Raw genomic sequence first — 57,671 nt, 5'->3', positions numbered from 1 at the left:
GCCCGCACCCGCTTTGAAATATTCGCTTAGTCTTTCTTCCACTCGGTAAACCTGGTCAGTTTCAGAGATAATTTCAACTACAAACTCTGGAATGACATCATTACCCTCGCGCCCTTGATATACTTGTGCTCTAGTAAAATACGCAATATCTGGTCTTCTCATTTGAATACTATTAAGCATTACATCAGGTTCGGCAATGAAAACGCCTTTTTGATAGTAGCCTTTATTGATAAATAGTAAATTCAAAATATCGTAGATGTAATACTGCCTTTTTTTCATTCCTGTAAATTGAATTAGTTCCCCGTCATACCACTCATATTTTAGGCCATCGTTCGGCTCCCACTCCTGAAACTCCGCAAGCGTCCGAGGCAATACTGGATTATTTTGTGTAGTCTGCACCATGGTTGTGATTTCTTTTTTCAAATATAAAACATTTGCTGGTGATTCTGACAATGCTTATCAAGCGACGATTCGGTTTTGAGAAACCGAGTACGCAGGTTTTGAGAAACCTGCGGCACCGCGTACACCGTGTGGGAGGTTTCTCAAAACCTCCCCGAAAGAGATACACAAACCTGCCATACAACGAGGCTGTCCAAAAAGTAACAGGCCACAAAATATTCTTTGGTTTCAACCTCATCCCAACCCTTCTCCTTTCTGGATAAGAGCTTTTAAAGTCCCCCTCTACTGAAAGGAGAGGGGGATTTAGGGGACGGTCGGCCGCTGCCGTGAGGTTGAACAGAGACCGAAGATAATTTGGTGACACTAGACTTTTGAGACAGCCTTGTCAATAAATTTTCAGAATAACCGCTAGGCTACTTCTGCCAAATCAGCCTTCTTGGCTTTCTTTTTCTTTCGACCGCTGAAACGCTCTTTGATACGGTCAACCACCAAGTACGTACCTGGCACGATAAAGAGCGTCAAAACGAGTGAGCTGGTCAAACCACCGATGATGACCCACGCCATCCCGTTTTTAGTTTCGGCACCTGCACCGCTTGCCAACGCAATCGGCAACATCCCGAACACCATCGCAAGCGTCGTCATCAAGATGGGGCGCATCCGCTCTTTTCCTGCCTCAATCAGCGCGTGTACTACATCATAGCCTTGTTCTTTGAGGTGATTGGTAAAATCGACAATCAAAATGGCGTTTTTGGCCACCAAACCTAGCAACATAATCATCCCCACAATTGAGAATACCGTCAAACTTTCCATCGTGAGGGCCAAAGCTAACAACGCCCCAATCAACGCCACAGGAATGGAAAACAACACCACAAACGGATACACCACGCTTTCGTACAGACCCACCATGACGAAGTAAACCAGCAAAATCGCAATGCCGAGGGCCAAGCCAAGGCTTCCAAAGGCGTCTGATTGTTGTTGCATTTGCCCCAAATATTCTACCGAAACGCCGTCTGGCAGTTTTACTTCATTCATTTTTTTCTGAATATCCGCTCCTACCGTTCCTACTGGACGGCCTACAACTTGGGCATTTATGGTAATCGACGAAAGGCGGTTGATACGCTCCAACACACTCTCGCCCGATTGCTCCTGCACTTGCGCAAACTGCGATAACTCAAACGTTTTTCCTTGGTTATTGACAAACAATAAGCGACTTACATCGTTCAACCGCGAGCGGTCAAACTGGTCGAGGCTGACCAAAATGTCGTATTCGTTGCCGTTTTGCTTGAATTTCGCACGGTCGTTTCCTCGGAACGAGTTTTGCAACGCCATCCCTACGTCTGTCGCACTAATACCCAACTGCGCCATTTTTTCGCGGTTAAGTTTTACCGTTACTTCAGGCTTAGGATCTTTTACCGAAAACTTCACGTCTTGCGTACCTGGCACCGATTTGACAATCTCCAATGACTGCGCCGCTGTCTTGCGGATGGTTTCGAGGTTAGTACCTTTAATTGCAATCTGAATAGGCGCTTGCGATGCCCCTACAATGCTGGCTGGACTCACTGTCACTTTAATACCTGGCAGTTCGAGCAATTCGTGTTTGAGCATTTGCCCAAATTTTTCCGTGGAAAGCGTCCGCTGTTTTTTATCCACCAACTTGATATTCAACTCGGCAATGTTGCTATTGGACGACGCCCCAAAGTTGGTACTTGTGTAACCCACGTTGGTAAAGACGTTGGTCACTTCGGGGTGTTTCATAATCATTTGCTCGGCTTTCTGCGACAACTCGTTGGTTTGGTAAATCGAGGCCGTCGGTGCCAATTCGAGTTGAATATTCATCTCTCCTTGGTCGCTTTGCGGCATAAATGCTGCCCCAATAAAGCCTGCTGGTACCAGGTAAATTGTGGCAACTAACATCCCTAAAATGGTCAGATACATCCAACGTTTGTGACCCAACACCCACTTTAAGAAATAGACATAAACAGCCGTAAGACTATCAATAAAGCGCTCAAAACCGAGGTTAAGTTTTCCCCATAAACTATCAGGATTTAAGCTTTCGAGTTTACCAAAACGTGAAACCAACAACGGTGTCAACGTAAATGAAACCACCAAACTCATCAAGGTCGAGAACACCACCACGAGCGAGAACTCACGCAAAATATTTCCAATCAATCCACCCGTCAAAGCCAACGGTACGAATACCACCACGTCCACCAAAGTAATGGCCAAAGCCGTAAAACCAATTTCACTCCGTCCGTCGAGGGCAGCGGTTCGTTTGTCTTTACCCATTTCGAGGTGTCGGTTGATGTTTTCCAACACCACAATTGAGTCATCGACCAGAATCCCTACGACCAACGAAAGCGCCATCAACGTCATCAAGTTGAGTGAAAACCCTGCCAAATACATCAGCAAAAACGTCGGTAAAATCGACGAAGGCAACGCAACCAAAACGAACAACGACGAACGGAAACTGTGCAAAAACAACAACATCACAACTGATACGATAAGAATCGCCAAAAACAAGTCGTCCACCACCGCATGGGCCGAAGCCAAGGTATAAATCGACTGGTCGGAAGCAATGTTAAATTTTAGGTGAGATTTGGCGTATTGTTTTTCCAAAACCTCCATTTTTTTGCGTGCCAACTCACTCACTGACACCGCATTGGCATCCGACTGTTTACTAATCTGAATCCCAATCGAAGGCTTGGCATTGATGTGGTTGATGGCCGTTGGTTTGGCCGTGGCATCGACTACTTCGGCAACGTCGCGCAATAAAATTTCACTGCCGTTGGTACGACGTGCCACCACTAAGTCACGCAAGCGCGACGTTGTTTCGAGCGTAGCGTCAAAACGAATGGCGTACTGGGCGGTGCGGGTTTCGAGCTGCCCCGCTGGATAGCTAGTGTTGGCATTGTTGATGGCTTGTGACACTTGCACAATCGACACGCCATACGCCCGTAGCTTATCGCTGTCCACATTGACCTGAATCTGGCGTTTGTTTCCACCTACGACATTGACCTGACCTACGCCTGGCACGTTGGCCAACTGTGGTTTCAACTCATCATCAATCAAATCGTACAATTCGGTGGGTGATAAATCGGCCGTCACCCCCATACGTAGTACGGGGATTTCGTCGGTCGAAAACTTATTGACAATCGGGCGGTCGGCCTCGTCTGGAAGTAAGTTGATAATTTGCTCAATCTTCCGTTGGGCATCTTGCTGCGCCAAGGTCGTGTTTACACCATTTTTCAACTGAATCGTCACCAACGATACGCCTTGTTGCGACGTAGAAGTCATACGATCCAACCCTTCTAACGATGACAGCGCATCTTCAATCCGTTTCGTTACGTTGGTTTCTACCTCGTCGGCCGAAGCCCCAATGTAGGTAGTTGCCACGCTGATAACGTTGGCTTCAAATTTGGGCAACAAGTTATATGACAACTGTTTATAGCCCAACACCCCGAATAAAATCAGGACGATAAAAACAGTAGTGACCAACAAGGGTCGTTTAACGGCTATTTCTGTAATTGACATAGTTGTATTTTTTTAATGTCGAGGGTAGAGTGCAGAATGTCGAATTTAATGTCGAGTATCGAGTGCAAAATGTCGAATAGAAATTCATAATTCGACAATCTTCCTTATGCACTCGACACTATTTTTACTAGGACTCATTCGACGTTCTGCACTCTACATTCGACACTTCATCTATTTGGTTATCTGTACGTTACGCCCTTCGCTCAGGTTCAATTGACCCGTAACGACCACCACATCGCCTGTTTCAAGGCCACTGAGCACCTCAATGTTATCGCCCAATTCACGTCCTACTTTGATGATACGTTGGTGCGCTACGTTGTTGTTAATCACATAGACGTACGGATTTTTCAAACTTTCTACCAACGCCAAACGTGGAATAAGCAACGCCCGCTGATTTGATTTTTGGGAAAAATCGACGTTCACAAACGTACCCGCTTTCAATCCCGCAGGGTTAGCAATTGTAATCTCCACTGGATAGTTATGCTCATTGCTCCCTTGCGGTGCGATGTAGCTGATTTTACCACTTAATACTTTGTTAGGGAAAATATCGGTCGTTACTTTCACCATTTGCCCAATTTTCAACTGATAAACATCACTCTCATTGACCTGAACATCCACTTTCAAACGCGCCACGTCCAAAATCGTCCCGACCACCGTTCCTGCTCCCACAAACTCGCCTGGTTCGATGTCTTTCTTCACAATTCGGCCACTAATCGGAGCTTTGATGGCTGCATCCGCAATCTGTTTTTTGATTTGTTCCGCCTGATTCAGCGCATTTTCGTAGTTGAACTTTACTTCGTTGAGCTGGATTTCGGTCGTTGCGTTTCCTGCCAACAAGGTCGTATAACGCTCCACATCCTTCTTGAGTTTGTTGATAGTCAACTGCGTCGATTCGAGCGATAATTCTTTCAATTTGTTATCTAGCTGCACCAAAGCTGCGCCTTGGCTTACTTGCGAACCCAATTCAAAGTTTACGTTGGTAACGCGCCCTGCGGTCATGGCCGTAATAGCGGCTTCCTTAAACGGCACCAAGTTTCCCGTTTTAATCAATTGTTGCGACACCTCTCCTTCGGCTACCTGACTGACAGTCACAGGAATAGGCGTATTATTATTGGTGGTTGGTAATGCTTTTTGGGCATCAATTTTCTTTTTATTGGCCGTCAATCGAAATGCAATCAGTGACGCAGCGACTACCAAAACCAGAGCGACGATTAATGATGACTTCTTCATGTCTAGAGTTGATTATAGAAAGTTAGCAACGTTCCTTGCGACTGTTCGAGGTCAAGGCGTGCTTGGTAAAAATTAATGAGTGAGTTAATATAATTCGATTGAGATTGACGGTACGAGTTGTCAGCATTGATGAGGTCGGTCAACGACTTGGTACCTTGTTTGTACTGCAACGTCACGACGTTATAGACTTCTTGTGCTTGTTTTACCGTACGTTCATCGTTTTGGATGCTTGTGCTTGCTTTTTGAATTTGGGTTTGGGCGTTGTTAAACTGCAACCCAAACGCCGCCACATTCATCCGCAATTGTTCTTCTTGGGTCAAAATCGTGAGGCGCTGTTGTTTGTATTGCGCATCCCGCTGAAAACCGTCGAAAATCGGCACATTCAAACGTAAACCCACACTTCCGAAGCCTGTAAAACTGCGAAATCCATCGGCAAACTGATTTCCTAACGCCATCGTACCATAACTGGCCGTAAAGTTCAACGTAGGTTGATACCCCGCTTTAATTCGCTGCAATTGAAGCTTTTGCAACTCTAAATTTGTTGCCGCTTTTTGGTAGGAAACCAACCCTGGTGCGTTAAATTGACTGATATCTGCTTGCGGAGTTTGGCGCAACAACAACGAATCCGACACGTTCACTTCTTGGTCTTGCGTAAGCCCCATTTGGTACTTGAGGCGGTTTAAGGCCAACGCCAAATTGCTCTCACTCAATGCCAACTGCGAGCGTGTATTATTATAAGTCACCTCCGTATTGGTCACGTCAATGGCTTGAATGACGCCATTATCGCGCTGTAATCGCAAGACATTCAACACTTTTTCGGTACGGTCTAAGTTATCTTTCAACAACGCAATCTGCTGTTTTACAATAAATACTTGGTAGTAATTGCTGGCGATGTTGTAAATAATTTCCTCTTTCGTTTGACGCATCGACAAATCAGCCAATTTTTGATTGGGCGCTGCTGCTTTTAACCCAAGCAAAGCGGCTTTGTCATAAATGGTCTGGGTCAATTGTGCCGAAGCAGTTGTTTGATACTTCGAGCCCAACGAAATCCGCTTGGGTTCGGGACCTGCAAAGCCCGCTGGAAGGAGCGTGCTTTGGAGTTTGAGGTTATCGGTGAAATTTCCCGTCGCCGATACTTGCGGCAGATACGTGCCCAAGGCTTGCCGAGCTTGCTCGTTGGCCGTCTCTTGTTGGTACTGAGCGATTCGCACCGAACCAAAATGCTGAAGGCCGTAGTCGAGGCAAGCTTTCAACGACCACGTTTGCTGCGCGAAGCTCGGTAGCGACGCTGACAGCAGAAGCGTTAAAAAGACTGCGATTTTTTTCATGGTTGTACTTTACTAAGAAAAATTATAAGTTGATATGTCAACTAATTGGATAAAAAATTTAAAATTCAATGTTGGAAGCTATTTTTTGCAAAAGCCTCATCAGGGTTTCTACCTCTTCTTGGGTAAGTTTTCCTGTTACTTCTTGATTAATCACTGCCGTCATTTCGGCAATTCTGTCCACGGCAAACTTCCCAGCGGGAGTCAAGTGGATAAGGTTGCGGCGACGATCAACGTCATCACTGACGATTCGGATGTATCCATCTCTCTCTAATGTGCGAATGGAACGCTGAATGGCCGATTTGTCCTTTTGTAGGAAATTGGCAATATCTTGCTGAGAAAGAGGCTCATCTGCCGCATAACGAACCAAAAACAGAATCGGGAACTGTTCAATCTGAATGGATAACCCCGTCTGTCCCAACTCATGATTAACTTTTCGCACAAATAAGTGCGATACGTGGTTGATGTTGAAGGTGAGATACTGGCCCAAGTGTTTCCAGATGTTTTCCTTAATATGTATGCTTTGATTAGATTCCATGCTGCAAATGTAAAACAAGTTGACATATCAACCAATTTTATTTTAAAAAAAATTATGAATGGTGAAAAGCGATGATAAAAGTTGCCCCCCCCCGACTGGCAAAACATTTCGGTATCAGCAGCTAAGTTATATTTTGATTTACGAAAAAAGGGAGTGACTATTCGCAAAAGTACCGATTGCCTCATTGCAGCAACAGCTTTACAGTACGATTATCTGTTGGTACACAATGACACCGATTTTGACCTAATCGCTCAAAACTTCCCACTACGTAGTTTGAAGTAGTCTTCAATACTTTCGGTCTGTTTGCATCTGACTGCTGTCCCCAAACTCCAATTTGGGGACACAACGGCCTAGCGTCCTTCGCTGTTCCCAAACTTCGATGACTGCTGTCCCCAAACTCCGATTTGGGGACACAACGTCCCAGCGTCTCTGACGCGATAAAATGGGGGCGAGAAGTTCAGTCTCACCCCCATTTTATCGCCGCCAATTATCCAGCACAATCGCGGTGGCAATGCCCACATTGAGTGATTCGGCCTCTCCGAAACGAGGAATTGTCACCTTGTCCGTCACAAATTTTTCAACAACGCTACCAATGCCATTCGACTCATTGCCCATCACGATGTAGCCTGTTTTGGCAAACGTAACTTGGTGAATATTTTTCCCTTCCAAAAACGTCCCATACACGCTCGCCCCGCTCGCCTCGATTTCCAATCGGGGCGCAACTGGCCCAGCGTTTCCAACGCTACCTTGCCCGCTCGCACCGATTTCCAATCGGTGCGCAATTGGCCTAGCGTTTCCAACGCTAATTTGTTCAAAATAAGCCCCTAAATCAGTATAAAAGCCCTGAACTCGCGTAAACGAGCCTTTGCTGGCGGCCACCACTTTGGGGTTATACCAATCGGTGGTAGTAGTCGAACACACCATTTTACGAATCCCGTACCAATCCGCAATCCGAATCATCGTACCAAGGTTGCCAGGGTCACGAATATCATCTAGCACTAGCACGTATTCTCCTTCTTCGGCATACAAAAAATCGTTCGATTTCGTTTTAACCACGGCAAGCCCCGCATCATTGGATTGCAGCGTTCCTGCCCGTACAAGCTCGTCAGGCGTAGCTATTTCAACCCGAAAAGGTTGTTTCTCTAAGCTTCGCGTGTTTTCTTTGTAAAATTTGTCGGTTGCCACCACCATTTCTACCTCGAAATCGGAGGCAAGTAGTTCAAGGACACTTTTAGCCCCTTCCACCAAAAAAGCGCCGTATTCTTGACGGTATTTTTTTTGTTGAAGCGAGGTGAGGTATTTTAATACGTTCTTAGAAAGCATCAGGTATATAATTGTCGATAATGCACAATAAGGCAACTCATTTTCGCCCCTTTTTGGGGTATTTGTCGCTGATTTTTCTTCTTATTTTAGGTGCTTGTTCTCCCAAAAGCACCCTCAAAAAAGATGAATTTTTGCTTGGAAACCAAAGTTTCCGAGGAAATAGTGCCGTCAAAACCGAAGATTTGGCCGCTCTCCTCCCCCAACGTCCCAACAAGCGGTTTTTGGCCATACCTGGAGCAACGGTTTCGCTGTGGGTGTATCAGTATTTCGACAAACGCTACGACCGCGAACCTGCGCGCCAAAAACTTGATTCCCTTACCAGCTACTACGAACTCCAGTTTGAGCGCTATGCCAACGATAGCCGAAAGCTTGCCAAACTGCGCCGCAAGTACACACGATTGGGAACAAAATACCAAAAACGCATCGAGTCGGGCAATTGGTGGATGCAAACCGTGGGAGAGCCTCCCGTTTATTTTTCGGACAAAGATGCGCAAAGTAACGCCCAGAAAATCAAAAATTATTTGATTAACCAAGGCTATCGCGACGCCCACGTCTCTTTTGCTACCGATACCCTTTTGCGCCACGTTCGAACCACCTATATCATCAAAGAAGGGCTTCCGCACCGCCTCCGAAACGTCGATATTTTTACCCACAAAGATGCCGCCATTGACTCCTTGTTGCAAAAAAACAAGGAAGTGTCTTTTTTGAAATCTAACAAAAACTACCGCAATAGCGACGTCATCAACGAAAGTGGGCGCATTGAACGCCTGATGCGTGAAAACGGCTACTATGGCTTTGACAAAAACTACTTGCGCCCTGTTCAAAATGCTCTTGGGAAACGATATGGTGGTTTTTTGGTAGATACTAGCGCGCACGACCCCGCCACCGACTCCTTGTTTCATATCGTGGACATTAAAGGTTTGCAGGTCAATTATCCCCGCAACCAGACCACGCATACCCAATATCGGTTTAGCAGCGTAGGCTTTCGGGTTGAGCCGCTTCCCAGCGACCCCAATAGTACACCGCGCTCTACGACCTCTTTTCGCGGGATTACATATTCATTTTTGCCCAAGCAAAACTACGCCCCGCGCGTTTTGGACAGCAAAATTTTGCTTCGCCCAGGGGCATTGTATAAGCAGAGCGATTGGGAAGAGACCTACCGTCAGTTGAGTGTGCTTGACCAATTTCAGTTTATTAACATCGAATCGGATACCACCAACGGCCAAATTCGGACGCTCATTCGGGTATTGCCCCAAGACAAATACCAAGTAACGGGCGAAAGTGGCGTCAACGTGGTACAAAACCTCCCTGGGCCGTTTTTAAACGGCACATTTCGAGTTCGTAATATTTTTGGACGACTCGAAAACTTCGAGGTGTCGCTGCGCGGGGCACTGGATGCCAATTTTGGGTTAAACAACACCTCTCAACTCGTTCGTACGCTAGAACTTGGTGCCAATACTGCCCTCATTTTTCCTCGTATTTTATTTCCTGGCAAACTCGCGTCGCGCCTCAACCGCAAAACCCCACGAAGCATTTTGAGCCTTGGCTACAACTACACCAACCGCGACTTCTTAGGTGCTGACCCCGACTTTGTACGAAGTGGTTTTCAGGCGAGTTTACGCTACAACTGGAAAAAAAGCGAGTACGAATACCTCAACTTTACGCCCATTGATTTGAGCATTTTGGAAAGTAAACAAAGCCAAAAGTTTTCCTATTTGTTGGATTCACTTTACACCTACGGAGGCAATCCACTGAAATTCAGCTTTCAATCGGCGGTTATTTCGAGCATGAGTTTTTCGTATGTGTTTAATAACAACATCATTGGTCAAAATCGAAAAGCGCATTATTTGCGCTGGTTTGTAGAAGCTGGAGGGACATCGCTCAACATTCTCCGGCAACAAAAACTCCCCCTCATCCTCGATGGCTTTGAATTGTATAAGTTTTTGAAATTCAACGGAGAATACCGAACCTACCACCCCATTGGCCCCAAAAGTACGCTGGTCTATCGGGCCAATGCTGGTTTGATTTTTAATTACAACAACCGACGCGTCTCTCCCTACGAAAAATCGCTTACGGGCGGTGGTAGCAACAGCCTCAGGGCCTGGCCACCTCGACGGCTAGGGCTTGGTTCGGCCTACCCCAATGTCGATTTGCAAACGGGAAGTCCGATTTTCCGCAACGGTACAACCACCACTTTGCAGCCTGGCATCACAGAATACAGCAGCTTTGAGTATCGTTTTGAGCAACTAGGAGACGTTTTGATGGAAACCAACCTCGAACTTCGGGGACACTTGTTTCGGTTTGTGGGCGATGTTAATTACGCTTTGTTCATCGACGCTGGTAATGCTTGGCGCTTACGCCTCGACAAAAACGCCACGCCCAACCAAAATACCCTCAAAGGAGCTTTTGACGTCAGTCGTTTTTACAAAGAGATTGCAGTAGGCACGGGCGTAGGGCTGCGTTACGACCTTTCTTACTTCATTTTTCGCCTCGACATGGGTATCAAAGTCTATGACCCGAGCCGCATTTTTGAAACCAAAGATGCCAACGGAAATGCCATTACCATCGACGAGCGTTATGTGCTTCCACGGTTTTCATTCCGTCGCTCCAGCGCCAATTTGCCCGTGTTTAACATCGGAATTGGTTATCCTTTTTAATATTTTGTCATTCCGAGGAACGAGGAATCTATACCCGAGTAGTAACAGGCCCCTCCTAACGTCGGGGTGTCAAAAGCACTCATCGGGTTGTGAGCAACCCGACCCACGAATTACCCCTTGCCTTTTGTTACTTCTTCACTCCCCAAATAATCAGCCACTGTGCCGCCGCGTAGGTCGTCATCACTAAGAGCGATGAAGCGTCAAAAGGTTGCATAAATTTATTAAGCGCAATGGTAGAATCGGACAAAATGAACAGCACCGCCCCCGCCAAAACCCAAACATAACTCGCTTGACGAACCGAATATTTGCGCAAGGCCGCCGCCACCCCCATACTGCACAAGCACACCGAATAAGCCACTACGGGAATCCAAAGCCCCTTCGTAGCAGCATTATTCATCATCGAGGGGTATAAAATCGCCAAAAAACTCAGTCCGTACAGCGCAAAGGGTGCCACAAGTTTCCAAGTTTTACCTGTTAATTCCTGCTTTCCTTTGGCCGTTTTTTGCTTTGTGAATGCTGTTATGTAAAACAATTGCATCACCAAAAAAGACCCAAGTCCCGCCATGAACATGTTCGTTCCGCTAAACATCAAAAACACATCACCGCCCAGGCCAAACCACATCCCAATCCATAGCAACGGATGCGTTTTTAGGTAGTCGAGGTGCCAATAAATGAGCGATAACATAATGAGGGGCTTCAATACATATACGCCTTCCCGAAAACCCACATAGCCGCAGATGATTTCGGCGACTACGATGGCCATGTAGATAAATAGTTTTATGTTCATCTTCAATCAGTCTTTTTTTCTTGACAAAGCTCAATCAATACGCCATTGGTGCCTTTGGGGTGAAGAAAACACACCAGTTTGTTGTCTGCACCGTTTTTGGGCGTTTCGTTCAGTAGCACAAATCCCTCATTTTTAAGCCGTTCCATTTCAGATAAAATATCGTCCACCTCAAACGCAATGTGGTGAATCCCCTCGCCTTTTTTCTCCACAAATTTCGCAATCGGACTGTCGGGATTGGTTGCTTCGAGTAATTCGATTTTGGTTTGGTTGATTTTGAAAAAAGAAGTAGTCACGCCTTCCGAAGCTACTTCTTCGTGTTTGTAAGGAGCAATATTGAATAATTTGGTAAACAATTCGTCCGAAGCCGCTAGGCTTTTTACGGCAATACCGAGGTGTTCTACGTTCGTTAGCATAGTGAGTTGATGATGAAGATGTAAAGGTACATTTCTTCCAAATATAACGCTCATTTCAACACTATTCTGTACTTTCGAGCTAGCAAATTCACCCCAACTCGCATGGCCACCGACCGCCCCGTTACCATCAAAGACATTGCACGAAAGTTTAAGTGCTCTCCATCTACTGTTTCGAGGGCATTGAACAATCACCCGTTGATCAATGAAGATACCCGCCGAAACTTGCAAGAATATGCCCAAAAAGTGGGTTATCAACGCAATTCGGTGTCGTTGAGCCTGCTCAATAAACGAACGGGCACGTTGGGTGTCATCGTACCTTCACTCAATCACCAACACGAAACCACCATCATCGAAGGGCTTCAGAGTGTGCTTCAGCCGCAAGGCTATTTGATGAATATTTGTGTTACCAATGAAAGTTATGCCCTGGAAAAAGAATACGTAGAAAAACTATTGGCCAACCGCGTAGAAGGTATATTTTTGTCTATTTCGCAAGAAACCTACGATTCGGGCCATTATGAACACCTCGAAAGCATTATTCAGCGCAAAGTACCTTTGATTTTTATTGACCGCGAATACGAAGGGTTTGAAGCAGGGCGCGTCACCATCGACGATTATTTAGGGGCTTTTGCCGCTACCGAACACCTCATTAAAATGGGCTGCCAACGCATTGCGCATCTCAAAGGGCCACAGGGCTTGGCCATTACTGAGCATCGTTTTCTGGGTTATACCGAATGCTTGAAAAAATACAATCTGCCCGTTGTAGAGGAATTGATTGTGAGTACCAATTTTAAAATCGAAAGTGCCATCATTCCTACCCAACGGCTACTGGATTTACTACAACCTCCCGACGGCATTTTTGGGGTCAACGACCAAGTAGCGATTGGGGCGATGCACGTCATCAAAGAGCGAGGTTTGCACATTCCCAACCAAGTGGCCGTCGTTGGTTTTGATGACTCCCCCATTTCGGCCTATATCTTTCCTTCGCTTACGACGGTGCAGCGTCCTGGCAAACAAATTGGGGCCGAAGCTGCCCGTATTTTTTTAAACGAAGCCGTACAAAAAAGTTCGGCAGAAAGCCTGATGCTTCCTGCCGCCTTGGTGATTAGAGAGTCGTCACTGAAGAGCTAGATTTTTGTTTTTCCTCCACCTCTCTCAACTGATTGCTCGTCATGGTGCTCCCATCATGCGACCAGCCAGGGGGATTGAGAAGGTATTTTAATTTTGTTCCAATCCCCACATTCCGTCCCAAGTCCTTGGCAATGGCTTTCCATTCGTGAAAAATGGTATTGCCTAAACTTGTATCTTCCAACGACTTCGTAAGTCCATAACGTACAGGCTCTTGGTCAAGCTCTTCTTGGAAAGTACCAAACAATCTATCCCAAATAATAAGGCACATTCCCATATTTTTGTCCAAATAGGCTACATTGGAAGCATGGTGAACGCGGTGGTGGGAAGGTGTCACAAATACATACCCAAGCCAGCCCAATTTCCCTAAGTAATTGGTATGTACCAAAATTCCGTAAGTCTGGGTAATCGAATACATTAGGACAATATCCGCAGGTTTAAACCCAAAAAGTACCAATGGAATAAAATAAACAAAACGATACAGGGGCTGAAATACCGACGAACGGAAGCCCGTCGTTAAGTTGAAATGCTCAGACGAATGATGTGTGACGTGTACTGCCCAGAACAATCGACAATAGTGATCGACGACGTGTAAAACATAAAACACAAAATCTTCGGCCAGAAATAGCAAAAACCAGTACAAATAAACGTTATCAATGACCGTGACATGGAATTGATAAAACCATACCAAAACAACAACATAGACCGCCCGAAAGGCCAAATCGATTCCTCCGTTGAGGAGCATCAAAACGAAGTTGGTAAGGGTGTCACGCCAAGTGTAAAAATCACGGTGCTGACGGTGGCTCAACAAAGCCTCCAGCCCAATCAAAAGCGCATACAAAGGCGTTGTGAGCTGAATAATGGTTTGTTCTAATTCGTTACTCATTAGAAAAATACTATTTTTGTGCCGCAATTTACGCAAAATCAAACGAGAATTAACACGATAGAGTTGACAAAGCCGTCAAAAGCTCGTATTATAGCAACTAATAGACACAAACACAGCATGGTAGGAATCATAATGGGCAGCCTCTCCGACCTCAAGGTCATGCAAGAAGCAGTTGATGTTTTAAAAGAATTTGGTATCGCTTACGAAATAGACATCGTGTCGGCGCACCGCACCCCCGAAAAAATGGTTGAGTACGGAAAAACTGCTCGTGCGCGGGGACTAAAAGCCATCGTTGCGGGAGCTGGTGGAGCCGCTCATTTGCCTGGCATGATTGCCTCACTCACTACCCTTCCCGTGATTGGAGTTCCTGTAAAAAGTAGTAATTCTATCGACGGCTGGGATTCGGTGCTTTCTATCTTACAAATGCCAAGTGGTGTTCCAGTAGCAACGGTTGCGCTCAACGGCGCCAAAAATGCGGGGTTGTTGGCCGTACAAATTGTAGGTACTTTCGACGAAAACGTAGCCAACCAACTCGCCGACTACAAAGAGTCTTTGAAGCAAAAAGTAGCCGAAATGAGCCAAGAAGCCCAAAAAACTATGGCATAAAATTTGCCTTTGTTTTGTAGTTCCGTAGCTTGTCGCGGCGTTATTTCTGAGAATAGTACAAATCGGAAGTATCCTCAAATGTTCTCAACTTTTTTTTAATACACATGTCTGAAAACGAAAATAGAAACCGTCGTCCTGACGAGGCTTCTAAACTACCCTACATCTCTTTACTTGTTTTGGTTGCGATGATTGCTGGGCTACTTTATGTTGGCTATGAGTATATCGCCGACGATGCCGCCGATGTGGACCAGCTCTTAAACACGCCCGTTGACCCTAACGCCCGTGAGCTTCAGCCTGTACCTGAAAATACAGACCCTGCGGCTGTTGCATCCACTGAGCAAACCGAAAATGCCGATGTCGCTATCGACGATAAATCGACACCTGCGCCCGCTGCGGACGAAGAATTAGCCACCGCTACGCCACGCCCAGAAGAGGATGAAACGCCTAAAAAAACGGAAGAAAAACCAGCTGAAAAGCCCAAACCCGTGGCCGTTGACCCTGGCGGAATTGAAATTACGCACGTTGTTCAGGCAGGAGAAACATTTTATGGTATTGCCAATCGCTACAACGTGCGAGGTACTACCCTCAAAGGCACCAATCCAAACATTCAAGACGAAAGCAAAGACGTCAAATCGGGCGTAACCAAGATTAAAATTCGGGTACAGGCGATTCATACCGTGGGCCCAGGCGATATTTTACGGGTGGTAGCTGCCAAGTATGGGGTGACAGTAGAGCAACTCATGGCCGCCAACAAAAAGACCCAAAACATCACTGCACGCGGCGAAAAACTCGTTATTCCATTTCCTGAAAAGAAATAGCGAAGGCAGCTGCATCCAGAAATCATCTGAAAATCATTTATGGAAAATCCAGTTCTTATTTTTGGGGCAAAAGGCTTAGGACTTGTTGCCTTAGATATTTTTCAACGTAATAATGTTGTTGTGTATGGCTTGCTTGATGACGACGCCTCACTCCACGGCAGCGAAATCGGAGAATACTCAGTTTTAGGCAATACCGACGACGACGGTTTTTTAAAACTTATTGGTAAAAAATGTGAAGCGTTTGTGGCCATTGAAGAACGGACTATCCGTCGCGACCTCGTCGAAATGCTCAACGAACGCCGCCACATCATGCCAGTCAATGCCATTCACGACACGGCGGTTATTTCGGCGCTGTCCGAAATTGGCCACGGCAATTTGTTTGCACCCAGAAGCGTCGTAAACGCTACCGCCAAAGTGGGTAGTCACAGCATCCTCCAAACGGGAGCCATCGTAGAGCACGGTGCCGAAGTAGGCGACTTTGTGAATATTGGCGCGGGAAGCGTTGTTGGAAGCAACGTAACGATTGAAAACGACGCTTTCATTGGCTCAGGCGTAACCATCATCGCGGGCGTGACCATCGGCCAAGGAGCCAGCATAGGTGCAGGCTCAGTGGTGGTCGAAAGCGTCCCTGCGGGAGGAAGAGTATTCGGAAACCCTGCGAAGAAAGTGTAACTTCTTACAAAAGCCAAACAGAAAAGAGGCTCTCTGACTTATCAGAGAGCCTCTTTTCTGTTTGAATAAGACGTGCGCCCGAAGGGACTCGAACCCCTATCGTTGGTACCGGAAACCAAAATTCTATCCATTGAACTACGGGCGCAAAAAACTTAAATGCTTACGTTACAACTACGGGCGCATTTTGAGCGAATCGGGCTGCAAATATACAGATTTGTACTAAATTGCAAACACCATTCGGGCTTTAATCGTTGCTATTATTAGTTCTACTTTACCATCAACCTAAAAATCAATGAGAAAACTTTTACTTCCCTTGGGGGTTATTGCTGCTTGTACAGGTAGCTTTTTACTGGGAACAGCCTATCGACCAGCAGAAAACCCCATTACCGCCGACATCGCCAATTACGCTTCCAAGGTATTTGGAATCGAATTTTCGGCCGCCGAACGGGATTCAATGCTCGATAACCTCAACGACCAACTCAAAGGCTTTGAGCGAGTTCGCAAAGTACCGCTTACCAACGATGTTGCTCCAGCATTGCTTTTTGACCCCGTCCCCGTTGGATTTGAATTTGAAAAGATAAAAAAACCTTTTCAGGCCAGTGTCGTGGGGAAAGTGGCTTTGCCCCAAAACCACGATAGTTTGGCATTTTATACCGTGACCGAATTGGGGGCACTGATTCGTAGCAAGCAAATAACGTCGGTGGAGCTAACAACATTTTTTCTTGAGCGCCTCAAAAAATACCGCCCCACCCTGCTCAATGTCATTACCCTCACCGAAGATTTAGCCCTCAAACAAGCCGCGCAGGCCGATGCCGAAATCAAGGCAGGCAAGTACCGCGGGCCGCTGCACGGAATTCCGTACGGCGCTAAGGATTTATTGGCAAAAACAGGTTATCCGACCACGTGGGGCTCAAATATTTACAAAAATCAACAACTGCCCTACGACGCTACAGTCATTGAACGCCTCGAAAAAGCGGGAGCGGTTTTAGTGGCAAAAATGTCGGTAGGTGAGTTTGCCTGGGGTGATGTCTGGTTTGAAGGTATGACCCGCAACCCTTGGAATACCAAAACGGGTGCAAGTGGCTCTTCCGCAGGGTCGGGCTCGGCGGTATCGGCGGGCTGTTTGCCGTTTGCCATCGGTACCGAAACGCTGGGGTCTATTGTTTCTCCTTCTACTGTCAACGGCGTTACAGGACTACGCCCTACCTTTGGACGGGTGAGTCGCTTTGGCGCGATGGCGTTGAGCTGGAGCATGGACAAAATTGGCCCTATGACTCGTTCGGTCGAGGATTGTGCGCTGGTGTTTAATGCCATCGTTGGCCCCGACGGCAAAGACGCCACCGTTCGGGATTTACCTTTTAACTACGCCCCACTTGCCACACTCAAAGGAACGCGCATCGGTTATTTGAAAAAGGCGTTTGAATCCAATTACCCAGGCCGCACCAACGACTCGTTGACCCTTGCCAAACTTCGTCAGCTTGGAGCAGAGTTGGTTCCGTTTGAACTCCCATCGTATCCCGTTGGTGATCTTACCATCACGATTGGGGTAGAAGGCGGCGCTGCATTTGACGAACTAACGTTGACCAACAAAGACGACCAAATGGTTCATCAGGGTAAAAATGCGTGGCCTAACGAGTTCCGTTCTGCCCGATACATCCCTGCTGTTGAGTACGTACAGGCCCAGCGCGTTCGTAGCAAAATGATTCAAGATTTGTACCAAATACTAAAACGAGAAAAAATAGACGTGTATATTACGCCCACTTATGCGGGTGGCAACCTTACGTACACCAATTTATCGGGACACCCAAGTATTTGTTTACCAAACGGTTTTAACCGCAATCGTATGCCAACCAGTATTACGTTCAGCGGCCAACTGTATGCCGAAGCCAAGCTGTTGGCCGTCGCTAAAGTATATCAAGATGCCACTATTTGGCACAAACAACACCCTAAATTGTAATTACAAACCTCACCCCTAATGATGAAAGTAGCATTCGTTTTTAGTCTTTTCGTGGTTGCTATTACGCTCAATTCATGCGCACCCACTCAATCGGCCGCCAATGGGCAAGTTCGGGCCGTTTACAAAGAAGATGATAGAGAGTTGAGCACCAAACCTGAGCCGATTGATAAGGCGGCGTTTGAGCAATGGCTCTACGAGCACAACCAACAACTCCAAGCGGCGGCAGCCCTCAAAGGTGTAGAAAAAGTAACGTTGGTACTAACTGTCGATGACCAAGGAAATGCGCTCAAACCCATGGTTTGGCGCGGTATTGGCGCTCCTTTCGATAACGAAGCACAGCGTTTGCTAAAGGAAATTCCGTTGAAATGGAAGCCTGGCACGGTACGCGGCAAGGACGTCAATGTAGTGACGTATTATACGGTTTCATTTTTGAAAAAGGGAGAGTAAATGAGTTATTTATCCAATAAAAAACCCTCAAAACAGCGTGTTTTGAGGGTTTTTGTAGGACCTAACGGATTTATTTAAAGGGTACAATTTACTGAAAATCAAGCATTTAATTTGATTTGATACCTAAATTGAACATTGGTTTTAAAATCTACAAGGTCAAAAATTCAAACAACTGCCTGTATATCAACCAATTAAATACACAGGTATAGAGAAGAATAATACCTGATTTTTACACAATGCTTTTTACTAGGCCGTTGTAAATAGCCTTTAGTTCTTGACAACAAAGTAATAAAGTGTCCCTATATGTCACTTCATCAGTATCACAGTTGACAGATTCTAGGGGCATAGATTTTAATGACAATTCGATTTTTTCTAAACGGGATAAGTCATTTAATAAGGCTGATTTTAAGGATGTTATATTGTCTTTAAACTCTTTATCATGCTTTTTAAAATCTTCTAAGATTTCAGTTAAAACCTTGATTGTGTGCAAATATTGGTCATTTAGGTCAGTTAATTTTTTGACCTGCTCTAATTTTGTTTCTACCAAAATTTGGTTATTATCTTCTTTGTCTCCGAATATTAGCACCTTCATTGATACACCTAAAGCATCGGCAATTTTTTCAACCTGCTCAATGCTTAACTTATTTCCGCGCTTTTCCTGTTTAGCGTAGTTAGACCCATCTATACCTAACCGTTCTGCAATATCATTTTGGGTGAGCCTGTTGGCTTCACGTAGCTTCCTTATGTTTAGTGATATGTTCATATTACAAATATAATGGCACTTTTGGACTATTAATTGGCAGTATCAATACTTTTAATTTGCAATATTTTGCCATTTTATTGGCAAAATACTTGTATTCTATTTTATTTATTGCCAACATTGTGGCACAATTTAACCATTAAAGATTTATGACAACAACTGAACAAACACCGTTGCAAAGGGTCGTCAAGCAATACGAAGAGCGTATGTGTGGCAAATGGAAGCCTAACAATAGATTTTACAATGAAATAGGAATAAACCAAAAGCGTTTTGGGATGCTGATGCGGGGTAAGTTGCCTATTTACGCATTTGAAGCTAAAAGCCTATCAGATTTTTTTAAAGTCCCTGTAACAGACCTTTTTTAAAGCAAAGCCCGTGAACTGCTGGAACAGTCACGGGCTGAAATGTTTAACCAAAATCCGCTAAGAAATGGAAAACAAAGTAAAAGTACCCAAACAAAAACAGGTTAACAAGCTGACAACGGCCAAACTCATTTTTACCACTTCAAAGAGTAATCGGACAAATAAATTAACCGTCCGTATGCACGTGTACTACAATGGCATAGCAAGCACTAAAGTAGTAACAGGCATACGAATTGAGAACGGCGAAAAATGGGACAGTAAAAGCAGCGAAGTACTTGGTAATGAACACAAAACCAAATACTTATCTCAACTCAAAGCACAATTAGATGACATCTTTTATAACTTCCAGCACCGAGGCCGTCCAATGACGGCCAAAATGCTTATGGAGTGCCTGACCAATAAAAAGAGTTGGATTAACCAAGTGCCAAACCTATCTGACACCTTACTACACTACAACGAGTCAAGAACTGACGAAATGAAGTCGGGCAAACTTAGTAAACGTTCATTTTCAAGGTTTAACAAATGGCGTTCTATCATTATTGATTTCTGCAAATACCAGTACCAAACTGATAACGTACCATTAGACGACCTAAAGCCAATTTTAGGCAAGCAAATTGACTCATTTCTACGTGCAAAGTGCGGTTATTCTGATGTATATACGGCCAAAGTTTGCCGGTACCTAAAGACGTGTTTAACCTATGCAATGGCTAACGAATGGACAAACAGGAACGTACTTTCTGTTTATCGTTGGTCAGTCGAACCAAAAGACATTAAAGCACTCACCAACAGTGAGTTAAAGGCAATAGAAGAATTAAAAATTCTCGACCCTGAATTGGATAGAGTGCGTAACCTTTTTGTTTTTTGCTGTTACTCCGCTTTTGGGCATAAAGACCTTGCCGAACTCCGTTTAGAGCATATTTTTCAAACGACGGACGGCATTTGGTATTTATGCCATCCAAGAAGTAAAACCAATAAAAAGGCCGTTGTTACCCTTTCCCCCGTGGCCGTCGCTATACTCCAAAAGTATGCCGATTTCGCCCAAAGAACAGGGCGGCTCCTACCCACTCAATCAGACCAAGACGCTAACCGAAAATTAAAAGCCCTTGCCTCACTAGCAGGGTTTTCCCGTTTCCCCCTTACTTGGTACGTAGCTCGTAGAACTTGCGCAACCTATCTACTCAACGCGGGTGCATCACTCGAAACCGTTGCGGCTCATTTGGGCAATACCCGTGCAATGGTTGAACGGTTTTACGCTCAAAAGAAAAATGAAACCGTAGTAAAAGAAGTAGCTAACATTTTCAATAACAACAAAGCTGTTTAACCCTTTTAAAATCCGCTATTATGGAAACGCAAATTGACAAAATAACTCAAATAAAAGAGTTTGAAGGACTTTACGGCGAATTGGCCGAACACTTACCAACTGACCTTTTTAACAGGCTTGTAGATGCTCAAATAGCACTCAAAGAGCGTTTAAAATTAGAGTTGGAATTAAAACAGTTTGTTGTTGATAAGTACATAAAACAAGCCACAATACAGTAGTATAATAAAAAAACCAAAGGGCTAAAAGTCCTTTGGTTTTTGCTATTTAATCAAAATTCGATAATTAAATTTCAAGTCTGTAATTTTATGAAAAATTCTAACAATAAACAACTTGGCGGACAAGAACTTGTCAATTTCTTTGAAGAAATAACAATTACTGACAAGTCACAAATAAAACCTGTTGAACCCATTATTACCATAGATAGCAGCAACTTCGCAATAAAGGCAGGGGTATCAGTTCTAAACGGCAAAAAAGGTAGTGGTAAGAGTACGGTTTTAAGGGTAATGATAACGTTAGCCCTTACGAATGAAAAACCTAGTTGGTTTGACGACTTAACTATTAACGTAAAACCAGCTAAAAATAAGCCTGTTATTTACATAAATACCGAAATGCCTGATAGTCTGGTTAAAGATATGCACGACCAAATTTTGAAGTATTTAAACGTAAAAGAAACCCCAAAAAACTTTAAAGTACTTGATTTTCTAGGGTTAGATATAGAACGGCGGCAATCTGCAATAAGCGATTTATTTAAAGTTTACGACGATATACATTTAATCTTCATTGATGGCGGCGCCGATACCCTTGAAGGGGTAAACGATGAAACATCTTCCATAAAGGCCGTTGAAACTCTTATAAAGCTCGCTCAAACACATCAAACTTCAATTATCAACGTCATTCACTTAAATCAGGGTAACGGAGAAACAAGAGGGCATTACGGGCAACAAAGCGAACGGAAAGCATCAGGTATCGCAACCGTAAAGTTTGACGAATCTAAAGAAGTGTTTGAAATCAAGTACGGAGGTAAATCCAGAGGCACGAAAATGTTTAAGCCTATTCACTTTGCTTACATTGATAAAAATAGGGTTCAGCGCATTACTCCTGACACTACTGCAACCATTATCAAGAAAGTAAAGGAAGATTCACTACTTCAATTAGTACATACCTGCTTTAAAGACCGTAAGCGTATAAAAAGGGATGAATTAACAAAGCTAATTTCAAACATTACTTCAACCAGTATCAAAACAGGGCAAAATAAGTTGAACGATATGCTTGCAAGAAACCTCGTAACCATTGATGAACAAAAATACGTCGTTTGCCTAACCCAAATTCCAGAAAATAGCCAACAATTGAGCATTGAAGTATAATAAAACCAAGAACGAAACAAACGAATATATATAAATATATATAGCGAAACGAAACAATATATATAAGGTTATCCATTTCGTTTTCGTCGTTTTCTTTTTGTGGTGTACTTCTCTAATACGCTACGTAACCAACCAGTACAAAATTTTATAAAATTTGGTTTTTAAGTCAATTTCAATACAAAAACAGAATATTATTGCGAACGAAACGAAACAGGAGCAGTATATAAATATACAGTTTCCGCGTTTGCAGAATAGTTCGCTTTCAGAATATTCTTTGGTTGGAGGTTAGAAGTTGATTTAGGCCGCTAAAAAGAAAAACCATGATACCACAAAGCACAATCGAAGCAATCAAGAAAGTGAGCATTGTCAACTACTTAGACACGTTAGGGGTTCGTCCTTTAAAATATTCAGGGGCTGAATTGGTTTATTTTTCACCAAAGCAAACAGAATCTACCCCGTCGTTTTTTGTCAATCCGCTCAAAAATGTTTTTCACGACTACACCACCAATGAACGCGGGGACATTATCAGGCTTGTCCAGTATTTGACAGGATGCACGTTTGTTAAATCAATAGAAATACTCCAAAAGTTTGAACCCGCCGATACAATCCAGCCCTTTCTTTTTAGCGGCCATACACTCAATAACAACGAAATAACGTCTAAGATGATAGTCACTAAAGTTTCACCTCTAAAACATGGTGCGCTCTTTAATTACGCTCATCAGAGGGGCATTTCTACCCAACTAGCTGAAAAGTATTTGGTCGAAGTACATTACAAACTCAAGCATCGAAGAACGTACGCTCTAGGGTTTGCCAACGACAAGGGAGGATTAGAAATCAGGAATCCATACTATAAAAGCTGTACCTCCCCTAAATGGATTACGACCTTTAACGCCCCCTACCCAACCAATACCGTTGATGTATTCGAGGGCTTCTTTGATTTTCTTTCCTCATTGGCCTTTTTCGGTCTCATAGTTCCAAGAAACACAACAATAGTACTCAACTCACTATCGAACCTCAAACACTCCTTAGACACAATAAAAGAGCATCAGCAGGTTAGAATTTTCTTTGACAACGATATGGCAGGGCAAAAAGCTAAAGCCGATATAGAAGGAATGGGATTTAGGGTAATTGATGGTAGTAAATACTATCAAGGTTACAAAGACTTTAATGAGTTTATAGCCCCAAAAAATGGCTAAAAACCGTCATTAAAACCACCATAAAAACCACTATAAAAACCAGTTTTTTAAACTAGAACCACTACAACCACCAATGAAACCAGTACAAAACCAGCCTAAAACCACAACAGAACCACAAAGAAACCTAATAAAGGCAATAAGCGATATTAGAGCTACTTGGGTCTTTTTGTTCGTCTTTTATGAATTTCGATACAACCCCAATACTAAAATGTTTGAGGCAAGGGAGAAACAGGGAATCCCTAGGCCGTGCGCTACTAACTTATCTATACGTAACGATTTTACGCCGTTAGATAAGCCAATTCTTTATACATGGTCGCAATACTTGAAAAGAAGAAATGTCAATGCTTCTATGAGGGCTATTATAATTCTCATAAAGTTTCATCTAAGAGCAGGTAATGTAATTGTAAGAACAAAGCCAAAATGGACACTAGGGAGAAACTTAACTGGATATAGATAACATGAAACGTCTATTTATAAAACGCAACGAAATTATGGAGATTACGGGATGGGGTAAAACAAAGACGGGGGAGGTATGCCAAAATATTCGTTTTTTGTACAATTACCCACCAAACCGTAAGGATATTCTTGTGAAAGACTTATGTGATTATCTATGTTTAAATGAAGTAGAAGTTCAGGAAGCTATCAAAATTATGTTTTAATAGCTTTTTTTCCGAATCGTACCAAAAACACCGAGTATCTAACGAGGTGTTTTTTTGTTTTGCATCGGTTTAATTATCTACAAATCAAACATTTAAAACAATGTCAAACATGAGTTCTTATAGTTCTTTTAGAGTTAGAACGACAGGATACGTTGAACAATTTTCTAGCTACAATACGGCACGCCAAAGTTTTGATAAACTAAAGCGAAAAAAAAGTAAAGATGGTAGTTTCAAAATTGTTTTAGACGCCAAAGGCAAAGAAGGTTTTTGGGAGGTACTAGACAGTATTACCGTAAAAGAGTAACATCAATTCTTAAAACTTACAAAACATGGCATCCGATTTACGTGCAGGCTCGAAACTTTATGCCACTAAGGATGGAATACAAATCTATTCCGCGCCTTTTAGAGATTCGGATAGGCGTTTAAAAGCTACCGAGACAAAAAATTCTTATAGAGAGTGGAAAGCAGGCGATTTTATTGGGACTGCAACAGGGCAATACGCTGTACTAGGTAACAGCCAATTAGAGCAATTTGTGGAAGTGACCATTGAATTAGGGCTTTGGACAAAAAAAGAAATTTCAATTCTTTGGTATGGAGTTAGGAAAATTACAGTTGATAATTTTAGAGTAAACATAACTGGATATTTATGTGTAGGCGAAAACTCATTTAATTATTACCCTGACAATCCAGCTATTACTACAGAAATCCCAAAAGATTACACTCCCCCACCTTCTAACAACAATACAATGACATATTTTGTAATGGGAGTGATATTTGTTGTTGTTGTTGCTATCTTCTTTGGCGTACGTAACGGAAGAATTTAGATAGATCGCCACCCTTCTTTGAGTTTTGCCATTTTTAGCTGAAAGCCCCGCCCGTGAAGCGGGGTTTTTGTTTGCTCCTACAAGCGATTTGAAGAAAAGTGTTATATAAGCCTTATTCTACACTATCGAATTGACATCAGTACAGCTATTGGCAACGGTGTAACTGTGACTTTGACAGGTTTACTAAATGCAGCTCATTCACATTTTGTGACGCGCCTGGTATTAGTACACGTCGCCTATTCACGTTTTTAAACGTAAAATTGTATGTTTTTTTTAGGTACAAAATCAATAAAAAACCCTCAAAACAGCGTGTTTTGAGGGTTTTTGTAGGACCTAACGGGCTCGAACCGATGACCTCTGCCCTGTCAAGGCAGCGCTCTGAACCAACTGAGCTAAGATCCTAGCAGGTTTCGGCCACAAATATAGCAACTTTATGTACCACTCAAGGGAGTTCGGTAAATTTTTTGCGAAGGGATTCGGCGCAAAATCAAAAGACCCAGCACAAAAATCACCGCCAAGAACAAAAGACTGTTCCGCATTCCCGAAAGTTGGGTAATAATCCCAAAAATCGTTGTCCCAAGAAAGGTCGAAAACTTGTCGCAAGCGTCGTAAAAGCTAAAGTACGAAGCCGTATCGGACGTATTTTCGGGTAAAAGCTTGGCGTAAGTAGAGCGCGAAAGCGATTGAACACCTCCCATCACAAAACCAATCATGGCAGCCAAGCCATAAAACTCCAGTTCGGTATAAACAAAATAGCCCGAGACACACACGCCAATCCAGATGAATAAAATCAGCGCAATGGTCTTCGTATTCCCCCATTTCCCCGACAAAACCGCCGCACAATAAGCTCCAACAATCGCCAAAATTTGCAACAACAAAATGGTCACAATCAGCGCATTGTCAGGCAAATGAAGTTCGTTACTACCAAACAACGTCCCGATGTACATCACGGTTTGAACGCCCATGTTGTAGAAGAAAAACGATACCAAAAACCGCTTGGTAATGGGCAGATGGTTGAGCTCGGCCAGCACTTTTTTTAGTTCGCGAAACCCATTCCAAATCCATCCACCCGTACGTGCTTCGTTGGAGGGAGTCCCGTTGGGCAAGTAATAAAAAGGTATTTGCGCAAAACCAATCCACCATATCGCCACCGTTACAAACGAAATACGGCAGGCCGTTCCTGAATCAATCCCTCCGTACCATTCGGGTTTGATGAGCATGGTCAAGTTAAAAACCAACAACAGCACGCTTCCTATGTAGCCCATCGTAAAACCACGGGCAGAGAGTTTGTCGAAACGATTTTCGGTAGCAATTTCGGGCAGGTACGCATTGTAAAAAACGATACTCCCCGACCAGCCAATCAGCGAAAGTGTAAACGCCAAAATCCCAATGGTAAGGTGTTCACGATTAAAAAAATACAACCCTAAACAACTCAACGCGCCCAAATACACAAAAAACTGCATAAAGCGCTTTTTCTTCCCACTAAAGTCGGCAATCGCCCCCAAGATTGGGTTAATAACCGCAATGAACAAAAACGCAAACGATACAGCAAAGGAAAATAACGCCGAGTTGTTGACGGTCATGCCCAAAAACTCCACGTCGGGGCCACCTTGCTCATTGACAGCGGTATTGCTAAAATAAATGGGAAAAATCGCCGATACAATCACCAACGCATGGACGGAGTTGGCCCAGTCGTACATGCACCACGCGTTCAGAATGGAGGGTTTATTCTTTTCCATAAAATTGGATTAAGCCTTTTTTGTTTTCGTTGTAAAATAATACACGGGCACGCCTATGGCCGCAATCAATAGCCCCATGCCAGTATCAAAACGGGTTTTGTCATCAATCAACAAAATCAAACAAATAGCCAATGTAACAACAAGGTACAAAATGGGCACCAACGGATAACCAAACGCTTTGTAAGGACGCTCAGTATTGGGTTCTTTGCGGCGGAGCACAAAAATACCTGCGATAGTAACCATATAAAACAACAACGAACCAAAGGTACAGTAGTTGAGAAGTTCACCGTACGTTCCCGAAAGACACAACAAACTCGCCCACAAACACTGCAACCAAAGCGCTTTGGCAGGCACCCCGTTTTCGTTGAGGGTAGAAGCTTGTTTCAAAAAAAGGCCGTCTTGCGCCATGGCGTAGTACAAACGTGCGCCCGCTAAAATGAGGCCATTGTTACACCCAAACGTCGAAATCATAATCAAAGCTGCCATAATTCCTGCCGCCGAATCGCTAAAAATCACCGACATCGCAGCCGTAGCCACTCGGTCATAATCGGCAAACTGAATCCCTTTTGCCAATACATCGGCACCGTCGGGGCTACCTTTCAGCGGAAGAATGCTCAAGTAGGCAAGGTTGGCCAACAAATAAATGACGGTTACAATGAGTGTTCCTAAAAACAAACTACGCGGAATATTGCGCTTAGGATCTTTGATTTCGCCCGCGATAAAGGTCACGTTGTTCCACGCATCCGACGAAAACAAAGAACCAATCATCGACACGCCCAAGGCCATCACCAATGCCATGCCTCCGATGGCAGTGATGCCACCTTCGCTGGTTGCCTTGGAAGCATCCCACGCGTTTTCTAAATTTTGTGACAACATTCCACTCTTAAAACCATAACCAAGTCCTACCACAATAAGCCCAAACAAGGCCACCAATTTTGCTATGGTAAAGGTATTCTGAATCATTTTTCCGCTCTGAATCCCTTTGGTATTGATAAACGTCAGCAAAACGATACTCGCAATGGCATACAGCGACCCTACCGACACCTTGATGGGGCCAAGGGCAACAAGGATATTTTCTGGATTAAGAATGGGAAAAAACACCGCAGAGAATTTGGTAAAAGCCACTGCTACCGCCGCAATCGTCCCCGTTTGAATCACCATAAATACCGTCCAGCCATAAACGAAACTCAACAAGGGGCCAAACGCCCGTTGGATATAGATGTACTGTCCGCCAGCTTTGGGCATCATTCCCGCCAACTCTCCGTAGCTCAAAGCTGCCGCCACCGTGACCAAGCCTGTAATGAGCCATGTCAACAAAAGCCAGCCCGTAGAACCGACGTTTCGGGACATATCGGCACTTACGATAAAAATACCAGAGCCAATCATGGCACCAGAAACCAACATGGTTGCATCGAGCAACCCTAGCGACTGTTTAAATCGCGCAGAAGTAGAATCAGACATGTGGAAAACGTGAAGGTTAGGTTTTTGAGTTGAGGCAAATATAAAGATATTATTGGTGTTCTGGCTATGGCAAGGAGACCAATACTCAAAAATAATGGCGTTTTACAAAGAAAAATACGGTGCGAGATACCGCCTAATTACGCCTCACTTTCAAGTATTTTTCCCGTGGATTGAGAGAAGTGCATAATGGAAATTTGTACTCAATATTATGAAACTCCTAAAGATAAAAACCATGGCAAATCCACTACTAAATGAGACTAATGTTTCTCTGAACAATCCTATATTCACTGACCTACTCAACAATTTACAAGGTCACATTCTCAAGCACCACGGCCGAACCCATGCTTATCATATTTTCTTGCAGTTTCAGCCTTCAAAGTCAAAATCTGCCAAGAAATGGCTAAAAGGTTTCTCTAAAAAAATCACCTCTGCCTCTAAGCAATTAAAAGATGCAGAGAATAGAAGAAAAGATGCAACGTTTGACGGCGGCGTTTTTCGGAATTTTTCCTTGTCGCACACTGGCTATCTTCACCTTGGTATTGACCCAGCCCAAATTCCATCCACCGATATTCCTTTTACCCAAGGTATGGAAGCGAGAAATGGTATATTAAATGATAACCCCCATGAATGGGAAACGGCTTTTCAGGGTAAGACTATTGATGCTTTAGTAATCATAGCCGATGATAATGCCTCAACCGCTTTGAATGAATGTAACACGATAAAACTAGTGGTAAACACCTTCGCCACCGTAGTTTATGTCCAAAAAGGCAAAATTTTACGTAATGAACATGGGTTAGGGCTTGAGCACTTTGGTTATGTAGATGGGATAAGCCAGCCCAATTTTTTAGCCAACAACGATTCTCCTTCATCTCAGTGGGACGATAATGGGGCTATTCTCAGCACCGTTTTGGTAGAAGATACTGGCACTACTATACCCGATTCTTTTGGGAGCTATTATGTTTTCAGAAAATTAGAACAAGATGTAAAAGGCTTCAAGGAAGCAGAAGAAAAAGAAGAAAATGGGAAACGCAATCTCCCCAAGGTCAGAGACAGCCACGGAAAAGAGAACAAAGAATTAGCAGGAGCAATGCTAGTGGGAAGATTTGAGGATGGTTCAGAGGTTGTTAATCATAGCTTTGAAAAGGGTATTGTAGCATCTTCACAATTAGCGAATGATTTTGACTATCGAGATGACACTGCTGGGCTAAAATGCCCATTTCATTCTCACATCCGAATCACTAACCCACGCGCTGATGTATCGAATGATTTTGCGAAGAGTGTCCGACTCACTCGCCGAGGCATCCCTTATAATGACATCGGGCGGGATGAGTTTGATTTAGAAGCAGACCAACCTACAGGAGGAGTTGGCTTATTGTTCCAATGTTATCAAAGCAAGATTGAAAGCCAATTTGAATTTATTCAAGATCGCTGGTCTAATCAAGGTAATATTGGAGATGGAGAACGTCGCGTTGGTCAGGATGCTATTATTGGACAAGGACGCAATGAAACTCCCAAACACTTACCTATTCAATGGGGACTCCCTGAGCTACACCCCCAAGCATTTACTTTTGGCCACTTTGTCACTATGAAGGGAGGCGAATACTTCTTCACCCCAAGCATTCCTTTTTTGAAAAACTTATAACTCACGACTGTTATGAAAACTATGAAACCCTTTCTCTGCTTTCTGCTCTTAGCTATTATTTCACAAATGACCTTTGGACAAAATGTTATAATCTATGATAATCACAAAGGTGAGTTTAAAAAACCAATAAGCCCCGTAACTGAAGGGGAATTTGTTACTTTCAAAATTGTAAACATCAATACCTTTAGGTATAAAGTAGAGATAGAAGGCACGATGATTGATTATGTTACACAGATTCCCTCCGAACTACAAACTCTTTTTCGGTTACCCCCAGAGAGTGTCAGCGCTTCAAAAACAACCGACGCCTTAAATGAAGCGAAAGACGCAGCAGAGCCGATGAAGGTAATAGCTAGAGAAGTCAGCGATGAGATTAGGGTAGCATCTACTCCTGCAAAAGAAAAGTTGGAACAAACTCTTAAAGAATTAACTCAAGCCTGTGATGCCTATATTCTTATAGCCCAAAAAGTGGCTAATATAAAATTTCTACGGGTAGAGCTGATAAATCTTTCAAAGCAAAATTGGGAAAATTACGGAAAGCTTGCAGAAAAACTCCCCTCTTTACGGGCTAGAACCGCCCTTAAAAAAGATTATGACGATTTTGTAACTGCCTACGCAAAAGCCTATGCATTATACCCAAAAGCTATAAATGCAGCTAGAGTAGCTCAAGATACAGTCAAACAAAAAGAAATTGAGAAGGCAGAAGAAAAATTGGAAGAAGCTAACAAAAAACTTAACGAGGAAGATTTTTTAAAGTTGATTGAAGATGTAATGGTTTTGCAAGAGGCACTTCAAAACAGTAAATATTTTGAAGTAAAATCTGCCCCAATCCAAATGGATGGTGATTTTATGGAATTTACTGTCAAAATTACCCCAGTTCAAACCAACGATTTAATGCCGTTTGAGACTGCCCAAGCCTTCCCTGTATCAATTCCTGCTCGTGGTGGCTTAAAAGTTGATTTTAGCGTAGGACCAATTATCTCTTTTGGCAAAAATTCAAGAGATGAAAAGTATTATTTTAAACTGCCCGAGACTACTTCCGCAGTAAAAGATACAACACTAAGCCTATTAAATAATAACAATACCATTAGCCCTAGTATTGCTGCCATGATGCACTTCTACGGCAGGTCAGGAAAAACAAGTTCAATCGGCGGACTATTTGGAGTTGGAGCAGGTTTTCAATCCATCAATGACGTAAATCTTAGTATAATCGCAGGTCTGAGTATGATACTGGGCAAACGAGAAAAAATAATGCTCAATACAGGAGTAAGTTATTTGAGGATAGAAAGATTGAAAACTAACCAATATATAGATGGAGGCAAATATTACCCCTCCAAAGTCAGCATTAGCGACGTCACGGAAAAGGTATTCAAACCCTCCTTTTTTTTGTCTATTTCTTACAACCTCACTCGTAGAGTACAGCGCAACTAACCCCATTCTACTAACATGAAAACCTGCATCTTCTCACTCATTAGAGTGGTATGTCTTCTGTTACTGCTAAGTTCTTGCACTAGAAAGGCGTTTTTTCTGAGCGATTGTAACATAAAAAATGTCCCTGCTTACGATAGTACAAACTCTCAATGGAAGCAATTGAATGCTAATATTATCAGCGAATATAGATCCCGTATTGCCAAACCAACAATTGTGAATGGTGCCAATGGCGTCATCATTTACAAATCGTTGCCAAGGTATCGGCAAGCCGTTGAAAATATAATTTGCGAGTTTTGGCGGAGCAACTAAGCCCTCAAATATCTAATTTTCAGAACATTAAAATATTTTCATAGTATGAAAACTCTTTTCAAAACTCTCCTCACATTCGTGTTCACAGGGCTGTTCACAACGCTAAATGCTCAAACCATACAAACTTCTTTCAAACGCTCTACGCTACACTGGAATGAAGACATTACGATCACCGATGCCAATTCGACAGTGCTTCAGAATTCTACCATTACAACTACTAAAAAAATTACCATCAGTAGTCCTAGCAAAGTGGATTTGAGCAATACAACGATTACATGTAATGAAATCGAAATAAAAAGTACTGATATAATCATGGATAATGTTACTATTGACTGCTCAACCATTACGTTTGCCAATACTTCTAATTCTCTCACGGTAACCAAATTGACTAAAATCAACAGTAAAAAAGTAGTGTTTGCAACACCTCTTGGAGGTTCTACTGATTTTTCAATCAAAAACATAGGCCCAGCTGAATTGTCAATCACAGGTATTCTTAATCGTAATAATCGAACACTCATTCTTCCTCAATCGGACAACTTCAAAGTAACTTTTCAAGAAAACTAAACACTCACTCTTATGAACTACTCACTTATATTATTAGCAACACTCACAGCGCCCCAAATCACCAATGCACTCCTATTAGGAGGCTTACTCGGCGCTACTGGACAAGGCATTCGTGCCGTGATGGGAGTCAGAAAGTACCGCGAAGAAGCAGCGGCGGGAGTAGCTGTAAATGAGTTTAGCCAAGGGCGTTTACTGTCTAGCATTGCTATCGGTTTTATCGCTGGGGTATTAGCTACTATCCCCCTTTTAGACGACTTCACCAAAGAACCACAGTGGACTGAAAAGATGGTACTAGCGCTGATTGCCGCAGGATACGCAGGGGTTGATTTTATTGAAGGTTTTCTCAAAAATAACTTACCACCCACTAAAGCTAACGAAACTACTTCCAAAAATAGCGCCTCTACAGGCAGTGATTCTTCACTAACTATTTCAGCTGATCAAACCGTAGCAGGATAATTCCAACCTCTATTTACTTACTACTATGACAGCATTATTTAGAGTTATCCCCAATGCCGTAAACGTACGCAGTACTCCGTCAAAAGATAACCCAAGTAACATTATTACGACACTTAATCATAATGAAGTCGTAGCCTTGGTTGATAACACGAATGTTTCTTGGTTTAAAGTAACATTTACAAAAAACAACCAAACCCTCGACGGTTTTATCTTTTCGACACTTTTAGAACCTGTGCTACAAGACAATGTACTGCCACAAATCAACAATTTGGTTGTTCCTCCTGCCGTTCATTTCTCTTCACATGTACGTTCAAACCGAAATTCGTTGGATTTTAGACATTGTCCGTTGAGCGAAACTACTATGCCCTTTCGGGACGCTCAAGACGCTACTACTCAAGCCCAACAAATTCATCAAATTATCAACTTTCTATCAGTTACGACCAGTAAACGTTATCTCCCAACTCAAACCGCCACGTATTGTAATATTTACGCCTATGACGTTTGCTTTCTGAGCAAGGTTTATTTACCCAGAGTTTGGTGGGAAAGCAAAGCCTTACTGAGCATTCAACAAGGGCTTCCAGTAAGTGTTGTTTATGGGGAAACGGTAAGAGAACTTCGGGCAAATGATTTGTTTGACTGGCTCAAAGAATGGGGCGATGATTATGGCTGGACCCGAACATTCGACTTAACAGATTTACAAAATCAAGCCAATATGGGCAAAGTAGGAATCATTTGCGCCAAAAGATTAGATACGAATCGTTCGGGGCATATCGTAGCAGTAGTGCCCGAAACACAATCATTTCAAGCACTTAGAACTGGGGGCTCAGTCATTGAACCGCTGCAATCTCAAGCAGGAGTATCCAATAAAAAACTCTTTAACAATTCGGGCCGTTGGTGGATTAATCCTCAAAAATTTAGAGAGTTTGGCTTTTGGTATCACTCCTAATCAGAACCTCCCAAAACGATAACCTTTGGCTTTGAGGTCTTTTAGTAACTGGGGAAGTAACGTGTAAAATTTATCAGTGCGGCGAGGGTCTGTCCCACTATGGATAAGTACAATCGCCCCGTTCAAACCATTTGCCGACGTCTTTTCCGCGTTCATCAGTCGGTCGTAAAGCTGCTGGCTGGTACGGTAGTTGGGAAGTTCGGGCCAAGTGTAGTCGGCGTTTGTTCCTGTCCCTGCCGTAAAGTTTACTAAAGTGAGTCCCAAGTGCGACGCCCAATCGTTGGTAGCGGCATTATACCATTCATACGGGGGCATAAAAACCGACGCTTGCGCTGGCTGAAGTCCCAATTTGGCCAATTCAGCAAAATTACCGCGCAGGTCTTTTTCAAATTGCGCTTGGGTGATCAACAACGAATCACGTTTACCCCAATCGCAGTACAACAAGTGTTTGTCGGAGTGCATTCCCACGTAATGTCCTTCTTGGAGCATTCTTTTAATGGCTGGTTTGAACGTCGGGTTTCGTAAAAAATCTCCCGTCAGAAAGAAGGAAGCTTTCACATTGTGTTGCTTCAAAGCATCCAGCACACTCAGATTTCCTTCGCCAAACTCGTGCCCCGTAAAGGTCAAATACACCTGCTTTTGAGTAGTATCCATCCGCACCCACGCACCTTGTGGCTCTTGGAAGCCATTTTTTACGTACGACTGACCTTCTTTTTGGTACGCTGATAAAATATAACTCAAACTCGCCGTGCCGTCCATCGTCGGTTCGTTGGTCGAATAATCACCGTAATCATCGTGATACACCACCAATTTCGACTGAAAATCAGCGTATTCGTCGGGACTGTAGAGGGTAATTCCAATTAGTTTGCCAAAAATACTACCGTAAATAGGCCCGTCTATCAATCCTCCGTCAATGCGATAGTTGTACATGTGGGTAAATGCCGAATGCGGGTCATTAGGCCAATCGCCTCCCTCGGGCAAACCGCAAATCATACTCGTCCCCCACGGGTTACAACCAAACAACCAATCGCGCATGGCGGCTTCTATTTCTTCGTATTGCCCATCTTGGGTAAGGTTACGGTAAAGGTGAAGCTGGGTTAAAATGCCGACGGTCAGGTTGTTGGAACACCAAATAAACGGCACTCCATTCAAAAAAGGATTGTTTTCTCCCCGCGCTTTTACTTTATCTATTCCCAATTTCATAAACTGACGAAACTCCGCTTGCGTCGCGTTGGTGTGTTTTGACAGCCAATAATGCCCCAAATTCACAAACGGATACCACTGATAGTGTTTGGCCGTATCGGCACCCATCCACGGCGTGCTGGGTTCTTGGCGTCCAAACGCCGCCGCTTCTTTCCAGAGCGTTGCACCCGCCGTCGTAGTTTGTGCCAACTGCGCTGCCGCCAACTCCATATCGTCCACATAATTGTCTTCTTCGTAAAAATACGGAGCACGCCCTGGTGCGGTTTGACACACCCCAGGAAAACGTTTGCCGTACTCATACGCTTCTTTGGCTTTTTGAAGCAAATTTTCGGCAAATGTTGGGTAATATTTGGCTAACACTTGGCTTCCCAATGCAAAAGCTGACGCATATTTACCCGCCGTGGAAGCCACTCCCGTTGTACGGTTTTTGTACTTGAAAAGCCCTTGTAGCTGACCCGTTACGCGGTAAACGGGACGGCCTAGTCCCCAATTGGGGTTATAAACTATAAAATCTTTGTTAGGCAAACGCATTCCTGCGTGGTCGCGGTCGTCGGCCAATTGGTTGTACATGACTTCTTTTTCTGGATTCATCTTTACCAACCAATCCAGCCCCCACTTGGCCTCGTCCAAAACGTCAGGAATACCGTTGGGGCGGGGATGTCCTGCGGCATCGTGTTTATCACCAAAAGATTGTGGGTTTTGCTGATACGCAAACAACAATTGGTAAGTCGCATTGGCCGAAGTAGTGACGTACTGCAAATAATCAGATGCGTCGTGCCATCCACCCGACGCATCCATAAACGTACCGTTTTTGGTAGAATCAGGGTGATAAATGATGTAGCCATCTTGACGATGGCACGAATCTTTGAGAAATGGATTGTAGCCACTGCGTTGTTGACGCATGTATTTCAACACAAAATCGGCCGTGCCGTCATAGACGTTGTTGGCAATTCGGAAATTAGGTGAACGTACGCCCGCAGCGCGAAGATAGTACGCTCCCGTTTTTTTGAAAGCGCTGAAATTGAGTCGAAATCCTGACTTAAACGCCGCATAAGCGCCATACGTTTTCACCGATTTCGACGACCACACAACTTTGTCGGTGAGGGCTTCGCATACGTCAAACGATGAAATAGTGGGCCATTCTTTACTGACCAACACCGCTACTTTGGTTGAATTGGGCAAGTATCCCAGTTGGTTAATCCGTATCCACGAGGTTTGGGCGAGTACTGTGTTGGTCACCAAACTACAAACAAAAAGAAGTGAAAAGAATGGCCGCATTGTTAAGAGTTTTTATATCGTCGAAACCTATAAGGTTTTAAAAACCTTATAGGTTTGATTATAGTTTTTTTACGAAAACCGTTCAAACTTATCCCAATTAGGCTTACGTTTTTCGAGGAACGCGTCACGCCCTTCTTGGGCCTCTTCGGTCATGTAGCCCAAACGCGTGGCTTCTCCCGCAAAAAGCTGCTGCCCTACAAGCCCGTCGTCAACGAGGTTAAAGGCAAATTTCAACATCCGAATGGCCATGGGGCTTTTTCCTAAAATCTCCTGAGCCCATTGGAAAGCCGTATCTTCCAATTCATCGTGCGGTACCACGGCATTGACCATCCCCATTTCAAAGGCTTCTTGCGCCGAATAATTACGCCCCAAAAAGAAGATTTCGCGGGCGCGTTTCTGGCCAATCATCCGCGCCAAATAGGCCGAACCATAGCCCGCGTCGTAACTTGCCACGTCGGCGTCGGTTTGTTTAAAAATAGCGTGTTCCTTACTCGCCAACGTCAAATCGCAGACCACATGAAGGCTATGCCCCCCTCCTACGGCCCACCCTGGCACTACCGCAATGACGGGCTTAGTCATAAAACGAATTTGGCGCTGTACTTCCAAAATATTGAGGCGGTCGCGGCCATCTTCGGCGCGGTAGCCTCCTTTTTGGCGGGCTTTTTGATCCCCTCCCGAACAAAACGCCCAAATCCCATCTTTGGGAGAAGGCCCTTCACCCGATAGCAACACCACCCCTACTTTGGGGTCGTGGGTGGCATCTTCAAAAGCATTGAGAAGTTCAAAGGTCGTTTTGGGGCGGAAGGCGTTGCGCACTTCGGGACGGTTGAAGGCAATGCGTGCCACTCCGTCGCATTTTTTGTAGGTAATATCGGTGTATTCTTTGGCCGTAATCCAGTTTGGCATAGTCGTAGTTTTTTCTACAAATATGCTTGTCGGTTTTGATTTTTCCGAATCCTTGTCCAAAGCGCTGTTTTTCTAGCTAGGATGTTATTTAGGGCGTACCTTTTCGTTGGTTGGTTTTGCTTGGATAGGTGTTCTTCTTTGCCTACTTTTCGGGTAAACGTTTCTAAATCGTACAAATAATCATCGTTCTTTGGGCGTTGTTTCAGTACCCCCGATAGCGCGAGTGTAGCGCTCGTGCAAGGTATTAAGAGGCTTCCAGCCTAGCTGAGTCAGCAAAAATGCTAGAAGCCTTTTTAATAATTATCACGAGGCAGAGACGCGTGCTATCGGGAAGACATTGACTTAGACGCTATTTGTACAGGGTGTTTGTTTGATATTAAACTTACTGATGGTACTTTTATCGAATTAAAAAGCTATGTAAAAAAGAGCCTTGAGGGTATTCCTAGTAGCACTAAGTTTGTTAATCAATTTAAACAATACTTACAATCTTTGAGTACGACAGGAAACGATATATCCAAACTCAAATATGTTTTCAATAGCAAGAAGGTCTCCGAAAAGGAAGTAAAAGATGCTTTTGTAAAATTGTTTAATACAAAAGCAGAGGAGATATTCAATGCTAATCCAAGTGTTTTCAATAATGACCAATTCAAAATTTTTACTGTTTCTGACTTAGAGAAAGTTACTGCCACTCACCCTATTTTTAATTTTTTAACCCTATTATAATTTTATGATAAGAACAAGATTTGAGCTAAAAAATACAAGGTATCAGTCTTTTTTTGCAGATGAAGAATATTTTGTAATACAAAAAACTAATAATATCATTGAACAGTACTTTGTAGAGACTTGCAAAAAAAAACAGAATTGCAAATTGATTTTCAAGTAATAAATTTAACACCACTTCATGGATTAATATATTTCACTAAAATGTATGATGGGGCTTTATTTAAATCCAATTCTTCTTTAGGAATTCTAAAAAAAGGCGTAGGATGTTCAGAAGTAAATAAATATGCCCAAATCGCAATTATATATGAAGGGGGTAATGGTGGTATTTTTAACCTTGAAACAAATAAGCTAATCTGGTATAAAGAAGGGTTAAGAGGGTTGAAGTTAATAGATGCTTTTGCTTATGTATCTAATATTTATGAAAATGATAATTGCTTTTTGTGTAGAACCGACCTTCAAACAGGTGATTTATTATGGAAAATCAACATTGCAGAGTTAGGTAGATATACAGAGTTAGGTACTAAAGAACAAAAATCAGGCTATATCCATAAAATCATAGGAGTATATGAGGATGTAGTGTGGGTAAGTATTACTAATGATACTATATTGGGTCTTTCGGTCACAACGGGCGAAGTGCTACACCACATTCGCCAAACCCTACCTTTCGACTTTGATTTTTTAGGCGAATCGCGCATTCCTAATTCAGCAGCAGTTATACTTAATAAAGCCCAAAACATCCTGCAAGGATTTTCACGAGGTTTCTATTGGGAAACTAACTTAATAACGCTACAAACCCAAGTTTGGAATTTACAAGATTATTTCAAAAGTATTCCGTTGGATGATTTTTCATTTCGCATTGAAGCCTTCGGGACAAACCATCTTGTATTTACTTGTGGTCTGGAATACGATGCCATAGGGTTATTTAATACCCAAACTCGGCAAGTGGATTGGTGGCAGCACTTGGGTGAGAATGGCCCCCGAAGAGGGGTAAATGTAATGACCCTCAAAGTCGTAGGCGATAGAATATACACCATAGATACCACCAACACATTACGAATATTTGAACGTTCTAATCAATAAAATCCTATGACCCCCCGTTGTGCGTAGTGTTCTTTGAACACTGCGTACTAAGAATAAAAAGCCGTTTGCAACGGCCCGACCAAGTTAAAAAGCTAAAACATAACCGTAAAAATCAATGGCATTTGCGCGTAGAATACAAAATCCAGAGGGACTTTATTTCATAACTTTTGCAACCGTCCAATGGCAGTAGATGTATTTACTCGAAGTACCTACATTGCCAAGAACAAGACCTATCGCTTTTGGCAGCAAGAGAATCATCCTATTGAGTTGATAAGCAACAAATTCATTGACCAGAAGTTGCAATATATCCACGAGAACCCTGTAAAAGCAGGATTGGTAGATGAACCTTGGGAATATCGTTTTTCATCAGCACGAGATTACATGGACAATCAAAAAGGGCTATTGGAGGTAGATCGGGCTGCCGACGCAGCTAATTTAATGACAGTATAGGCTTGGTAGGGCCGTTACAAACGGCCTTTTATGTTCAGTGCGCAGTGTTCAAAAGAACACTACGCACAACGGAGAGTTCGGCCGAACACTACGCACAACAGGGAGATAACTATTACTCTAATTAGATGAAAACAAAGACTTTAAATTATCATCTTAACATTTCCAAAACATTTCAACAAGCACTTGATAAGTATTTATCGGCAGAAATGGCAAGTTTAAACCCATTTGTGGAGTTTTTAACTATAAACTTGACACTATGCAAAGAAGCAAAAGAAACTACTTTATCAGATAAAATAGTAATGCAGTTGGAACGAGTAGGTCTAATGTTCAATTTAGATAGCCTCAATTATCGAATAACCCTTTATTGGAAATACAAAAATGGTCAGTTAGCGTTACAGCCAGATAAAGACGTAGAGGAGAAATATATCGAATTTTGGATAGAAGGATTAGATGAATTTGTCGACGAAATTCAAGGGAGATTCCAGTTAAAGCCAGCGCCAACGCTGATAGAAGGTTATTCCTTTAGGGTAGAAATGTGGAAATGGGATGGCGTAGATGCCCTATTTGAGATTACAAGTCCAGAGGAGTATTTTAATCAAATAGCACAAATAATTGATAATGCTTGTGTAAACTGGAATGAGCTTTTTGAAAAAGGCAAAAAACGTCACCCTATTCACTATGTAGGCGTTCTTGAAAAATTAGATGCCAATCGTTGTGAAATTCATGTAGATACAGGTTATGCTGGAATGCCTGCATTAAAACATATTTTTAAATACTTACATAAAGCCCAGATACCTATTGAAAAAATTGAGTTTTAGGCCAAACCTCGATTAAACTACTGACTCCGTCCACCCACTTTTTCAACAATTCTTTTCATTTAACTATTCACCCATGTTAAAAAGTCTTGCTTCCTTTTTCGTTATTGTTGTTTTGTTAGTCGGTTGTAAGTCCAAATCCGAAGAGTGCATTGCCCCCGCCATTGATAAAAATCTGGTAGGTACGTGGAAAGGGTAAAGTCAAAGAAAACACATATACCAAAATAGTCCTCGACGTGTTTGGCTTATACCTTCGAGCTTACGAAATAGCCCACTGATGTCAGGCGCCTCCCCCCTCATACAAAGTATTAAGAGGCTCCCAGCCAAGCTAAGTCAACAAAAAGGCTAGAAGCCTTTTCGATAATTATCACGAGGCAGAGCCTCGCGCTATCGGGATTTTCCGAACCTACATCAACGATTCAAAAAATAGTCTTTAAACAACGCCATTTCTCGCAGTTCTACTGCCACGTATTTCTCAAAAATCACCTCCCCCACTTGCGAGCGCAGGGCTGAGATACCCACATCAATAAAACGAAGTCCTTGTTCGGTCAACAAAATATTGTCAAAAGCCAACCCTCCAATGTCAGAAGGGCGCTTTAAGTCGCGGTGAACAAATCCCGCCTGATGCAACGCACGGAGCTCGTCTTCAAACGCATCCAACCACAATTCGCGTATTTCTACTTCGTAGGCACGATAATCCATGGGTCGTATCGGCGCGGGTATTTCATTTTCTTTTTTTATGCCCAAAAACAAAACTTCCCGAAAGTAATAAAACTTTCGGGAAGCTGCTAAGGTACGGGATCATGGCCGTGGCCGCCCCAAGGATGGCAGCGGCCAATGCGCTTGAGACCCAGCCAACCACCTTTCAATACACCGTGCTTTTGCACTGCCTCAATCATGTACTGAGAGCAGGTCGGAGAGTATCGGCACGAGTTGGGCAAATACGGCGACAACATCACCTGATACGCCCGCACAAAAAAGATAAGGATGGTTTTCATAGAGATGTGTCGTTGCTTTGTCATGCCGTAGGCATCTGAAATCAACATAATTTACGCGGATTTTAGATGCCTACGGCATGACAAATTTATTTTCTTACCACAACTGATTCGGGTATTTCCCGTCTTCGTGTAGTTTTTGGAGGGCTGACTGCACCGTCGGTTTGTCTTCTGGGTAGGTCACACCAAACCATTCTGAGGCGTTAGGAATTACTTTTAGCTTTCCTTTACCGCTCTTGATAAGGTGCGTTGCTACCACGGGAATATAAAACTCCGCTTTGGGGGCGTTGTAGTTGTGACGTGCATAATCGGCAAACAATTCGTTGGTAATCGGGAACACCGAAGGCTTAAAACCCCAGAAATTCATCGAAACGGGGGTTTCAGGGATCAATTCCGTAAGTTCACCGCTTTCGTCGAAGAAAATCTTTCCGTCTTGCGGGAAAATTTTGGTACGCTCAGTCACGACATCGAGGTAGCCCGCGTCGTTTACTTCGCACACCCCGCGCGACACCGTTCCGTTTTCGGAAAGCGTCTTTTTTACTTGGTAAGCAATGAGGGTATGCTCCGTGTCGTCGGTGCTCGTGGTCAAAAACTCCGCTACCAACTGAAACGCTTCGAGACCATAAAAGTCATCGGCATTGATGATGGCAAAAGGCGTTTGGGTTTGTTCCCATCCGCACAACATGGCGTGGCCTGTTCCCCAAGGTTTTGAGCGCTCAATCGTCCCTAGTTCTTCGGGCACGTAGCTTTGAAACCCTTGAATGGCGTAATCATAGTCAATTTTCCCCCGAAGTTTAGGGCCAAAAATTTCTTCAAAATCATTTTTTAGCTCTTCGCGGATGATAAAGACAATCTTGCCAAATCCCGCGCGAATGGCGTCGTAGAGAGAATAATCAATAATTGTTTCGCCGTTGGGGCCAAATTGGTCAAGCTGTTTGATACCGCCATAGCGGCTTCCCATACCAGCCGCCAAAATCAATAGGGTGGGTTTCATTTTTTTATAATAACTTAGTTGAGGAGATACCAGGCATTCAATGTCGAAGGTAGAGTGCAGAATGTCGAGTGAGTTCATATTCGACACTTTGCACTTTACATTCGACACTCTTTTAAAGGTTTTTGCTCATTTCCAGCATTCTATCTACCGATTCGTAGGCTTTCAAGCGAATGTCTTCGGGGACGTTGATTTCGGGTTGTTCGTACAAAAGTGCGTTGTAGAGTTTTTCCACCGTATTCATTTTCATGTACGGGCACTCGCTGCACGCGCAGGTATTGTTTTCGGTGGCAGGGGCAGGAATAATTTTCTTACCCGTTCCCGCAGCCGCTTGTTTCATTTTGTGCAAAATCCCCGCTTCGGTCGCCACAATAAACTCATCGTGGACGCTTTCACTCACAAATTTCAAAATAGCCGTGGTAGAGCCTACAAAATCTGCTTGAAGCAAGATATTGTCTTTACACTCAGGGTGGGCAACCAGTAGCGCATTGGGGTATTTTTCGCGCAATGCCTTCAATTTTGCCTCCGAAATGTCCACGTGAACAATACACGCACCGTCCCAAAGCACCATGTCACGACCCGTTTTTTTGGCTACGTAACGGCCTAAGTTGGCATCGGGCGCAAAGATGATTTTTTGGTCTTTGGGCAACTGTTCCACTATCTTCACGGCGTTGGACGACGTCACGATGATGTCCGACAATGCCTTAATTTCGGCCGAGCAGTTGATGTACGAAAGCACCAAGTGATCGGGGTATTGGGCTTTGAATGCCGCAAATTTATCCGCAGGAGCCGAATCGGCGAGCGAGCAGCCCGCGTTCAAATCAGGGATGACCACTTTTTTCTCTGGGCTAAGAATTTTTGCCGTTTCTCCCATAAAATGCACCCCACAAAACACAATCATGTCGGCAGGCGTACTAGCGGCTTGTTGCGACAAGCCAAGACTATCACCAATATAATCGGCAAGGTCCTGAATCGCGCCATCGACGTAGTAATGCGCCAAGATAACGGCGTTTTTTTCTTTACGAAGTCGATTGATTTCAGCAACCAAATCTAGGTCAGGTGCGGCGGTTTCGCGCACGTATCCGTATTTTTTTACTTGTTCCAGAATTTCCATTTTCAACTCATATTTGGCTCAAACTTACGCAATTTGTTTTTTGATTTTAAGTAGATTTTACTGATTTTAAGTGATTCATACCACAACAAGCGCTATTTTGCCGCTTTAAATCCCAAAAATCAATTAAATCCTTTCTTATTATGCCTTGGGCAAAATACATTTCGGTAGTGCTTGCTAGTATGGTGAAGTTTGTGGCGGGGCCCATTACGGGCATGGCTTTGGGCTTGCAATGGTATGAAACCGCCCTTTGCACCGTGGTCGGGATGATGCTCAGTGTAGTTATATTTTTGTTTTTGGGAACAGCCATCCAGCACTTGATGAATCGCTACCGTAAGCAAAAGCCAACGCTATTTAGTAAACGAACACGGTTAGCGGTACGGGTCTGGAAAAAATCGGGTATGACGGGCATTGCCTTCCTGACGCCCTTACTTTTTACGCCCATCGGGGGGACGTTGATCGCCTTGTCTTTCAAAGTAAAACGCCCCATTTTACTCACCCAAATGCTCATTTGGGGAAGTGTCTGGGGCGTCGTTTTCAGCGTGGCACTTTACTGGATTTTTCCACTTTTTAAACAACTTTATTGATTTCCCAAAATCACAGGCACGCCTTTGCCCCCACCCATAATCACCACTTTGGCGTTTGGAGAGGTCGCGAGTTCTTTTTGGGCTTTAATTTGTTCGTATTGCAACTGACGGTCGGTGAGACTTTCTGAAATAATCTTTTGATAATCAGCAATCCCTTGCGCTTCTACGCGCTTCCGCTCCGCTTCTTGCTTTTCTTTACTTAGGACAAATTGCATTTTTTGCGATTCTTGCTCGGCGTTGATTTTTGATTCAATCGTCTTTTTGACCGATTCAGGCAAGTTGATATTCCGAATCAGCAGGCTCTCCAGGAACAAGCCCCGTACTTTAAAATCCTTCTCAATTTGCTGGAATATTTTATCTTGAAACTGCTGACGTTTATTCGAATACAAGGCTACGGCTTCGTAGTTGACGGCATTGTCACGGATGCGCGTACGGGTAACGGGGCGAACAATTTTGTCTTGGTAATTTGGACCAATTTCTCGCAAAATCTTAGGCGCTTCGGTCGGAATCACGCGGTAAAGCACCGTCAAATCAACGATGACCTCCAGTCCGTCTGAAGTCAACACCCGAATGGCATCGTCGCCTTCTTTGTCGCCTTCATCGCGCACCGCCGACATCGTGTAGTTGTGCGTTTTTACATCAATGGACTCCACATCTACCAACGGATTGACAAAGTTTAGCCCGCTCGTTAGGATACCATCACTTACTTTCCCAAAAAGAGATTGAACTCCTACTGTACCCGCGTCAATTTGTTTGATACAAGCCGTAAGAAAACCAACAACCATCACAATAACACCTATTGTTTTAACAGGACGAGAAAATTTGGCAAAAGCCAACGCGGGGGTGTTGATAGCAAAACCTGCTATCAGAACAAGGGCACCAATAACTATCAGAAACATAGTAGTTTGAGGTTAAAATTTACGGCACAAACGTACATGCTTCTTCCGCTGATTATTCTCGATTGGGAAGAATGGTTTTGGGAGAACAAGAAAAGTAAAAAAACAGGAAGAATGGTAAACTACACCGCTTCTTTCACGGGAGTATCTTCGCGTTCTTTCTGTACTTTTGGCTTGATAATCAGGCGCAATGATTGATCGTAAGTGACATAATTCCAAAGCCAGTTGATAAAAATCAAAAGGCGGTTTTTCACCCCTACAATCGAAATCAAATGGACAAACATCCACGTCACCCACGCAAAAAAGCCCTGAAACTTCCAGAACGGTAAATCCACCACGGCCAAGTTACGCCCAACCGTAGCCATCGAACCTAAATCTTTGTACGTAAAAGGCTGCATTTCTTGGCCTTTCAATAATCGACTGAAATTTTTGGCCAACAACTCCCCTTGCTGCATGGCGGGTTGTGCCAACTGCGGGTGTCCATTGGGATATTTTTCTTCGGTCATCAATGCCAAATCACCCAACGCAAAAACGTTAGAGAAGCCTTCTACCTGATTAAAACGGTTGACTTTAATACGCCCACCACGGCCGTACACTTCCGTTGGGATGCCATCGATGCCGTTGGCTTTTACTCCTGCCGCCCAAATCAAGTTGTTGGTACGCAGGCGGTCGCCCGTGTTGGTGTACGCATATTTTCCGTCAAAGTCAGTAATTCGCATTCCGAGACGAAGGTTGACGCCCAAATCAGTAAGGTACTCTTTGGCTTTGACCGACGCCTCTTGCGACATCACTTCCAGTACCGCAGGTGACGATTCGTAGAGGTAAATCTGCATCGAATCGAAGTTCAACTCTGGATAATCTTTTGGCAAAATATGGCGTTTCATTTCGGCCAATGTCCCCGCAATTTCAACCCCCGTTGGCCCACCACCTACAATGACTATATTCATTAGTCCCAACCGTTCTTCGAGCGACTGGGAACTCAAGGCATCTTCGAAATTTTGTAGCACCCGATTCCGAATCGCCAGGGCTTCGCTGACCGATTTCATCGGCATGGCATTTTCGATGATGTTTTTCATTCCAAAGAAATTAGTATCAGCTCCCGTCGCCAACACTAAATAATCGTACTCAATCGCCCCCAAACCTGTCTCAATCACGTTGGCTTCTGGGTTGATGTGCTTTACTTCCGTCACTCGGATGTGTACATTCTTTTTTGATTGAAACACTTTCCTCAACGGAAACGAAATAGAACTCGGCTCTAACCCCGCCATCGCCACCTGATAAAACAAGGGCTGAAATTGATGGTAATTATTTTTATCAACAAGTACGATTTGTACATCTGAACGTTGCGAAAGCTTGCGTGCAAGCACAAGCCCACCGAAACCCGCACCAACGATGACGATGCGCTTAAGTTCGGTTTTGGGAAGATTGGGAGTCATGTTTGAAGAAGAAGTGAGCAAATAAGCAAGTTGGCAAAAGGCAAATAAAATGTTGATTTAGCTTACCTTTTCTGGCTTATTTGCTCAATGTATATTAAATGGCGTTATGAACATCGGAAACCAACACAGCTTCCTATCTCAAGAACACATCCAATGGGTGGTTGGTTCTTTATTTTGTCACTACTTTCAGCGCTCCTTTTACCCACTCCGCTTTTGTTTTTAGCTTTGCTAGGCTACTGTCGGTCACGGTGATATGGCCCATTTTACGGAACGGTTTCGTGATTTTTTTACCGTACAAAAAAGGAAACACACCCTGCGTGGCAAGCACTTTGTCCATGCCTTCGTAATGGGCGGGGCCAGTGTGCCCTTCTTCGCCTAACAAATTCACCATCGCTGCGGGGGTGTAAGCTGTAGTATCACCCAATGGCAGGTTGAGAATCGCCCGCCAATGCTGCTCAAACTGAGACGTTACATTGGCCCGAATCGTATGGTGACCGCTATTGTGCGGACGAGGTGCTACTTCATTGATAAGTACTTGACCTTCTTTGGTCAAAAACATTTCAACGGCCAACAACCCAACGATGCCAAGTGCTTCTGCCGTCTTTTTGGCGAGGCTTTCGGCTTGTTGTTCTACTTTGGCTGATATTTCCGCAGGGGCAAACAGGTATTCGACCAGATTGGCTTCGGGGTGAAATACCATCTCTACAGTCGGGAAAGTGGCCATCTCGCCTTTTTCGTTCCGCGCGACAATCACTGCCAATTCCTTTTCAAAATCAACCGCTTTTTCCAGAAGTCCTGGGGCATCAAACGCTTTATCAAAATCGGCGGGGGTGGCAATGCGTTGCACTCCTTTACCATCGTAGCCATCGCGGCCTAATTTGTGAAAAGCAGGCAGAAAATCAACATAATTGGCCACGTCAGCCCGATTATCAGTAAGGATAAAATCGGCGGTTGGCAAACCGTGTTCACGATAAAACTGCTTTTGGGTACGTTTGTCCTGAATCAAGCGAATCAAGTGAGGCTGCGGAAACACCTTTTTTCCCTCTCGTTCGAGGGCTTCGAGCGCATCCACATTCACCTTTTCGATTTCGATGGTTACAACATCTACGTCTTGCCCAAACTGATACACTGCTTCATAATCTTGCAACGAGCCTGTTACAAACTCAGGAGCAATGGGAGCGCAAGGGGCATCGGCTGCATCAATGATTTTTACGTTCAAATTCCAATCAATGGCCGCTTGCAACAGCATTAATCCCAGCTGTCCTCCGCCCAAAACGCCTACTTTTTTGTTAGTATCAAACACTGTTATCTGTTATTTTTTGTCTTTGTGTATTTATTAGATCAAACGCAGTAAAATATAGAAGCCCTATTTACTCCTCATTTTCTACTAAGATTTAGCCTCGCTGAGGCTACTTTTTTTAAATGCGTTTAACCTGGTTTGGGGACAAAGTTACAGACTCCTTTCACAATAATTAGTATCTTGCGGCCTCAAAACAATTCTAACTGAGAATAACCCCTTCACGCAGTACGACATGGCACTTCAAGTTGGTGACAAAGCGCCCTCAATTGAGGCCAAAGACCAAGACGGCAACTCCATCAAACTCTCTGATTTCCAAGGCAAAAAGATTGTTATTTATTTTTATCCCAAGGATAGCACCCCTGCTTGTACTGCTCAAGCTTGCAGTCTTCGCGACAATTATGAGGCGTTACTTGCCAAAGGCTTTGCAGTACTGGGCGTGAGTGTCGATGACGAAAAATCACACAAAAAGTTTGCTAACAAGTATAGTTTGCCCTTCCCACTCCTTGCCGATCCTGACCACAACATTGTAGAAGCCTTCGGAGTTTGGGGTGAAAAGATGCTATACGGGCGGAAGTACATGGGCACGATTCGTACGACATTTATCATTGACGAAGCAGGCGTGATTCAAGAAGTCATTTCAAAAATCGACACCAAAAACCATGCTGCACAAGTACTTGGATGAGGTAGTCATTGAGGGTTAAAGACTCCGTTTGTGAAAAAATCTTGTTTTTTCTAAGTAATTATCCTTAAAGTGTCACTTTGACAATTATATTTGCAACAATTTCCAATCTACCAATACTTTACTAATCCAAATGACTGAGCTACAAAGCATTGCTTCGCAAGTAAGACGCGATATTTTACGAATGGTTCACGGCTGCCAATCAGGCCACCCAGGTGGGTCGTTGGGCTGTGCCGATTTGTTAGTGGCCTTGTATTTTCAACAAATGAAAATCAATAACCGCAAAGGCAAAGGCGGATACTTGTCGTTTAACATGGATGGCAAAGGAGAAGACCTTTTCTACTTGTCAAACGGTCACATTTCTCCTGTTTTTTACAGCGTTTTGGCCCGTCGTGGGTATTTTGATGTAACAGAACTCGCTACTTTCCGTAAACTTAATTCACGTTTACAAGGCCACCCCACAACGCACGAGCACCTTCCAGGTATTCGTATCGCTTCTGGTTCGTTGGGACAAGGGCTTTCAGTAGCTATCGGATCGGCACTTTCAAAGAAATTAAACGGTGACAAAACACTCGTTTATTGTTTGATGGGCGACGGTGAGCAACAAGAAGGCCAAGTATGGGAAGCCGTTCAGTTTGCACCTAACAACAACGTCGATAACCTCGTTGCATTTGTCGATGTAAACGGCCAGCAAATCGACGGTTCTACCAAAAAAGTAAACGATAACCGCGATTTGGGAGCTAAATACAAAGCATTTGGCTGGCGGGTATTGCACGTAGATGGCAACAACATGGACGAACTCACCACTCTTCTTCGCAAAATCAAGCGTTTGGTAGGTAAAGGCCAGCCTATCGCTGTGATGATGAAAACCGAAATGGGCCAAGGTGTTGACTTTATGATGCACTCGCACAAGTGGCACGGTGTAGCACCTAACGATGCTCAATTGGAACAAGCTCTTTCACAATTAGAAGAAACTTTGGGAGATTACTAAAAATGAAAAAATACACGTTCACAGAGAAAAAAGACACTCGTAGCGGTTTCGGTGCGGGTATGCAAGTATTAGGTCAGACCAACCCTAACGTCGTTGCGCTTTGCGCCGACCTCGTGGGCTCGTTGAAACTTGACGCGTTTATCAAAGAAAACCCAGAGCGCTTTATTCAGTGCGGGATTTCGGAAGCCAACATGATTGGTATGGCGGCTGGACTTACCATTGGTGGTAAAATCCCGTTTGCTACCACTTTTGCCAACTTTGCTACTAGCCGCGTATATGACCAAGTACGCCAAAGCGTAGCGTATTCGCACAAAAACGTAAAAATCTGTGCTTCGCACGCAGGTCTTACGTTGGGAGAAGACGGAGCTACCCACCAAGTATTGGAAGACTTAGGAATGATGAAAATGCTTCCTGGTATGACCGTTATCAACCCATGTGACTACAACCAAACCAAAGCCGCGACCATCGCCATCGCCGAATATGACGGCCCTGTGTATTTGCGTTTTGGTCGTCCCGTAATTCCAGTTTTCACTGACCCTGATCAAAAATTTGAAATCGGAAAAGCATGGATGGTCAACGAAGGTACCGACGTAAGTATCTTTGCGACAGGCCATTTGGTGTGGGAAGCGATTCAGGCGGGTGAAATGCTCGAAGCAGAAGGCATCAACGCCGAAATCATCAACATTCATACCATTAAACCTTTGGACGAAAAAGCTATCTTAGCTTCTGTAAAGAAAACGGGTTGTGCTGTTTCGGCCGAAGAACACCAAGTAGCGGGTGGCTTAGGCGACAGTATCGCTCAGGTGTTGATTCAAAAACACCTTGCTCCGTTGGAATACGTAGGAGTAAAAGATACATTTGGCGAAAGTGGTACGCCTGCTCAATTGATGGAAAAATACGGTCTTTCGGCCAAAGCCATCGTGGAAGCCGCCAAACGTGCTATCTCTCGAAAAAAATAAGCGTCGCGCATGACTGACCAAACCATTATTGAGAAATTTGCCAATCCTGAAAGCCGTAATTTTGCTTTCAATCAACTGGTTCGTAAGTACCAGCAAAAAATGTATTGGCACATTCGCAAGATGGTGATTGATCACGATGACGCCGATGATTTGACGCAAGAAACCTTCATAAAAGCCTGGCAGTCGCTCGAAAATTTTCGCGGCGACTCCCAGCTTTATACGTGGCTTTACCGCATTGCCACCAACGAATGTCTCAATTTTTTGAATAAAAAACGTCGCCGCTTTTTTCTTTCTATCAACGACGTTGAGGGCGAACTACTCGAAAAGCTAGAAAGTGCCACAGGCCATTCCGACTACCCCATCGCTGGTGACGAAATTCAGCTGAAACTGCAAAAAGCCGTACTTACGCTGCCCGAAAAGCAGCGTTTGGTCTTCAACATGAAGTATTTTGATGACCTTACTTACGAAGATATTTCTGAAATTACGAAAACCTCCGTGGGCGCATTGAAGGCGAGTTATCACCATGCTGTAGCAAAAATTGAGAAGATTTTAAACGGGGAAGATTAAACTTTATTGTCGCAGGTTTGTCAAAAACAAAAAAGGAATCGTAAAAGGGCATTGGGCCAACTACCACATCCATGAAAAAGATAAAACTGGAACAACTTGACCGCAAACTTCCGTTTGAAACCCCCGAAGGATATTTTGACAAACTTCCTTCACTGGTTCAGACGCGTTTGCACGAGCATATCGACGAAAAAGAAACCAAGTTTACCATCGGTTGGTCGTGGCGCCGTACGGCCATCGTAGGAGCAGCGGCCAGCGTGGTTGGGGCACTTTTGTGGGTGACATATCCCCAAAAACAATTGTCGCTGGGCGAAGAAAGCCTCAGTCAAGTCTCTGATCAAGAAATCTATAATTATTTAAAAGATACCCAAATTACCCAACAAGAAATGGGCGAACAAACGTCTCTCAATGAACTTTATTCCAACGAAGACGTATTGTTACAACAACTCAACGTCGATGACGAAGCCCTTCGAAAAGCTATTCAGGAAGCAGATATTGAAGAAAATATTTAGTAGTCAACTTACATACCAACCATGAAAAAGTTACTGTTTGTCGCCATCGTTTGCCTTCTCACCCACGCCGCTGTGGCGCAGGATGGAGGAAACCAAAAAATAGAAAACGCCAAAATTGGGCTCATCACCAATCGCCTCAATTTATCTGCCGAACAATCCCAGCAGTTTTGGCCCATTTACAACGATTTTGACGGGAAGAAAAAAGAGATTCGCAAACAAATGCGTCGTCTCATTGTCGAAACCAATACCTTGACAACGCCCGACGAAAAAATCCTTGCCAATATCAAAGAATCGCTGAATTTGCAGCAAAAAGAAGTTGATTTGGAGAAAGAATACGTCACCAAATTCCTCAAAGTTATCAACGTCAGGCAGTTAGCAGAGCTTTATAAAGCAGAACAGATGTTCACACAAATGCTTTTACAACGCCTCAACCGCAACCCACGTTCGGGAAAAGAGTAATTAAAAAAATATGTCGTATAAAGGTTAGGCAGGGCAATGCAAATTCCCTGCCTTTTTTGTTAAAAATCCGTGGGCTTGTGTAACTTGTAGGCGCATTTACCTAACCTCACGTATGATAGATTTTACTACATCCCGCCGTACGTTTCTGAAAAATTCGTCAGTCAGTAGCCTTTCTTTATGGTTAGCTCCGAACGCTCCAGAAACCTCTGCGCCCTCTTCTTTGCCAATTTCCCCACAACCTTTTATTGACCCCTCGCCTGCCCTCGCCCTTGATTTAAGCCCCGCCAAATGGATTTGGTACCCAATGCAGCGATGCTTGCCCAATACCGTAGTGCTTTTTAGAAAAGAATTGAATTTACCTTCTAAGCCCCGCAGCGCAAAAGGGTATATCATTGGCGATAGTCGGTATCTATTTTTTACCAACGGGCAACGTATTCAGTTTGGCCCTGCCCCTTCAGATCCTCGTTGGACAGAAGCCGACCCTCTTGACCTGACCAATCACCTCAACGCAGGAACCAACGTTTTGGGCGCGCAGGTGTTGTTTTATGGACACGGTGATGGGACATGGCCCGTGGGAAAACCTGGGTTTATTTTTAAAATTGACATTGAATTTGCCAACGGAAATACCCTTCAAGTAATTTCGGATGGCACTTGGCAAACCCTCATTGCGCGCAGTTGGCCACCTGGGCACTACAAACGCTGGTATTTACGGGCTTTTCAAGAAGAATTTGACGCGCGCCATTACCCCCACAAATGGTACACCACCGAATATGTCCCGTTTGAAGAATGGCTTTTGGCACAAGAACTCAACAACCCCGCCAATAAGCCCCCCATCAACAGTACCTTCAACGAATATGCCTTAGACATCAGTGGCCGCGTGGAAGCGTCGCAACTACGCAGCCGAAGTATTCCACTGCTCAAAGAAAACCTCGTTTCGGTTACAAAACTAGCCGAATCCATGACCGTTCGATGGAAACGAAGTCCGCAGGAATATTTTGAATTTGGTACGCCCGATGCGTACGTTGTTCAGCGCCTACCGTGTGTGGTGAGTAGTACACCGCAAAGCTGGACTGTTAATGTGGACAAAGACCGTGGTGCCATTTTGACATTTGAGTTGAAGGAACAGGTCGTAGGCTTTCCGTATTTTACCATTGACGCCCCTAGCGGTACTATCATTGAGTTGATGGTCCAAGAAGCTCATTTGGTGGGCGGCGAACCGCTTCTAAATACCAAATTTAACTCTTGGACGCGGTTTATTTGCCGTACTGGCACCAACCGCTTCGAAACCTTCGATTACGAATCATTGCGATGGTTACAGCTTCACATTCACGGGAGCGAAGGGCAAGCCGTTGTGAGCAATGTGGGCGTTCGCCGTCGGCAGTATCCTTGGCCTAATCCTGCCCAAGTTCAGTGCAGCGATGCTAAAATTCAAAAAGTGCTCGAAGCTGCGATTAATACCTTGCATAACTCATGTCAAGAAACGATTGTCGATGGAATGGCGCGCGAACGTCAGCAATACAGCGGCGATTGTGGCCACCAAATCCATAGCCTCCAAAACACCTTTGGCGACCGACTTTTACACGCTCGCTTTATCAACACATATAGCCAAGGAATCACCCTCGACGGGTATTTTCTGGACGCTTGGCCAGCTTTTGACCGACTCGCGCGCGTCATGGAGCGGCAAGTAGGTCTGACTCCTTGGGGGCCTCTGCTCGACCACGGCGTGGGTTTCAATTTCGATTGTTGGTATTATTACCTTTATACGGGCGACAAGCTCGCTTTGACAGAAGTGATGCCTCGGCTGGTTAAGTTTTTTAATTATCTCCTCAAACTTCGTGCTTCCAACGGCCTGCTTCCTGTCGAAAATTTGGGAGTTCCAACCGTTTGGATTGACCATGATGCCTACAAAAAACAACGACATAAGCAATGCGCATTTAACCTTTATACGGCGGCTATGATGCAAAAGGCTTTCGCTCCGCTTTGCGATGCCATGGGAATGAGCGACCTTGGCAATAAAGCTCGCGCCGTTGGAAACGAAATTCAGGCCACGACTGTAAAGCTGTTTTGGAGTTCGGCCAGAGGAATGTTTATCAATAACTTACCTTGGATAGCCGAAGAAAAAGAAGAGCGCATCTGTGACCGTTCGTTGGCTACGGCCATTTTGTACGACCAATGCCCCGAGGGAATTACCAAATTTTGTGTAAAAACGCTGGCCAATCCGCCTGCTAATTTGGGTCTCTCCTACCCCGCCAATGCCAACTGGCGCTACTGGGCACTGGCAAAGGCAGGAAATGTCCAACCCATCATCGACGATTTTCGGACTCGTTGGTACGGAATGGAGTCTGTAGCTGAGAACAACACCTTAGCTGAAACATGGCACGTTCGTCACGATACTACACAACAATGGAGCCATTGCCCCGTAGCCCCCCTTTTTGTTACCTACATGGGATTGGCGGGCATTCAGCCGCTTAGTCCCGCCTTCAAAAAAGCCCAAATTCGCCCCCAATTGGGTGATTTGGACCAGCTTTCTCTCATCAACTACACCACCCAAGGTGCTATTTTATTTAGTGCAACGGGTAAACTTGGCAACCGAACCCTCGAAGTTTCACTTCCGCAAGGATGCGAAGCGGAGCTTGTGGTACCTGTAGCCGAAGAGCTAAAAAGCCTGCCTGCCATTGGGCAACCTACCAACGGCCTTCGGAAATATCGTTTAACTTCGGGTCGTACCCACACATTTATTCTCAAAACCATCTAACAAACTAATCAATCAATCACACCGCATGAAAAAAGTGCTACTATTGCTTTTGTGGTCGCCTATTTTATGGGCACAAACCATTTCGTACGAAACCAGTAAAGGCCAAGAAACGGCTACTTACGACGAAATTATTCGCTTCTATCAGGCTTTGGACAAAAAATACGACCAAGCGTCGCTGATTGAAGTAGGCACGACCGACATCGGCAAACCTATCCATTTGTTTGTACTTTCGGCCAACAAAATCTTTAAACCACAAGCAGGAAAAGTTACCTTATTGGTCAACAATGGCATTCACCCAGGCGAGCCCGAAGGAATTGACGCCAGCATGATGTGGGCGCGGGAATTGTTGGAGAAGAAAGCCATTCCTGCCAATGTCGTGCTCTGTATTGTACCTGTTTACAACGTGGACGGCGCGCTCAATCGCGGGGTTTCACGCATCAACCAAAATGGCCCTAATACCTATGGATTCCGTGCAAATTCACGAAACTACGACCTGAATCGTGATTTTATTAAAACGGATTCAAAAAATTCGGCGTCGTGGCAACGGATGTTTCAGGCGTGGAAGCCTCACATTATTATTGACAACCACACCTCCAACGGAGCTGATTACCAACACGCGGTCACGTATTTTTCGACCCAAAAAGACAAATTCAACGCGCAGGTTTCGGGCTTTTTTAGCAAAGAATTTAATCCTGCTCTCGACCAAAAGCTCTCTGCCTCTGGCTTCCCTCCCGTTCCGTACGTCAATGCGTTTGGCGCTACACCCGAAACGGGTTATTTGGGCTTTAACGACGGGCCACGTTACAGCTCTGGGTACGCGTCGTTGTTCAACTGCGAAACTTTTGTGGTAGAACTTCACATGCTGAAGGATTATCCGACACGCGTCAAAGGAACGTATGCGTTTATGGAAATTACGTTGGAGCTTGCCGCAAAGCACGCCAACACGATTGTCGCCAACAAACAAAAAGCGGATGCGACCGTCGCGGCTCAAACAAAGTTTCCGTTGAGTTGGAAATTGGATCGCTCGGTGGCCGATTCTATTACATTTAAAGGGTTTGCGGCCAAATACAAGCCCAGCGAAGTGAGCGGACTTAATCGACTCTATTATGATAGAAATGAGCCGTTTACCAAACGAATCCCTTTTTACGATCACTACGTCCCTGATTTACAAATAGAAAAACCAACATCTTACATCATTCCACAAAGTTGGGGACGGGTGATTGAGCTTTTAAAACTCAACGGTGTACAAATGCAAACACTGCCAAAAGATACCGAAATGGAAGTAGAGGTATATTACATTGAAGACTACAAAATCCCCGCCAAACCTTATGAAGGTCATTACAATCATACGGGAGTAACGCTCCGTAAGGAAACCCAAAAATTACCGTTTTACCAAGGTGACTACGTCATCATGACCAATCAGCCGAGCAATCGATACATTGTCGAGACACTTGAACCGCAAGCGCCCGATTCGTTTTTTTCGTGGAATTTCTTTGATAGTATTTTGGCTCAAAAAGAGCACTTTTCGGCCTATGTGTTTGAAGATGTGGCGGCCGACTTGCTCCGCAAAGACGCAGCGTTGAAGCAGAAGTTGGAAGAACGTAAAAAAGCAGACGAAGCTTTCGCCAAAAATGGTGCCGCGCAGTTAGAATTTATCTACAAAAACTCTCCATATTCGGAGAAATCATACTTGCGGTATCCTGTGTATCGCTTGCCGAAGTAGTCATTGTATCAGGGGTTTGAGTCGGCTCGTCTGACTCAAACTCATCTTCGCCGAAGTAAAAAAATGGATCCATGTTATGTCGGGGTTTGTTTTGACAACTGTCTTTGTCATATATACGCAAAACATACCCTCATGTCACATTTTTTCAAATAAATATTCTAATTATATCTTTATGGTCAGACGATAGTCAGACCCGAAGACTGCTTTCCTAAGTCAACTTTGAACTCGGTCTGACTATCGTCTGACCTTGTCCTTCACGTTACTACGTCGCTACGTCTCCTATCACAGTACTAGTCTCAGAAAATTGGGCTAATTCAATTACAAAGCCTAAACTGCCAGAAAGTGTGCCTTCAAATGTTCTTTTTCTTTCTTTACTAATGTCTGTCACTTCTACGGGATTGCTTATAGCTGCCGAAAAAACCAAAGTATCCCCTATGTTCAAGGTATCTTTAAGGTTTGAAACCAATACGGGTACATTAACTCGATGCTGGTCTTTATCAAAACCAATATCGAAAATACTACATCCATAGAGGGTCACAGAAAATACAATAAAAATAACAGCTATCTTTTTCATATTTCGTCTTTAACGTACATAAAAAAGCACCCTTTTATCATCAAATGAAAATTTATTTTTATGGTTATCAGTCAACTTATGGTTTAATTCTTTATTCGTAAAATAAGGATAAATATGTCCTTCCAAATTATTATTATTACTTTTTATAGTAACAAACTCCTTGAATAAATGTAAAGAATATAATCCTTTTTTTAATGGAACAATTTTGAATTTAAAACTAAACTTACCTGAATCAAATTCAAACTCAATAGAAGGGAGAATTCTGCGAAAGAAACCTTTCTCAGCAATAAAATTAAGAGTAAAAGGTATATCTTGAATCGGTATTATATCTCCCATCACAGTATTAATATCAGAAAATTCGTTTAATCCAATTTCAAACCCTACACTTCCGGAAAGTGTGCCTTCAAATGTTTTTTTTCTTTCTCGACTAATGTCTGTCACTTCTACGGGATTGTTGATAGATGCCGAAAAAACCAAAGTATCTCCTATGTTCAAAGTATCTTTAAGATTTGAAACTAATACAGGAACATTGATTCGATGCTGATCTTTATCAAAACCAATACCGAAAATACTACATCCATAGAGGGTCACAGAAAATGCAATAAAAATAACAGCTATCTTTTTCATATTTCGTCTTTAACGTACATAAAAAAACACCCATGTATCATTATATCGAGGTGGATCTTTACGGTTAGCAGTCAACTTATGATTTAATTCTTTATTTGAAAAATAAGGATAAATATGCCCTTCCAACTTATTGTTATTATTTATTATAGTAGTAAACTCTTTGTCTAATTGCAAAGCATATAATCCTTTTTTTAACGGAACAATTTTGAATTTAAAACTGAACTTACCTGAATCAAAATCGAATTCAATAGAAGGGGGAGTTGTGGGAAAGAAACCTTCATCTGCAATAAAATTAAAAGTAAAAGGTCTATC

At 43.7% G+C, this 57,671-nt stretch carries 59 protein-coding genes and 2 tRNA genes (1 of these 61 running past the window's edge); 35 read left to right on the top strand and 26 right to left on the bottom strand.

The features are described from left to right. The 5 genes from K339_RS34940 to K339_RS0126600 all read right to left on the bottom strand — a co-directional run. A protein-coding gene (locus tag K339_RS34940) for a Uma2 family endonuclease (RefSeq protein WP_037301987.1) crosses the window boundary here: on the bottom strand, positions 1-402 show its 5' portion. It extends 192 nt beyond the left edge of the window; 402 of the gene's 594 nt are visible here — the first part of the coding sequence; it begins with the start codon at positions 400-402; its stop codon lies beyond the left edge, outside the window. A 405-nt stretch (positions 403-807) separates the two neighbouring features. Then, a complete protein-coding gene (locus tag K339_RS0126615) occupies positions 808-3,930 on the bottom strand; it encodes an efflux RND transporter permease subunit (protein WP_028526323.1) in 3,123 nt (1,040 codons plus the stop codon). 171 nt (positions 3,931-4,101) lie between these two features. Further along, a complete protein-coding gene (locus tag K339_RS0126610; RefSeq protein ID WP_028526322.1) occupies positions 4,102-5,160 on the bottom strand; it encodes an efflux RND transporter periplasmic adaptor subunit in 1,059 nt (352 codons plus the stop codon). A 2-nt stretch (positions 5,161-5,162) separates the two neighbouring features. Further along, positions 5,163-6,488: a TolC family protein gene (locus K339_RS0126605; RefSeq protein ID WP_028526321.1), complete on the bottom strand. Its 1,326-nt coding sequence runs from the start codon at positions 6,486-6,488 to the stop codon at positions 5,163-5,165. A 58-nt stretch (positions 6,489-6,546) separates the two neighbouring features. After that, positions 6,547-7,023, bottom strand: a complete 477-nt coding sequence (locus K339_RS0126600) for a MarR family winged helix-turn-helix transcriptional regulator (RefSeq protein WP_028526320.1) — start codon at positions 7,021-7,023, stop codon at positions 6,547-6,549. A gap of 81 nt (positions 7,024-7,104) precedes the next feature. Between K339_RS0126600 and K339_RS38055 the strand changes: the two genes are divergently transcribed. Beyond that, positions 7,105-7,305: a PIN domain-containing protein gene (locus K339_RS38055; protein WP_051398275.1), complete on the top strand. Its 201-nt coding sequence runs from the start codon at positions 7,105-7,107 to the stop codon at positions 7,303-7,305. A 192-nt stretch (positions 7,306-7,497) separates the two neighbouring features. Here the strand turns inward: K339_RS38055 and K339_RS0126590 are convergent, their stop codons facing one another. After that, positions 7,498-8,346 carry a TrmH family RNA methyltransferase gene (locus tag K339_RS0126590; protein ID WP_028526319.1) on the bottom strand — a complete coding sequence of 283 codons (849 nt, stop codon included), beginning with the start codon at positions 8,344-8,346 and terminating at the stop codon, positions 7,498-7,500. A 20-nt stretch (positions 8,347-8,366) separates the two neighbouring features. Here K339_RS0126590 and tamL point away from each other — a divergent pair, with 20 nt between their 5' ends. Continuing rightward, positions 8,367-11,003, top strand: coding sequence for a translocation and assembly module lipoprotein TamL (gene tamL / locus K339_RS0126585; protein WP_037301985.1), 2,637 nt, complete (start codon positions 8,367-8,369; stop codon positions 11,001-11,003). Positions 11,004-11,130: 127 nt separating this feature from the next. Here tamL and K339_RS34930 read toward each other — a convergent pair whose 3' ends face one another. Together K339_RS34930 and mce are read right to left on the bottom strand one after the other, a co-directional pair. Further along, positions 11,131-11,790: a lysoplasmalogenase gene (locus tag K339_RS34930; protein WP_051398274.1), complete on the bottom strand. Its 660-nt coding sequence runs from the start codon at positions 11,788-11,790 to the stop codon at positions 11,131-11,133. A gap of 2 nt (positions 11,791-11,792) precedes the next feature. Next, positions 11,793-12,203: a methylmalonyl-CoA epimerase gene (mce, locus tag K339_RS0126575; protein WP_028526317.1), complete on the bottom strand. Its 411-nt coding sequence runs from the start codon at positions 12,201-12,203 to the stop codon at positions 11,793-11,795. Positions 12,204-12,305: 102 nt separating this feature from the next. Here mce and K339_RS0126570 point away from each other — a divergent pair, with 102 nt between their 5' ends. Further along, complete coding sequence (locus K339_RS0126570; RefSeq protein WP_028526316.1) at positions 12,306-13,331, top strand: LacI family DNA-binding transcriptional regulator; 1,026 nt, start codon at positions 12,306-12,308, stop codon at positions 13,329-13,331. Here the strand turns inward: K339_RS0126570 and K339_RS0126565 are convergent. Next, positions 13,306-14,214, bottom strand: a complete 909-nt coding sequence (locus tag K339_RS0126565) for a sterol desaturase family protein (protein WP_028526315.1) — start codon at positions 14,212-14,214, stop codon at positions 13,306-13,308. The two genes, K339_RS0126570 and K339_RS0126565, sit on opposite strands and share 26 nt — an antisense overlap. A 117-nt stretch (positions 14,215-14,331) precedes the next feature. On the opposite strand from K339_RS0126565, the gene purE reads away from it, so the two are divergent. The 3 genes from purE to K339_RS0126550 all read left to right on the top strand — a co-directional run bounded on the left by purE (position 14,332) and on the right by K339_RS0126550 (position 16,310). Further along, positions 14,332-14,820 (top strand): 5-(carboxyamino)imidazole ribonucleotide mutase, encoded by a 489-nt coding sequence (purE, locus tag K339_RS0126560; protein WP_028526314.1) that lies wholly within the window; start codon positions 14,332-14,334, stop codon positions 14,818-14,820. Between the two features lie 104 nt (positions 14,821-14,924). Continuing rightward, positions 14,925-15,638 carry a LysM peptidoglycan-binding domain-containing protein gene (locus tag K339_RS0126555; protein WP_028526313.1) on the top strand — a complete coding sequence of 238 codons (714 nt, stop codon included), beginning with the start codon at positions 14,925-14,927 and terminating at the stop codon, positions 15,636-15,638. A 39-nt stretch (positions 15,639-15,677) separates the two neighbouring features. Then, positions 15,678-16,310: an acetyltransferase gene (locus K339_RS0126550; RefSeq protein WP_028526312.1), complete on the top strand. Its 633-nt coding sequence runs from the start codon at positions 15,678-15,680 to the stop codon at positions 16,308-16,310. Between the two features lie 73 nt (positions 16,311-16,383). Here the strand turns inward: K339_RS0126550 and K339_RS0126545 are convergent. Beyond that, positions 16,384-16,455: transfer RNA gene (locus K339_RS0126545), tRNA-Arg, on the bottom strand. A 147-nt stretch (positions 16,456-16,602) separates the two neighbouring features. Between K339_RS0126545 and K339_RS0126540 the strand changes: the two genes are divergently transcribed. Both K339_RS0126540 and K339_RS0126535 read left to right on the top strand, forming a co-directional pair. Then, positions 16,603-18,267: an amidase gene (locus K339_RS0126540; RefSeq protein WP_028526311.1), complete on the top strand. Its 1,665-nt coding sequence runs from the start codon at positions 16,603-16,605 to the stop codon at positions 18,265-18,267. A gap of 18 nt (positions 18,268-18,285) precedes the next feature. Next, on the top strand, positions 18,286-18,714 hold the full coding sequence (locus tag K339_RS0126535) for an energy transducer TonB (RefSeq protein WP_084332324.1): 429 nt from the start codon (positions 18,286-18,288) through the stop codon (positions 18,712-18,714). Between the two features lie 229 nt (positions 18,715-18,943). On the opposite strand, the gene K339_RS0126530 is transcribed toward K339_RS0126535, so the two are convergent. Then, complete coding sequence (locus K339_RS0126530) at positions 18,944-19,477, bottom strand: helix-turn-helix domain-containing protein (protein WP_028526309.1); 534 nt, start codon at positions 19,475-19,477, stop codon at positions 18,944-18,946. A gap of 146 nt (positions 19,478-19,623) precedes the next feature. Between K339_RS0126530 and K339_RS0126520 the strand changes: the two genes are divergently transcribed. The 8 genes from K339_RS0126520 to K339_RS0126480 all read left to right on the top strand — a co-directional run bounded on the left by K339_RS0126520 (position 19,624) and on the right by K339_RS0126480 (position 25,200). Next, a complete protein-coding gene (locus K339_RS0126520) occupies positions 19,624-19,839 on the top strand; it encodes a hypothetical protein (protein ID WP_028526308.1) in 216 nt (71 codons plus the stop codon). A 64-nt stretch (positions 19,840-19,903) separates the two neighbouring features. Beyond that, positions 19,904-21,157 carry a site-specific integrase gene (locus K339_RS0126515; protein ID WP_028526307.1) on the top strand — a complete coding sequence of 418 codons (1,254 nt, stop codon included), beginning with the start codon at positions 19,904-19,906 and terminating at the stop codon, positions 21,155-21,157. A 20-nt stretch (positions 21,158-21,177) separates the two neighbouring features. Then, entirely contained in the window at positions 21,178-21,375 is a 198-nt protein-coding gene (locus tag K339_RS0126510; RefSeq protein WP_028526306.1) for a hypothetical protein, read from the top strand. Positions 21,376-21,462: 87 nt separating this feature from the next. Further along, the gene (locus K339_RS0126505; RefSeq protein WP_157607756.1) at positions 21,463-22,521 is read left to right on the top strand and encodes an AAA family ATPase; all 1,059 of its coding nucleotides are present in this window, start codon (positions 21,463-21,465) and stop codon (positions 22,519-22,521) included. Between the two features lie 320 nt (positions 22,522-22,841). After that, positions 22,842-23,717 carry a DUF8464 domain-containing protein gene (locus K339_RS34925; RefSeq protein ID WP_051398273.1) on the top strand — a complete coding sequence of 292 codons (876 nt, stop codon included), beginning with the start codon at positions 22,842-22,844 and terminating at the stop codon, positions 23,715-23,717. 458 nt (positions 23,718-24,175) lie between these two features. Beyond that, positions 24,176-24,376 (top strand): hypothetical protein, encoded by a 201-nt coding sequence (locus K339_RS0126490; protein WP_028526303.1) that lies wholly within the window; start codon positions 24,176-24,178, stop codon positions 24,374-24,376. Positions 24,377-24,485: 109 nt separating this feature from the next. Beyond that, positions 24,486-24,680: a hypothetical protein gene (locus K339_RS0126485; RefSeq protein WP_157607755.1), complete on the top strand. Its 195-nt coding sequence runs from the start codon at positions 24,486-24,488 to the stop codon at positions 24,678-24,680. Positions 24,681-24,705: 25 nt separating this feature from the next. Next, positions 24,706-25,200: a hypothetical protein gene (locus K339_RS0126480; protein ID WP_028526301.1), complete on the top strand. Its 495-nt coding sequence runs from the start codon at positions 24,706-24,708 to the stop codon at positions 25,198-25,200. 327 nt (positions 25,201-25,527) lie between these two features. On the opposite strand, the gene K339_RS0126475 is transcribed toward K339_RS0126480, so the two are convergent. The 3 genes from K339_RS0126475 to K339_RS0126465 form a co-directional block, all read right to left on the bottom strand. Then, positions 25,528-25,602, bottom strand: a tRNA-Val gene (locus K339_RS0126475). A 29-nt stretch (positions 25,603-25,631) separates the two neighbouring features. After that, a complete protein-coding gene (locus K339_RS0126470; RefSeq protein ID WP_028526300.1) occupies positions 25,632-26,939 on the bottom strand; it encodes an MFS transporter in 1,308 nt (435 codons plus the stop codon). Positions 26,940-26,948: 9 nt separating this feature from the next. Continuing rightward, a complete protein-coding gene (locus tag K339_RS0126465) occupies positions 26,949-28,400 on the bottom strand; it encodes an APC family permease (RefSeq protein WP_028526299.1) in 1,452 nt (483 codons plus the stop codon). A 232-nt stretch (positions 28,401-28,632) separates the two neighbouring features. On the opposite strand from K339_RS0126465, the gene K339_RS34920 reads away from it, so the two are divergent. From K339_RS34920 to K339_RS34915, 5 genes are all read left to right on the top strand, one after another. After that, complete coding sequence (locus K339_RS34920; protein ID WP_051398294.1) at positions 28,633-30,042, top strand: Dyp-type peroxidase; 1,410 nt, start codon at positions 28,633-28,635, stop codon at positions 30,040-30,042. Positions 30,043-30,063: 21 nt separating this feature from the next. Next, positions 30,064-31,470, top strand: coding sequence for a hypothetical protein (locus tag K339_RS0126455; protein WP_211243847.1), 1,407 nt, complete (start codon positions 30,064-30,066; stop codon positions 31,468-31,470). Between the two features lie 354 nt (positions 31,471-31,824). Further along, the gene (locus tag K339_RS0126445) at positions 31,825-32,343 is read left to right on the top strand and encodes a hypothetical protein (RefSeq protein ID WP_028526297.1); all 519 of its coding nucleotides are present in this window, start codon (positions 31,825-31,827) and stop codon (positions 32,341-32,343) included. Positions 32,344-32,355: 12 nt separating this feature from the next. Beyond that, a complete protein-coding gene (locus K339_RS0126440; protein ID WP_028526296.1) occupies positions 32,356-32,799 on the top strand; it encodes a hypothetical protein in 444 nt (147 codons plus the stop codon). Positions 32,800-32,824: 25 nt separating this feature from the next. After that, the gene (locus K339_RS34915) at positions 32,825-33,745 is read left to right on the top strand and encodes an SH3 domain-containing protein (protein ID WP_051398272.1); all 921 of its coding nucleotides are present in this window, start codon (positions 32,825-32,827) and stop codon (positions 33,743-33,745) included. Here K339_RS34915 and K339_RS0126430 read toward each other — a convergent pair whose 3' ends face one another. Further along, the gene (locus K339_RS0126430) at positions 33,746-36,226 is read right to left on the bottom strand and encodes a bifunctional glycoside hydrolase family 9 protein/polysaccharide deacetylase (RefSeq protein WP_028526295.1); all 2,481 of its coding nucleotides are present in this window, start codon (positions 36,224-36,226) and stop codon (positions 33,746-33,748) included. A 69-nt stretch (positions 36,227-36,295) separates the two neighbouring features. Further along, positions 36,296-37,132, bottom strand: a complete 837-nt coding sequence (locus tag K339_RS0126425) for a 1,4-dihydroxy-2-naphthoyl-CoA synthase (protein ID WP_028526294.1) — start codon at positions 37,130-37,132, stop codon at positions 36,296-36,298. 366 nt (positions 37,133-37,498) lie between these two features. On the opposite strand from K339_RS0126425, the gene K339_RS0126420 reads away from it, so the two are divergent. The 5 genes from K339_RS0126420 (at position 37,499) to K339_RS38050 (ending at position 40,399) form a co-directional block, all read left to right on the top strand. Next, positions 37,499-37,855, top strand: coding sequence for a hypothetical protein (locus K339_RS0126420; RefSeq protein ID WP_028526293.1), 357 nt, complete (start codon positions 37,499-37,501; stop codon positions 37,853-37,855). 120 nt (positions 37,856-37,975) lie between these two features. Continuing rightward, complete coding sequence (locus K339_RS0126410; RefSeq protein WP_157607754.1) at positions 37,976-38,935, top strand: hypothetical protein; 960 nt, start codon at positions 37,976-37,978, stop codon at positions 38,933-38,935. Positions 38,936-39,115: 180 nt separating this feature from the next. Beyond that, positions 39,116-39,385: a hypothetical protein gene (locus K339_RS34910; RefSeq protein WP_028526291.1), complete on the top strand. Its 270-nt coding sequence runs from the start codon at positions 39,116-39,118 to the stop codon at positions 39,383-39,385. Positions 39,386-39,510: 125 nt separating this feature from the next. Further along, entirely contained in the window at positions 39,511-40,203 is a 693-nt protein-coding gene (locus K339_RS0126400) for a hypothetical protein (protein ID WP_028526290.1), read from the top strand. Positions 40,204-40,276: 73 nt separating this feature from the next. Further along, entirely contained in the window at positions 40,277-40,399 is a 123-nt protein-coding gene (locus K339_RS38050; RefSeq protein ID WP_262506080.1) for a hypothetical protein, read from the top strand. A 212-nt stretch (positions 40,400-40,611) separates the two neighbouring features. Here K339_RS38050 and K339_RS34905 read toward each other — a convergent pair whose 3' ends face one another. The 4 genes from K339_RS34905 to nadA all read right to left on the bottom strand — a co-directional run bounded on the left by K339_RS34905 (position 40,612) and on the right by nadA (position 43,300). Next, entirely contained in the window at positions 40,612-40,902 is a 291-nt protein-coding gene (locus K339_RS34905) for a hypothetical protein (RefSeq protein WP_211243846.1), read from the bottom strand. Positions 40,903-40,988: 86 nt separating this feature from the next. Further along, complete coding sequence (gene yidD, locus K339_RS0126385; protein ID WP_028526289.1) at positions 40,989-41,198, bottom strand: membrane protein insertion efficiency factor YidD; 210 nt, start codon at positions 41,196-41,198, stop codon at positions 40,989-40,991. 94 nt (positions 41,199-41,292) lie between these two features. Then, positions 41,293-42,189: a nucleotidyltransferase family protein gene (locus K339_RS0126380; RefSeq protein WP_028526288.1), complete on the bottom strand. Its 897-nt coding sequence runs from the start codon at positions 42,187-42,189 to the stop codon at positions 41,293-41,295. A 112-nt stretch (positions 42,190-42,301) separates the two neighbouring features. Then, complete coding sequence (gene nadA / locus K339_RS0126375; RefSeq protein WP_028526287.1) at positions 42,302-43,300, bottom strand: quinolinate synthase NadA; 999 nt, start codon at positions 43,298-43,300, stop codon at positions 42,302-42,304. A 140-nt stretch (positions 43,301-43,440) separates the two neighbouring features. On the opposite strand from nadA, the gene K339_RS0126370 reads away from it, so the two are divergent. Next, positions 43,441-43,884, top strand: a complete 444-nt coding sequence (locus tag K339_RS0126370; RefSeq protein WP_028526286.1) for a hypothetical protein — start codon at positions 43,441-43,443, stop codon at positions 43,882-43,884. On the opposite strand, the gene K339_RS0126365 is transcribed toward K339_RS0126370, so the two are convergent. From K339_RS0126365 to K339_RS0126355, 3 genes are all read right to left on the bottom strand, one after another. Continuing rightward, positions 43,878-44,783 carry a prohibitin family protein gene (locus tag K339_RS0126365; RefSeq protein ID WP_028526285.1) on the bottom strand — a complete coding sequence of 302 codons (906 nt, stop codon included), beginning with the start codon at positions 44,781-44,783 and terminating at the stop codon, positions 43,878-43,880. The two genes, K339_RS0126370 and K339_RS0126365, sit on opposite strands and share 7 nt — an antisense overlap. 119 nt (positions 44,784-44,902) lie before the next feature. Next, entirely contained in the window at positions 44,903-46,216 is a 1,314-nt protein-coding gene (locus K339_RS0126360) for an NAD(P)/FAD-dependent oxidoreductase (protein WP_028526284.1), read from the bottom strand. Positions 46,217-46,385: 169 nt separating this feature from the next. Further along, complete coding sequence (locus K339_RS0126355) at positions 46,386-47,519, bottom strand: 5-(carboxyamino)imidazole ribonucleotide synthase (protein ID WP_084332322.1); 1,134 nt, start codon at positions 47,517-47,519, stop codon at positions 46,386-46,388. Positions 47,520-47,748: 229 nt separating this feature from the next. Between K339_RS0126355 and bcp the strand changes: the two genes are divergently transcribed. The 8 genes from bcp to K339_RS0126315 all read left to right on the top strand — a co-directional run bounded on the left by bcp (position 47,749) and on the right by K339_RS0126315 (position 56,158). Further along, positions 47,749-48,198, top strand: coding sequence for a thioredoxin-dependent thiol peroxidase (gene bcp / locus K339_RS0126350; protein ID WP_028526282.1), 450 nt, complete (start codon positions 47,749-47,751; stop codon positions 48,196-48,198). A 130-nt stretch (positions 48,199-48,328) separates the two neighbouring features. Then, positions 48,329-49,186 carry a transketolase gene (locus K339_RS0126345; RefSeq protein WP_221225533.1) on the top strand — a complete coding sequence of 286 codons (858 nt, stop codon included), beginning with the start codon at positions 48,329-48,331 and terminating at the stop codon, positions 49,184-49,186. A gap of 2 nt (positions 49,187-49,188) precedes the next feature. Then, complete coding sequence (locus tag K339_RS0126340) at positions 49,189-50,145, top strand: transketolase family protein (RefSeq protein WP_028526280.1); 957 nt, start codon at positions 49,189-49,191, stop codon at positions 50,143-50,145. Positions 50,146-50,154: 9 nt separating this feature from the next. Next, a complete protein-coding gene (locus K339_RS0126335; RefSeq protein ID WP_028526279.1) occupies positions 50,155-50,712 on the top strand; it encodes an RNA polymerase sigma factor in 558 nt (185 codons plus the stop codon). Between the two features lie 71 nt (positions 50,713-50,783). Continuing rightward, positions 50,784-51,221 (top strand): hypothetical protein, encoded by a 438-nt coding sequence (locus K339_RS0126330; protein ID WP_028526278.1) that lies wholly within the window; start codon positions 50,784-50,786, stop codon positions 51,219-51,221. A 21-nt stretch (positions 51,222-51,242) separates the two neighbouring features. Then, positions 51,243-51,680, top strand: coding sequence for a Spy/CpxP family protein refolding chaperone (locus K339_RS0126325; RefSeq protein WP_028526277.1), 438 nt, complete (start codon positions 51,243-51,245; stop codon positions 51,678-51,680). 112 nt (positions 51,681-51,792) lie between these two features. After that, positions 51,793-54,435 (top strand): alpha-L-rhamnosidase N-terminal domain-containing protein, encoded by a 2,643-nt coding sequence (locus K339_RS34900; RefSeq protein ID WP_051398271.1) that lies wholly within the window; start codon positions 51,793-51,795, stop codon positions 54,433-54,435. Positions 54,436-54,460: 25 nt separating this feature from the next. Further along, the gene (locus tag K339_RS0126315) at positions 54,461-56,158 is read left to right on the top strand and encodes a M14 family zinc carboxypeptidase (RefSeq protein WP_028526276.1); all 1,698 of its coding nucleotides are present in this window, start codon (positions 54,461-54,463) and stop codon (positions 56,156-56,158) included. Between the two features lie 262 nt (positions 56,159-56,420). On the opposite strand, the gene K339_RS0126310 is transcribed toward K339_RS0126315, so the two are convergent. The 3 genes from K339_RS0126310 to K339_RS37645 all read right to left on the bottom strand — a co-directional run. Next, positions 56,421-56,732, bottom strand: coding sequence for a hypothetical protein (locus K339_RS0126310; protein WP_028526275.1), 312 nt, complete (start codon positions 56,730-56,732; stop codon positions 56,421-56,423). A gap of 9 nt (positions 56,733-56,741) precedes the next feature. Next, positions 56,742-57,359 carry a hypothetical protein gene (locus K339_RS0126305; RefSeq protein ID WP_028526274.1) on the bottom strand — a complete coding sequence of 206 codons (618 nt, stop codon included), beginning with the start codon at positions 57,357-57,359 and terminating at the stop codon, positions 56,742-56,744. 9 nt (positions 57,360-57,368) lie between these two features. Beyond that, positions 57,369-57,671: hypothetical protein (locus K339_RS37645; protein ID WP_028526273.1), on the bottom strand; the 303-nt coding region annotated here is incomplete at its 5' end.

The sequence above is a fragment of the Runella limosa DSM 17973 genome (assembly GCF_000482465.1).
GTDB lineage: Bacteria > Bacteroidota > Bacteroidia > Cytophagales > Spirosomataceae > Runella > Runella limosa.
The sequence above is the reverse complement of the archived record's forward strand: the minus strand, read 5'-3'. Positions and strand labels throughout refer to the sequence as shown.

Bases quoted from the DNA above. Each gene is read 5' to 3' on its own strand.
- K339_RS0126615 (WP_028526323.1), bottom strand. From the start codon at position 3,930: ATGTCAATTACAGAAATAGCCGTTAAACGACCCTTGTTGGTCACTACT.
- K339_RS0126610 (WP_028526322.1), bottom strand. From the start codon at position 5,160: ATGAAGAAGTCATCATTAATCGTCGCTCTGGTTTTGGTAGTCGCTGCG.
- K339_RS0126605 (WP_028526321.1), bottom strand. From the start codon at position 6,488: ATGAAAAAAATCGCAGTCTTTTTAACGCTTCTGCTGTCAGCGTCGCTA.
- K339_RS0126600 (WP_028526320.1), bottom strand. From the start codon at position 7,023: ATGGAATCTAATCAAAGCATACATATTAAGGAAAACATCTGGAAACAC.
- K339_RS0126590 (WP_028526319.1), bottom strand. From the start codon at position 8,346: ATGCTTTCTAAGAACGTATTAAAATACCTCACCTCGCTTCAACAAAAA.
- tamL (WP_037301985.1), top strand. From the start codon at position 8,367: ATGCACAATAAGGCAACTCATTTTCGCCCCTTTTTGGGGTATTTGTCG.
- K339_RS34930 (WP_051398274.1), bottom strand. From the start codon at position 11,790: ATGAACATAAAACTATTTATCTACATGGCCATCGTAGTCGCCGAAATC.
- mce (WP_028526317.1), bottom strand. From the start codon at position 12,203: ATGCTAACGAACGTAGAACACCTCGGTATTGCCGTAAAAAGCCTAGCG.
- K339_RS0126570 (WP_028526316.1), top strand. From the start codon at position 12,306: ATGGCCACCGACCGCCCCGTTACCATCAAAGACATTGCACGAAAGTTT.
- K339_RS0126565 (WP_028526315.1), bottom strand. From the start codon at position 14,214: ATGAGTAACGAATTAGAACAAACCATTATTCAGCTCACAACGCCTTTG.
- purE (WP_028526314.1), top strand. From the start codon at position 14,332: ATGGTAGGAATCATAATGGGCAGCCTCTCCGACCTCAAGGTCATGCAA.
- K339_RS0126555 (WP_028526313.1), top strand. From the start codon at position 14,925: ATGTCTGAAAACGAAAATAGAAACCGTCGTCCTGACGAGGCTTCTAAA.
- K339_RS0126550 (WP_028526312.1), top strand. From the start codon at position 15,678: ATGGAAAATCCAGTTCTTATTTTTGGGGCAAAAGGCTTAGGACTTGTT.
- K339_RS0126540 (WP_028526311.1), top strand. From the start codon at position 16,603: ATGAGAAAACTTTTACTTCCCTTGGGGGTTATTGCTGCTTGTACAGGT.
- K339_RS0126535 (WP_084332324.1), top strand. From the start codon at position 18,286: ATGATGAAAGTAGCATTCGTTTTTAGTCTTTTCGTGGTTGCTATTACG.
- K339_RS0126530 (WP_028526309.1), bottom strand. From the start codon at position 19,477: ATGAACATATCACTAAACATAAGGAAGCTACGTGAAGCCAACAGGCTC.
- K339_RS0126520 (WP_028526308.1), top strand. From the start codon at position 19,624: ATGACAACAACTGAACAAACACCGTTGCAAAGGGTCGTCAAGCAATAC.
- K339_RS0126515 (WP_028526307.1), top strand. From the start codon at position 19,904: ATGGAAAACAAAGTAAAAGTACCCAAACAAAAACAGGTTAACAAGCTG.
- K339_RS0126510 (WP_028526306.1), top strand. From the start codon at position 21,178: ATGGAAACGCAAATTGACAAAATAACTCAAATAAAAGAGTTTGAAGGA.
- K339_RS0126505 (WP_157607756.1), top strand. From the start codon at position 21,463: ATGAAAAATTCTAACAATAAACAACTTGGCGGACAAGAACTTGTCAAT.
- K339_RS34925 (WP_051398273.1), top strand. From the start codon at position 22,842: ATGATACCACAAAGCACAATCGAAGCAATCAAGAAAGTGAGCATTGTC.
- K339_RS0126490 (WP_028526303.1), top strand. From the start codon at position 24,176: ATGAAACGTCTATTTATAAAACGCAACGAAATTATGGAGATTACGGGA.
- K339_RS0126485 (WP_157607755.1), top strand. From the start codon at position 24,486: ATGAGTTCTTATAGTTCTTTTAGAGTTAGAACGACAGGATACGTTGAA.
- K339_RS0126480 (WP_028526301.1), top strand. From the start codon at position 24,706: ATGGCATCCGATTTACGTGCAGGCTCGAAACTTTATGCCACTAAGGAT.
- K339_RS0126470 (WP_028526300.1), bottom strand. From the start codon at position 26,939: ATGGAAAAGAATAAACCCTCCATTCTGAACGCGTGGTGCATGTACGAC.
- K339_RS0126465 (WP_028526299.1), bottom strand. From the start codon at position 28,400: ATGTCTGATTCTACTTCTGCGCGATTTAAACAGTCGCTAGGGTTGCTC.
- K339_RS34920 (WP_051398294.1), top strand. From the start codon at position 28,633: ATGGCAAATCCACTACTAAATGAGACTAATGTTTCTCTGAACAATCCT.
- K339_RS0126455 (WP_211243847.1), top strand. From the start codon at position 30,064: ATGAAACCCTTTCTCTGCTTTCTGCTCTTAGCTATTATTTCACAAATG.
- K339_RS0126445 (WP_028526297.1), top strand. From the start codon at position 31,825: ATGAAAACTCTTTTCAAAACTCTCCTCACATTCGTGTTCACAGGGCTG.
- K339_RS0126440 (WP_028526296.1), top strand. From the start codon at position 32,356: ATGAACTACTCACTTATATTATTAGCAACACTCACAGCGCCCCAAATC.
- K339_RS34915 (WP_051398272.1), top strand. From the start codon at position 32,825: ATGACAGCATTATTTAGAGTTATCCCCAATGCCGTAAACGTACGCAGT.
- K339_RS0126430 (WP_028526295.1), bottom strand. From the start codon at position 36,226: ATGCGGCCATTCTTTTCACTTCTTTTTGTTTGTAGTTTGGTGACCAAC.
- K339_RS0126425 (WP_028526294.1), bottom strand. From the start codon at position 37,132: ATGCCAAACTGGATTACGGCCAAAGAATACACCGATATTACCTACAAA.
- K339_RS34910 (WP_028526291.1), top strand. From the start codon at position 39,116: ATGGCAGTAGATGTATTTACTCGAAGTACCTACATTGCCAAGAACAAG.
- K339_RS0126400 (WP_028526290.1), top strand. From the start codon at position 39,511: ATGAAAACAAAGACTTTAAATTATCATCTTAACATTTCCAAAACATTT.
- K339_RS38050 (WP_262506080.1), top strand. From the start codon at position 40,277: ATGTTAAAAAGTCTTGCTTCCTTTTTCGTTATTGTTGTTTTGTTAGTC.
- K339_RS34905 (WP_211243846.1), bottom strand. From the start codon at position 40,902: ATGGATTATCGTGCCTACGAAGTAGAAATACGCGAATTGTGGTTGGAT.
- yidD (WP_028526289.1), bottom strand. From the start codon at position 41,198: ATGAAAACCATCCTTATCTTTTTTGTGCGGGCGTATCAGGTGATGTTG.
- K339_RS0126380 (WP_028526288.1), bottom strand. From the start codon at position 42,189: ATGAAACCCACCCTATTGATTTTGGCGGCTGGTATGGGAAGCCGCTAT.
- nadA (WP_028526287.1), bottom strand. From the start codon at position 43,300: ATGGAAATTCTGGAACAAGTAAAAAAATACGGATACGTGCGCGAAACC.
- K339_RS0126370 (WP_028526286.1), top strand. From the start codon at position 43,441: ATGCCTTGGGCAAAATACATTTCGGTAGTGCTTGCTAGTATGGTGAAG.
- K339_RS0126365 (WP_028526285.1), bottom strand. From the start codon at position 44,783: ATGTTTCTGATAGTTATTGGTGCCCTTGTTCTGATAGCAGGTTTTGCT.
- K339_RS0126360 (WP_028526284.1), bottom strand. From the start codon at position 46,216: ATGACTCCCAATCTTCCCAAAACCGAACTTAAGCGCATCGTCATCGTT.
- bcp (WP_028526282.1), top strand. From the start codon at position 47,749: ATGGCACTTCAAGTTGGTGACAAAGCGCCCTCAATTGAGGCCAAAGAC.
- K339_RS0126345 (WP_221225533.1), top strand. From the start codon at position 48,329: ATGACTGAGCTACAAAGCATTGCTTCGCAAGTAAGACGCGATATTTTA.
- K339_RS0126340 (WP_028526280.1), top strand. From the start codon at position 49,189: ATGAAAAAATACACGTTCACAGAGAAAAAAGACACTCGTAGCGGTTTC.
- K339_RS0126335 (WP_028526279.1), top strand. From the start codon at position 50,155: ATGACTGACCAAACCATTATTGAGAAATTTGCCAATCCTGAAAGCCGT.
- K339_RS0126330 (WP_028526278.1), top strand. From the start codon at position 50,784: ATGAAAAAGATAAAACTGGAACAACTTGACCGCAAACTTCCGTTTGAA.
- K339_RS0126325 (WP_028526277.1), top strand. From the start codon at position 51,243: ATGAAAAAGTTACTGTTTGTCGCCATCGTTTGCCTTCTCACCCACGCC.
- K339_RS34900 (WP_051398271.1), top strand. From the start codon at position 51,793: ATGATAGATTTTACTACATCCCGCCGTACGTTTCTGAAAAATTCGTCA.
- K339_RS0126315 (WP_028526276.1), top strand. From the start codon at position 54,461: ATGAAAAAAGTGCTACTATTGCTTTTGTGGTCGCCTATTTTATGGGCA.
- K339_RS0126310 (WP_028526275.1), bottom strand. From the start codon at position 56,732: ATGAAAAAGATAGCTGTTATTTTTATTGTATTTTCTGTGACCCTCTAT.
- K339_RS0126305 (WP_028526274.1), bottom strand. From the start codon at position 57,359: ATGAAAAAGATAGCTGTTATTTTTATTGCATTTTCTGTGACCCTCTAT.